Origin of the sequence: Mycolicibacterium houstonense (assembly GCF_900078665.2) — a bacterium.
Lineage (GTDB): Bacteria > Actinomycetota > Actinomycetes > Mycobacteriales > Mycobacteriaceae > Mycobacterium > Mycobacterium houstonense.
On record NZ_LT546207.1, the window covers coordinates 2848180 to 2904821 of the forward strand.

General features: G+C 66.8%; 56 protein-coding genes, 1 tRNA gene and 2 pseudogenes (1 of these 59 running past the window's edge). 33 read left to right on the forward strand and 26 right to left on the reverse strand.

Going from position 1 to position 56642, the window contains the following annotated elements; translation table 11 throughout:
• Both BN4332_RS14365 and efeB read left to right on the forward strand, forming a co-directional pair.
• Positions 1-481: EfeM/EfeO family lipoprotein (locus BN4332_RS14365; RefSeq protein ID WP_200820302.1), on the forward strand; the 481-nt coding region annotated here is incomplete at its 5' end.
• Entirely contained in the window at positions 462-1781 is a 1320-nt protein-coding gene (gene efeB, locus BN4332_RS14370) for an iron uptake transporter deferrochelatase/peroxidase subunit (protein WP_066899059.1), read from the forward strand. The genes BN4332_RS14365 and efeB, both read left to right, overlap by 20 nt.
• 18 nt (positions 1782-1799) lie before the next feature.
• Here efeB and BN4332_RS14375 read toward each other — a convergent pair whose 3' ends face one another.
• The 4 genes from BN4332_RS14375 to mfd all read right to left on the reverse strand — a co-directional run bounded on the left by BN4332_RS14375 (position 1800) and on the right by mfd (position 8497).
• Complete coding sequence (locus BN4332_RS14375) at positions 1800-2609, reverse strand: serine hydrolase (protein ID WP_084459279.1); 810 nt, start codon at positions 2607-2609, stop codon at positions 1800-1802.
• Between the two features lie 179 nt (positions 2610-2788).
• The gene (locus tag BN4332_RS14380; RefSeq protein ID WP_066899060.1) at positions 2789-3898 is read right to left on the reverse strand and encodes a nucleoside triphosphate pyrophosphohydrolase; all 1110 of its coding nucleotides are present in this window, start codon (positions 3896-3898) and stop codon (positions 2789-2791) included.
• Between the two features lie 150 nt (positions 3899-4048).
• The gene (locus BN4332_RS14385) at positions 4049-4627 is read right to left on the reverse strand and encodes a hypothetical protein (RefSeq protein WP_066899138.1); all 579 of its coding nucleotides are present in this window, start codon (positions 4625-4627) and stop codon (positions 4049-4051) included.
• A gap of 237 nt (positions 4628-4864) precedes the next feature.
• Positions 4865-8497 carry a transcription-repair coupling factor gene (gene mfd / locus BN4332_RS14390; protein WP_066899139.1) on the reverse strand — a complete coding sequence of 1211 codons (3633 nt, stop codon included), beginning with the start codon at positions 8495-8497 and terminating at the stop codon, positions 4865-4867.
• A 68-nt stretch (positions 8498-8565) separates the two neighbouring features.
• On the opposite strand from mfd, the gene BN4332_RS14395 reads away from it, so the two are divergent.
• The 7 genes from BN4332_RS14395 (at position 8566) to BN4332_RS14425 (ending at position 15246) form a co-directional block, all read left to right on the forward strand.
• Entirely contained in the window at positions 8566-9141 is a 576-nt protein-coding gene (locus BN4332_RS14395) for a hypothetical protein (protein WP_066899061.1), read from the forward strand.
• A 72-nt stretch (positions 9142-9213) separates the two neighbouring features.
• The gene (locus BN4332_RS14400) at positions 9214-10791 is read left to right on the forward strand and encodes an alpha/beta hydrolase (RefSeq protein WP_066899062.1); all 1578 of its coding nucleotides are present in this window, start codon (positions 9214-9216) and stop codon (positions 10789-10791) included.
• 56 nt (positions 10792-10847) lie between these two features.
• A complete protein-coding gene (locus BN4332_RS14405) occupies positions 10848-11366 on the forward strand; it encodes an LppA family lipoprotein (protein WP_235654094.1) in 519 nt (172 codons plus the stop codon).
• A gap of 61 nt (positions 11367-11427) precedes the next feature.
• Positions 11428-11946, forward strand: coding sequence for an LppA family lipoprotein (locus tag BN4332_RS14410; protein WP_235654095.1), 519 nt, complete (start codon positions 11428-11430; stop codon positions 11944-11946).
• Between the two features lie 85 nt (positions 11947-12031).
• Positions 12032-13372, forward strand: coding sequence for a diaminopimelate decarboxylase (lysA, locus tag BN4332_RS14415; protein ID WP_066899065.1), 1341 nt, complete (start codon positions 12032-12034; stop codon positions 13370-13372).
• A gap of 77 nt (positions 13373-13449) precedes the next feature.
• Positions 13450-14724 carry a C2 family cysteine protease gene (locus BN4332_RS14420; protein WP_066899066.1) on the forward strand — a complete coding sequence of 425 codons (1275 nt, stop codon included), beginning with the start codon at positions 13450-13452 and terminating at the stop codon, positions 14722-14724.
• Between the two features lie 15 nt (positions 14725-14739).
• Entirely contained in the window at positions 14740-15246 is a 507-nt protein-coding gene (locus BN4332_RS14425) for a hypothetical protein (protein ID WP_160110861.1), read from the forward strand.
• Between the two features lie 10 nt (positions 15247-15256).
• On the opposite strand, the gene BN4332_RS14430 is transcribed toward BN4332_RS14425, so the two are convergent.
• Positions 15257-15850, reverse strand: coding sequence for a TetR/AcrR family transcriptional regulator (locus BN4332_RS14430; protein ID WP_066899068.1), 594 nt, complete (start codon positions 15848-15850; stop codon positions 15257-15259).
• 85 nt (positions 15851-15935) lie between these two features.
• Here BN4332_RS14430 and BN4332_RS14435 point away from each other — a divergent pair.
• Positions 15936-16007: transfer RNA gene (locus tag BN4332_RS14435), tRNA-Gln, on the forward strand.
• Here BN4332_RS14435 and BN4332_RS14440 read toward each other — a convergent pair.
• Positions 15983-16966 (reverse strand): DUF1444 domain-containing protein, encoded by a 984-nt coding sequence (locus tag BN4332_RS14440; protein WP_074133072.1) that lies wholly within the window; start codon positions 16964-16966, stop codon positions 15983-15985. The two genes, BN4332_RS14435 and BN4332_RS14440, sit on opposite strands and share 25 nt — an antisense overlap.
• Positions 16967-17077: 111 nt before the next feature.
• Here BN4332_RS14440 and glmU point away from each other — a divergent pair, with 111 nt between their 5' ends.
• From glmU to pth, 7 genes are all read left to right on the forward strand, one after another.
• Positions 17078-18526, forward strand: coding sequence for a bifunctional UDP-N-acetylglucosamine diphosphorylase/glucosamine-1-phosphate N-acetyltransferase GlmU (gene glmU / locus BN4332_RS14445; RefSeq protein ID WP_066899141.1), 1449 nt, complete (start codon positions 17078-17080; stop codon positions 18524-18526).
• Between the two features lie 187 nt (positions 18527-18713).
• Entirely contained in the window at positions 18714-19694 is a 981-nt protein-coding gene (locus BN4332_RS14450) for a ribose-phosphate diphosphokinase (RefSeq protein ID WP_066899069.1), read from the forward strand.
• On the forward strand, positions 19694-20032 hold the full coding sequence (arsC, locus tag BN4332_RS14455; protein ID WP_066899070.1) for an arsenate reductase (glutaredoxin): 339 nt from the start codon (positions 19694-19696) through the stop codon (positions 20030-20032). The genes BN4332_RS14450 and arsC overlap by 1 nt, the downstream gene beginning before the upstream one ends.
• Entirely contained in the window at positions 20029-20673 is a 645-nt protein-coding gene (locus tag BN4332_RS14460) for an LpqN/LpqT family lipoprotein (RefSeq protein WP_066899071.1), read from the forward strand. The genes arsC and BN4332_RS14460 overlap by 4 nt, the downstream gene beginning before the upstream one ends.
• A gap of 24 nt (positions 20674-20697) precedes the next feature.
• Complete coding sequence (locus tag BN4332_RS14465; protein WP_066899143.1) at positions 20698-21570, forward strand: oxidoreductase; 873 nt, start codon at positions 20698-20700, stop codon at positions 21568-21570.
• A gap of 169 nt (positions 21571-21739) precedes the next feature.
• Complete coding sequence (locus BN4332_RS14470; protein ID WP_066899072.1) at positions 21740-22396, forward strand: 50S ribosomal protein L25/general stress protein Ctc; 657 nt, start codon at positions 21740-21742, stop codon at positions 22394-22396.
• 32 nt (positions 22397-22428) lie between these two features.
• Positions 22429-23004 carry an aminoacyl-tRNA hydrolase gene (pth, locus tag BN4332_RS14475; protein ID WP_066899073.1) on the forward strand — a complete coding sequence of 192 codons (576 nt, stop codon included), beginning with the start codon at positions 22429-22431 and terminating at the stop codon, positions 23002-23004.
• A gap of 3 nt (positions 23005-23007) precedes the next feature.
• On the opposite strand, the gene BN4332_RS14480 is transcribed toward pth, so the two are convergent.
• Both BN4332_RS14480 and BN4332_RS14485 read right to left on the reverse strand, forming a co-directional pair.
• On the reverse strand, positions 23008-24093 hold the full coding sequence (locus BN4332_RS14480; protein WP_066899074.1) for a metallophosphoesterase family protein: 1086 nt from the start codon (positions 24091-24093) through the stop codon (positions 23008-23010).
• Between the two features lie 70 nt (positions 24094-24163).
• A complete protein-coding gene (locus BN4332_RS14485; protein ID WP_066899075.1) occupies positions 24164-25198 on the reverse strand; it encodes a 4Fe-4S binding protein in 1035 nt (344 codons plus the stop codon).
• 109 nt (positions 25199-25307) lie between these two features.
• Between BN4332_RS14485 and BN4332_RS14490 the strand changes: the two genes are divergently transcribed.
• Positions 25308-25832, forward strand: a complete 525-nt coding sequence (locus BN4332_RS14490) for a DUF6611 family protein (protein WP_066899076.1) — start codon at positions 25308-25310, stop codon at positions 25830-25832.
• Positions 25832-26002 carry a hypothetical protein gene (locus BN4332_RS33240; RefSeq protein ID WP_160110862.1) on the forward strand — a complete coding sequence of 57 codons (171 nt, stop codon included), beginning with the start codon at positions 25832-25834 and terminating at the stop codon, positions 26000-26002. Before BN4332_RS14490 ends, BN4332_RS33240 begins: the two co-directional genes overlap by 1 nt.
• Positions 26003-26015: 13 nt before the next feature.
• Here the strand turns inward: BN4332_RS33240 and BN4332_RS14495 are convergent, their stop codons facing one another.
• The 4 genes and pseudogenes from BN4332_RS14495 to ispE form a co-directional block, all read right to left on the reverse strand.
• Complete coding sequence (locus BN4332_RS14495) at positions 26016-26318, reverse strand: hypothetical protein (RefSeq protein WP_235654096.1); 303 nt, start codon at positions 26316-26318, stop codon at positions 26016-26018.
• Entirely contained in the window at positions 26318-26752 is a 435-nt protein-coding gene (locus BN4332_RS14500; RefSeq protein WP_066899077.1) for a DUF4189 domain-containing protein, read from the reverse strand. The genes BN4332_RS14495 and BN4332_RS14500 overlap by 1 nt, the downstream gene beginning before the upstream one ends.
• A 241-nt stretch (positions 26753-26993) precedes the next feature.
• Positions 26994-28631: a fatty acyl-AMP ligase gene (locus BN4332_RS14505; RefSeq protein WP_066899078.1), complete on the reverse strand. Its 1638-nt coding sequence runs from the start codon at positions 28629-28631 to the stop codon at positions 26994-26996.
• Positions 28632-28988: 357 nt separating this feature from the next.
• Positions 28989-29492 (reverse strand): annotated as a pseudogene (gene ispE, locus BN4332_RS14510) (4-(cytidine 5'-diphospho)-2-C-methyl-D-erythritol kinase); the annotation flags it as partial.
• A gap of 55 nt (positions 29493-29547) precedes the next feature.
• On the opposite strand from ispE, the gene BN4332_RS14515 reads away from it, so the two are divergent.
• On the forward strand, positions 29548-30408 hold the full coding sequence (locus BN4332_RS14515) for a serine/threonine-protein kinase (protein WP_066899079.1): 861 nt from the start codon (positions 29548-29550) through the stop codon (positions 30406-30408).
• Between the two features lie 56 nt (positions 30409-30464).
• Here BN4332_RS14515 and rsmA read toward each other — a convergent pair whose 3' ends face one another.
• The 3 genes from rsmA to BN4332_RS14530 all read right to left on the reverse strand — a co-directional run bounded on the left by rsmA (position 30465) and on the right by BN4332_RS14530 (position 33442).
• Positions 30465-31370 (reverse strand): 16S rRNA (adenine(1518)-N(6)/adenine(1519)-N(6))-dimethyltransferase RsmA, encoded by a 906-nt coding sequence (rsmA, locus tag BN4332_RS14520; protein ID WP_066899080.1) that lies wholly within the window; start codon positions 31368-31370, stop codon positions 30465-30467.
• Complete coding sequence (locus tag BN4332_RS14525; protein ID WP_066899081.1) at positions 31367-32494, reverse strand: resuscitation-promoting factor; 1128 nt, start codon at positions 32492-32494, stop codon at positions 31367-31369. Before BN4332_RS14525 ends, rsmA begins: the two co-directional genes overlap by 4 nt.
• Positions 32495-32587: 93 nt before the next feature.
• The gene (locus BN4332_RS14530; protein ID WP_066899082.1) at positions 32588-33442 is read right to left on the reverse strand and encodes a TatD family hydrolase; all 855 of its coding nucleotides are present in this window, start codon (positions 33440-33442) and stop codon (positions 32588-32590) included.
• 25 nt (positions 33443-33467) lie between these two features.
• Between BN4332_RS14530 and metG the strand changes: the two genes are divergently transcribed.
• From metG to BN4332_RS14555, 5 genes are all read left to right on the forward strand, one after another.
• Positions 33468-35015 carry a methionine--tRNA ligase gene (metG, locus tag BN4332_RS14535; protein WP_066899083.1) on the forward strand — a complete coding sequence of 516 codons (1548 nt, stop codon included), beginning with the start codon at positions 33468-33470 and terminating at the stop codon, positions 35013-35015.
• 1 nt (position 35016) lies between these two features.
• Positions 35017-36366, forward strand: a complete 1350-nt coding sequence (gene gdhA, locus BN4332_RS14540) for an NADP-specific glutamate dehydrogenase (RefSeq protein ID WP_066899084.1) — start codon at positions 35017-35019, stop codon at positions 36364-36366.
• Positions 36367-36461: 95 nt separating this feature from the next.
• The gene (locus BN4332_RS14545) at positions 36462-37679 is read left to right on the forward strand and encodes an NAD(P)/FAD-dependent oxidoreductase (protein ID WP_066899085.1); all 1218 of its coding nucleotides are present in this window, start codon (positions 36462-36464) and stop codon (positions 37677-37679) included.
• Entirely contained in the window at positions 37679-38605 is a 927-nt protein-coding gene (sigJ, locus tag BN4332_RS14550; RefSeq protein WP_066899086.1) for an RNA polymerase sigma factor SigJ, read from the forward strand. Before BN4332_RS14545 ends, sigJ begins: the two co-directional genes overlap by 1 nt.
• A 49-nt stretch (positions 38606-38654) precedes the next feature.
• The gene (locus BN4332_RS14555; RefSeq protein WP_066899087.1) at positions 38655-40181 is read left to right on the forward strand and encodes a PucR family transcriptional regulator; all 1527 of its coding nucleotides are present in this window, start codon (positions 38655-38657) and stop codon (positions 40179-40181) included.
• Between the two features lie 20 nt (positions 40182-40201).
• On the opposite strand, the gene BN4332_RS14560 is transcribed toward BN4332_RS14555, so the two are convergent.
• A complete protein-coding gene (locus BN4332_RS14560) occupies positions 40202-41854 on the reverse strand; it encodes an amidohydrolase (RefSeq protein ID WP_066899088.1) in 1653 nt (550 codons plus the stop codon).
• Positions 41851-43155: an MFS transporter gene (locus BN4332_RS14565; protein WP_066899089.1), complete on the reverse strand. Its 1305-nt coding sequence runs from the start codon at positions 43153-43155 to the stop codon at positions 41851-41853. The genes BN4332_RS14560 and BN4332_RS14565 overlap by 4 nt, the downstream gene beginning before the upstream one ends.
• Before the next feature lie 196 nt (positions 43156-43351).
• On the opposite strand from BN4332_RS14565, the gene BN4332_RS14570 reads away from it, so the two are divergent.
• Entirely contained in the window at positions 43352-44596 is a 1245-nt protein-coding gene (locus BN4332_RS14570; protein WP_066899090.1) for an aminodeoxychorismate synthase component I, read from the forward strand.
• On the opposite strand, the gene rsmI is transcribed toward BN4332_RS14570, so the two are convergent.
• Complete coding sequence (gene rsmI / locus BN4332_RS14575) at positions 44566-45402, reverse strand: 16S rRNA (cytidine(1402)-2'-O)-methyltransferase (RefSeq protein ID WP_066899091.1); 837 nt, start codon at positions 45400-45402, stop codon at positions 44566-44568. The genes BN4332_RS14570 and rsmI overlap by 31 nt on opposite strands.
• 24 nt (positions 45403-45426) lie before the next feature.
• On the opposite strand from rsmI, the gene BN4332_RS14580 reads away from it, so the two are divergent.
• Positions 45427-46977, forward strand: a complete 1551-nt coding sequence (locus tag BN4332_RS14580) for a dolichyl-phosphate-mannose--protein mannosyltransferase (protein WP_066899092.1) — start codon at positions 45427-45429, stop codon at positions 46975-46977.
• Between the two features lie 99 nt (positions 46978-47076).
• Entirely contained in the window at positions 47077-47916 is an 840-nt protein-coding gene (locus tag BN4332_RS14585) for a type IV toxin-antitoxin system AbiEi family antitoxin (RefSeq protein ID WP_066899093.1), read from the forward strand.
• Between the two features lie 79 nt (positions 47917-47995).
• On the opposite strand, the gene arcA is transcribed toward BN4332_RS14585, so the two are convergent.
• Complete coding sequence (arcA, locus tag BN4332_RS14590) at positions 47996-49204, reverse strand: arginine deiminase (RefSeq protein ID WP_066899094.1); 1209 nt, start codon at positions 49202-49204, stop codon at positions 47996-47998.
• 33 nt (positions 49205-49237) lie between these two features.
• Here arcA and soxR point away from each other — a divergent pair, with 33 nt between their 5' ends.
• Entirely contained in the window at positions 49238-49669 is a 432-nt protein-coding gene (gene soxR, locus BN4332_RS14595) for a redox-sensitive transcriptional activator SoxR (protein WP_066899095.1), read from the forward strand.
• 34 nt (positions 49670-49703) lie between these two features.
• Positions 49704-50300: an alpha-ketoglutarate-dependent dioxygenase AlkB gene (locus BN4332_RS14600; RefSeq protein WP_066899096.1), complete on the forward strand. Its 597-nt coding sequence runs from the start codon at positions 49704-49706 to the stop codon at positions 50298-50300.
• A 4-nt stretch (positions 50301-50304) separates the two neighbouring features.
• Here the strand turns inward: BN4332_RS14600 and BN4332_RS14605 are convergent, their stop codons facing one another.
• A complete protein-coding gene (locus BN4332_RS14605; RefSeq protein ID WP_066899097.1) occupies positions 50305-50979 on the reverse strand; it encodes a DUF5642 family protein in 675 nt (224 codons plus the stop codon).
• 48 nt (positions 50980-51027) lie between these two features.
• Positions 51028-51141, reverse strand: a pseudogene (locus BN4332_RS33245) (DUF5642 family protein); the annotation flags it as partial.
• A gap of 261 nt (positions 51142-51402) precedes the next feature.
• On the opposite strand from BN4332_RS33245, the gene BN4332_RS14615 reads away from it, so the two are divergent.
• A complete protein-coding gene (locus BN4332_RS14615; protein WP_235654097.1) occupies positions 51403-51654 on the forward strand; it encodes a hypothetical protein in 252 nt (83 codons plus the stop codon).
• Between the two features lie 155 nt (positions 51655-51809).
• Positions 51810-52514, forward strand: a complete 705-nt coding sequence (lpqN, locus tag BN4332_RS14620; RefSeq protein ID WP_066899099.1) for an envelope biogenesis lipoprotein LpqN — start codon at positions 51810-51812, stop codon at positions 52512-52514.
• On the opposite strand, the gene BN4332_RS14625 is transcribed toward lpqN, so the two are convergent.
• Genes BN4332_RS14625 through BN4332_RS14645 form a run of 5 tightly spaced genes read right to left on the reverse strand, consistent with a single transcriptional unit; the run spans position 52504 to position 56020 of the window.
• Positions 52504-53370, reverse strand: coding sequence for a shikimate 5-dehydrogenase (locus BN4332_RS14625; RefSeq protein WP_200820303.1), 867 nt, complete (start codon positions 53368-53370; stop codon positions 52504-52506). The genes lpqN and BN4332_RS14625 overlap by 11 nt on opposite strands.
• A complete protein-coding gene (gene pat, locus BN4332_RS14630; protein WP_066899100.1) occupies positions 53367-54368 on the reverse strand; it encodes an acetyltransferase Pat in 1002 nt (333 codons plus the stop codon). Before pat ends, BN4332_RS14625 begins: the two co-directional genes overlap by 4 nt.
• Positions 54369-54400: 32 nt before the next feature.
• Positions 54401-55168: a molybdate ABC transporter substrate-binding protein gene (gene modA, locus BN4332_RS14635; protein WP_066899101.1), complete on the reverse strand. Its 768-nt coding sequence runs from the start codon at positions 55166-55168 to the stop codon at positions 54401-54403.
• Between the two features lie 25 nt (positions 55169-55193).
• A complete protein-coding gene (locus BN4332_RS14640) occupies positions 55194-55748 on the reverse strand; it encodes a hypothetical protein (protein WP_066899102.1) in 555 nt (184 codons plus the stop codon).
• Positions 55745-56020: a hypothetical protein gene (locus BN4332_RS14645; RefSeq protein WP_066899103.1), complete on the reverse strand. Its 276-nt coding sequence runs from the start codon at positions 56018-56020 to the stop codon at positions 55745-55747. Before BN4332_RS14645 ends, BN4332_RS14640 begins: the two co-directional genes overlap by 4 nt.
• Positions 56021-56618: 598 nt before the next feature.
• Here BN4332_RS14645 and BN4332_RS14650 point away from each other — a divergent pair.
• Positions 56619-56642 carry the 5' portion of an enoyl-CoA hydratase/isomerase family protein gene (locus BN4332_RS14650; protein WP_066899149.1) on the forward strand. 789 nt of this gene lie beyond the right edge of the window, so only the first 24 of its 813 coding nucleotides appear in the window; its start codon is at positions 56619-56621; its stop codon lies off the right edge, out of view.

The window sequence follows — 56642 nt, forward strand, 5'->3', positions numbered from 1 at the left end:
CCTGGAGAAGGACCTGTGGGTCACCGGGCTGCAGCCCGACACCAACGCGATCGCCGACCAATTGGTGGCCGACGTGAAGGAACTGCAGGCCGGGGTGAAGGCGCCGGACTGGACGATCGACTCGACCCAGATCGCCGGCGGCGCGCAGGGTCTGCTCGACGAGATCGCGATCAGCAAGATCTCCGGCGAGGAAGACATCTTCAGCCACACCGACCTCTGGGATTTCAACTCCAACGTCGAGGGTTCGCAGACCGCGGTGGCCTCGGTGCGGCCGATCCTCGACGAACGTGACCCGGAGCTGGGTAAGCGGGTGGATCAGAGATTCGCCGAGGTCGAGAAGTTGCTGCAGAAGTATCGTGAAGGAGATGGTTTTGTCTCCTACGACAAGGTGACTGAGCCGCAACGCCAGGAGCTGTCTCGCGCCATCGACGCGCTGAGCAAAGAGGTGAGCCAGGTGCAAGGTGTCATCGCCCCACAGTGAGTCGTCCCCCACTGAACAAGAAACCCCACCGTCGTCAGGGATCTCCCGTCGCAAGCTGTTCGGCGCGGCGGGTGTCACTGCCGCGGTAGTCGGTGCGGCCAGCGCGGGAGCGCTGGCCGGCCGTTCGTCGGCGGCCAGTGCGCCGCAGAGCGGGTTGACCCGTCCTGTGCCGTTTCGAGGCGAGCGTCAGGCAGGCATCATCACCGAGGCGCAGGACCGGATGCATTTCTGCGCGTTCGACGTCACCACCGACAGCCGTGAGGACGTGGTCGCGCTGCTCAAGCAGTGGACCGAGATGGCCGAGCGGATGACCCGGGGCGAGGAGACCGAAGAGGGCGGCGCCGTTGACGGCAATCCGTATGCCCCGCCGTCGGACACCGGGGAGGCACTGGGCCTGCCCGCCTCCCAGTTGACCCTGACCATCGGGTTCGGCCCGTCGTTCTTCCTCAAGGACGGCAAGGACCGCTTCGGCATCGCCGACCAGCGGCCCGCCGAGTTGAAGGACTTGCCGAAGTTCCCCAACGAGACAATGGACCCGGCCCGCAGCGGCGGAGACATCTGCGTCCAGGCGTGCGCCAACGATCCGCAGGTGGCGGTGCACGCGATCCGCAACCTGGCCCGCGTCGGCTTCGGCACGGTCGCGGTGCGCTACTCCCAGTTGGGCTTCGGCCGTACCTCGTCGACCACACGCGACCAGGCCACCCCGCGAAACCTGTTCGGGTTCAAGGACGGAACCAACAACATCAAGGCCGACGAGACCGAGCTGCTCGATCAGCAGGTTTGGGTCGGCGAGGGTGACGGGCCGGCCTGGCTGACCGGCGGCACGTATCTGATCACCCGACGTATCCGGATGCGGATCGAGAACTGGGACCGCACCACGCTTCTTGAGCAGGAGCGCGTCATCGGCAGGCAGAAGGGCAGCGGCGCGCCCAACGGGTTGACCGACGAGTTCGACGAGCTCAATTTCGAGATCACCGACGGCAAGGGCGTTCCCAAGATCGACGTCGACGCGCACGTCCGGCTGGTCTCGCCGCAGAACCTCGGCGGCATCGAAATCCTCCGTCGCGGTTACAACTTCACCGACGGCACCGACGGATTCGGCCACCTGGACGCGGGCTTGTTCTTCATCGCATTCGTCCGCAGCCCGGACAAGCAGTTCATCCCGATGCTCGGCGAGATGTCGCGCAAGGACGCGATGAACGAGTACATCACCCACACCGGCACCGCGGTGTTCGCATGCCCACCGGGCCTGCGCGAAGGTGACACCACGGGCTACTGGGGTTCGACGCTGTTCGAGTGAATTCCTGGCGGGCCGAGCTCAGGGACCGAGCAGGATCTGGCTGAGCCGGGTGGTGGTCGCGACGCCGTCGTGGTAGCCGCCCTGTCCGTTGAGGCTGTTCATGATCGCCAGGGTGTAGCGCTGATTGGGCCCGGCGAAGCCGACCGAGTTGATGACCCAGCCACCCTGCTCCTGCGACCACCCGTTCTTGTTGCCCGGGGTCATTGACGGTCCGGCGCCCCACACGCCCCACTGCTGATCCCCTCCGACCCGTTGCATCTCGCCGACCACCGCGGTCCGGTCCGCTGGGTTCAGTTGGGTCAGTGTGTAATTCATCAGCCGGTCGAGATCGTTGGTGGTGGACTTCTGGAAGCCCCAGTACGGGAACATGTCGCCGAACCCCGGCTGCGGCCGCAGGTCGGTCATCCCGTAGCGCGGGAAGCCGGCGTTGAATGCCTTGTGATCGGCTCCGCCGTAGCGTGTCCACAGCGAATCAGCCGCGTCATTGTCGGAGTCCCGCAACATGTTCGACATGAGCTGCCGGTCGTTGGCCGACAGTCGGAGTGCGCCGGAACGCTCGCGGGTCAGCAGGTCGACCACCATGGCCAGCTTGATGGTGGAGGCCGTCCAGATCATCGCATTCGCATTGGTATTCGCGTAGCGCGTGCCGGCGGCGCGGTCCCGGAGTACATAGCCGACGGTGCCGGGCCGCGACGCCAGGTAAGCATCCGCGGCCGCGATGCGCGAGCGCAGATCGCAACCCGTGGCTGCACAGTCCGCCTTGGCCTGCGGTGCCGTCATTCCCAGGGCGAGCGCCACCATGACGGCGGCGATCCGCAGCACGAGCATTGGCTCACGCTATTTCGGACGCACCTGGGCCGGCGGCATGCCCTGCCGGGCGCACCCGAGCTGACACAGGGCTGTTGTGAGTTCGTGACGGGGCTGCGCGTTTCACAGCAGCACCCCTCGGCGGGCCGATGTGGTGCTGCCCGATTATCGGCGACTCTGTCGCTGAGGATTGGGCAGGGTCAGCTTCGCTCGTCGTCGTCGTTGTCGGGGTCGGCGTCCGTGGCGTCGGCGTCGTCAGGGTCCGTGTCGTCGATGTCCTCGGCCTGGGCGGGTTCCTCGGACTCACCCGCATATTCGGCGTCGTCCGAATCGACTTCCTCGAACTCGTCAACCTCGGGAACCGCAGTGGGCCAGTAAGTCCGCCACTCGTCCTCGGTGATCGAGCCCAGCGGTGTGACGTCGAGTTCCTCGGGAACATCCTCACCGCGACGGCCCGCCGCGACGTCGGATTCCACCAGCCGCACGGTATCCATGAACTCCAAAACCGCGCTGCGCAAGTCGTTCTCGGCATCGACGTCGGCCGACACGGCCACGGACGTCAGCGCTGCGGGAACCAGGTCGGCGGGCAACCCGGCCTGGGCCACCCGGGCCAGCACCTTCTGCGCCAAGGCCAGCGCCGGCTGTCCGGTGGGCACGTCGTCCATGGACGAGCCGCGGGCCTTCACCTTCTGCTCCTGGGCCTTGCGCTCTTCCCATTGGGCCAGCTGCTCGTCCAGTGAAATCGTTTCTCCGGCAAGCACTGCCGGCACCCGGTTACCGAGCTTGCGCACCAGTGCGTCGGCCACGTCGTCGATGCTGAACGGATGCACCGGCGCGTCCTCGGCGATGCGAGCGTGAAACAGCACCTGCAGCAGCACATCGCCGAGTTCTTCACGCAGCTCGTCGGCATTGCCACCGCGGACCGCGTCGAACAGCTCGTAAGTCTCTTCCAGCAGGTAGCGGCGCAGCGAATCGTGCGTCTGCTCACTCTCCCAAGGTCCGGCGGTGCGCAGCTTGTCCATCATCGCGACGGCATCAACGAGCCGCTCCCCCGCCTGGGCTTGCGGAGCCGCGATCAAGCGGTCGCCGGCCGCCAGTCGTGCCTTGACCGCCGGATGCTCGGGATCCGAGGACAGCAGCACGGGCGCCGGATTCTGTTCGTCATCGCCATAGATGGGCCGCGCGGCGGGCAACGTCCACGGCACCTTGATCGGCATCTCTTCGGTGTATTGCACATCACCGGTGAGAAACTCGATCGCCTCGACCGGAACCAGCGAAGGGCGGCGGGGGTCGACCAAAACGACCGTCATTGGGCTGAACCCCCTCACGCATTTCGATGAGACTGCTGATCTCGGTTATAGCACCGGCAGCGCTGCGCTTTGCCCGGCGACGCGTCGTCCCTTGCGTGGGATGGCCGCCCTGCCCGAAGGCAAGGCGGCCATCATGTCACATTCGGTGACTTACGACTCCGGCGGGAACGGGCCGTCCGGGATCTCCCAGTGCCCCGGCGTCTCCTCGAAGAACGGGTTGACGATCCCGTCCACCGTCGGCAGCTTCTTCAACTGGCCGGGCGGAATTCCGAAGAACGGGTTGGTAACGCCGTTGATCACCGGGGTGTTCACCAGCTGCCCGGGCGGAATGTTTCCGTTCGGAAGCCGGAAGAAATTGTCGACCTCAGGGAACTGCACGCTGGGCACGTCCACGTCAGGAAGGTTGACATCCGGCACGTTCACATCGGGAACGTTCACGCTCGGAACGTCCACGTCAGGAACGTTGACGCTCGGAACATTCACGTCAGGAACGTTCACGCTCGGAACATTCACGTCAGGAACGTTCACGCTCGGAACATTCACGTCAGGAACATTCACCCCGGGCACGTTCACATCAGGAACATTCACTCCCGGCACGGCCGGGCCCGGCACCGGAGGCGGCTGCGGCACATCGGGCAGGGCGTGCGCCATACCCGTACTCAGGCCAAACGCACCCAATCCCAGTGCACCGGTCATGGTGGTGGTTACTGCGAACTTCTTGAAGTTCATGGTCACTCCTTCGCCTTGCCTCATCGCGACCACCACCAAACGGTGGCCATCGCGTGATGTTCGGTTTAGGAAATTGCGTGACCGCCGTATCTCCGACGACCGTGTCGCCTCTCCTTTGGACGACAACGCAATACCTTGACCCCCCACTTGTATGTCGGGCCCGGCACCCCGATGCGTTATCAGCGCTTCGCGGATTCGGCCGCTGCGGGACCCCAAAAAGACCCCGCTACCAGGCGATCAGGCGGGTGAAAAAAGTCCAGCGGTCATGTCGATGCTGCCCTGCGTCTGCCCGTTGAGCACGAGCACCAGACCGGCCACCCACTGCACCAATTCAAGATCGCGAATACGTGGCGCGCCGACACCGTCACCGGCCCGCGGCAGCGGCACCTGCACGGTCGACGTCGTCGCCCGATAATGCCCACCGGGGTACATGCGCTTGAGCCTCAGCTGCGCCGAATCCGGCAGCACCATCGGCGACAGCTTCACCGTCGAGGCGGACACGGCACCGATCTCGGTGATGCCGTACTCCCGGCACAACAGCCGCAGCCGCGCCACCGCGACCAGACGCTGCGCGGGCTCGGGCAGGGGTCCGTAGCGGTCGACAAGTTCGTCGACGACGGCCCGAATCGCGTCCTCGTCCGTGGCCGCGGCGAGCCGTCGATAGCCTTCCAGCCGCAACCGGTCACTGCCGATGTACTCCGGCGGCAAGTGCGCATCGACCGGCAGATCGACCCGCACTTCCTTCTGTTCCTGCGGTGTGGCAACAGTTTTCCCGTCGGCGGCGGCGCGGTAGGCCTCGACGGCCTCGCCGACCAGCCGGACGTAGAGATCGAACCCCACCCCGGCGACGTGACCGGACTGCTCGACACCCAGCACGTTGCCGGCACCGCGAATTTCCAGATCCTTCATGGCCACGGCCATTCCGGCGCCCAGTTCGTTGTTCTGCGCGATGGTGGCCAGCCGGTCGTAGGCCGTCTCGGTCAGCGGGGAGTTCGGCGGGTACAGGAAATAGGCGTAACCACGTTCGCGGCTGCGGCCCACCCGGCCACGCAGCTGATGCAGCTGCGACAAGCCGAAGGTGTCGGCCCGCTCGACGATCAACGTGTTGGCGTTGGAGATGTCCAGGCCCGTCTCGACGATCGTGGTGCAGACCAGGATGTCGTACTCGCGGTTCCAGAAGCCCTCGACGGTCTTCTCCAGCGTCTCCTCGTTCATCTGGCCGTGCGCCACAACCACTCTGGCTTCGGGCACCAGCTGGCGGATCCGGGCTGCGGCCTGATCGATCGTGCGGACCCGGTTATGGATGTAGAAGGCCTGCCCGTCGCGCAGCAACTCGCGGCGCAGCGCCGCGGCCACCTGTTTGTCGTCGTGCGGACCGACGTAGGTGAGCACCGGGTAGCGCTCCTCGGGCGGGGTGAGGATCGTCGACATCTCGCGGATGCCGGCCAGGCTCATCTCCAAGGTGCGTGGGATGGGGGTGGCGCTCATGGTGAGCACGTCGACATGGGTCCGCATCGACTTGATGTGCTCTTTGTGCTCGACGCCGAAGCGCTGTTCCTCGTCAACGATGATGAGGCCCAGGTCTTTCCAGGTCACACCGGTCTGCAACAACCTATGCGTGCCGATCACCACGTCGACCGACCCGTCGGCCATGCCCTCCATGGTGGCGCGCGACTCGGCCGGATCGGTGAATCGAGACAACCCCTTCACCGTCACCGGGAAGCCCGCCATCCGGTTGGTGAAGGTCTGCAGATGCTGATCCGCCAGCAGCGTCGTCGGCACCAGCACCGCAACCTGCTTGCCGTCCTGCACGGCCTTGAACGCCGCCCGCACCGCGATCTCGGTCTTGCCGTAGCCCACGTCACCGCAGATCACCCGGTCCATCGGAACCGGCTTCTCCATATCGGATTTGACCTCGGTGATCGCGGTCAGCTGATCCATGGTCTCGGTGAAGCCGAACGCGTCCTCCATCTCGTTCTGCCATGGAGTGTCCGGGCCGAACGCGTGCCCGGGTGCGGATTGCCGCTTGGCGTAGAGCGCAACCAGTTCACTGGCGATCTCGCGAACAGCCTTGCGTGCCTTGGTTTTCGTGTTGGCCCAGTCACTGCCGCCAAGCTTCGACAACGAAGGCGCCTCGCCGCCGACGTAACGCGAGAGCTGATCGAGCGAATCCATCGGCACATACAGCCGGTCGGATCCACCACCCCGCTTGGACGACGCGTACTCCAGCACCAGATACTCGCGGCGGGCGCCGCCGACCACCCGCTCGGTCATCTCGACGAACTTGCCGATGCCGTGCTGATCGTGGACCACCAGGTCGCCCGCGGTCAACGCCAGCGGATCGACGACGTTGCGCCGTTTGGCGGCAAGCTTTTTGCCCTCCGACGCGGTCACCCGGTTACCGGTCAGATCGGTCTCGGTGATGACCACGAGGTTGGCCCCGGGCAGGATCACACCATCGTGCAGCGGGCCCTTGAGTACCCCGACCACGCCGGCCTTGGGAGCCGCGCCGGGCTCCAACATGCCTGCAGGAGTATCGGATTCACCGAGCTGCTCGACGACGCGGTGCGCGGTACCGGTTCCCGGGGTGACCACCGCGGCGTACCCGCCGGTGGCCACATGGGCGCGCAACATCGCGAAGATCTCTTCGAGGCTCTGCTGGCTGCGGGCCGATGGCGAGGGCCGCAGATCGAGTTCGGTGGCCTTCTCGTCGGGCAGCTGGCTCAGCGTCCACCACGGGTGCCCACCGGCGACGGCATCCTCACGGGCCTGGTCGAACGGCACGAAACCAGAGGCGCCCAGCGCCTCGATGTCGATGGGCGCGTCGCCGCCGACCGCGGCCGTCGACCACGAGGCCTCCAGGAACTCCCGGCCGGTCTTGATCAGGTCGGCCGCGCGGGTACGTACCTTCTCCGGGTCGCACAACAGCACCGGAGCCCCCTCGGGCAGATGATGCGTCAGCGTCGTCGGCTGCACCGGATGCAGCAGCGGCAGCAGCGCCTCCATCCCATCGACCGGGATGCCCTCGGCGAGCTTGGCCAGCATGTCGGGCACGCTGCCCGGCACGCTGTTCTCGTGGGTGGGATGCTCGGCGGCGAGGGCGGCGGCGCGCTCGCGTACGTCGTCGGTCATCAACAGTTCGCGGCACGGCACCGCGATGACGTTCTGCACCGGGATCTCGGGAATCGAGCGCTGGTCAGCGATCGAGAACATCCGCATCTCGGAGATCTCGTCGCCCCAGAACTCGACACGCACCGGGTGCTCGGCCGTGGGCGGGAACACATCGAGGATGCCGCCGCGCACCGCAAACTCGCCACGTTTGCCGACCATGTCGACGCGGGTGTAGGCCAGATCGACCAGCCGGGCGATGATCGCCTCGAACTCGGCCTCGGCACCGACGGTCAGGATGACCGGCTCGACCCCAACGATGTCGGGAGACATCGGCTGCAGCAGCGAGCGGGTGGTGGTCACCACGACCCGCAGCGGCGGGCCCAGCGTCTCGTCGTCCGGACGGGCCAGCCGGCGCAGCAGCAGCAACCGGGCGGCGACCGTCTCCACCCCCGGGGACAGCCGCTCGTGCGGCAGCGTCTCCCAGGACGGGAACAGCGCGACGGCGTCTCCGAAGACTCCGCGTAGTTCGGCGGTCAGATCATCGGCCTCGCGTCCGGTGGCGGCGACCACCAGCAACGGGCCGTGCTGGGCCAGCCCGGCGGCCACCAGGACGCGGGCACTGGCCGGCCCGACGAGTGCGAGATCGGCGGGCCGGTCGGCGGCGCGACGAACGACGTCCTGCAGGGACGGATCGGTTAAAGCCAGCTCGACGAGACCCGCGATCGGGGTCTGGACATGGTTGTGCCCCGGTGCGGTCATGATGGGACCCATTCTACGGGGCTTGGTTTTCCGGTCCGCCCCGCTCTCGGTGGGGCGATCATGGAGAAATGCGGCGTATCGCGGTGGCACTCGTTCTGGTGCTGACGGCGGTGCTCGCCGGACTGTGGCTCACCACTCGGACGGCACCGCGCGATGCGGTGGCGACGCACCTCGGACCCGACGGCGTCCCCGACTTCACCGCCTACCCCGCCGTCGATCCGACCGAGTACGTCCTGCGCCGGGGCCGGGGTTTCCCCGTGCAGGGTTTCCGCACGCCCGACGGCTTCGTCTGCATGACCACCCAACACCGGGCGATGTACGCGCTGGACTGCCGGGGGCCATTCGTCGGTGCCCCCGACGGCGCCAACCTGGCCCACCTGTTCAGCTACGGCACCACCAACGGCGCGATTCCGATGAGCTTCTCCCGGTCCGACGAACCGCTCAGCCCGGTCGACGGCCTCAGCGAGGACGAGGCGCCGATGCTGCCGGCCGGCCGGCGCTTCGAGGTGGGCAACGCCACCTGCGTCTATACCGACGACATCCGGCTGGCCTTGTCGAATGGCCGACCCAGTGAAGGGCAACGGGTTCGTCGCCACTGCCACTGGGACGACGACGTTCGGCCGGTCCTGAGTTTGGCGCGCTGAGCCCGGTCCAGACGGTGCTAGGTTTCGAACAGCAAATCTTCAGACAGGAGCAGTGATGGGCCGAGTGCGCCGATGACCGTCACAATCTCCACCGTCACCGCCAGCACCCCCACCACCCTGTCCGAGGCCGCAGCCCAACTCAAGGGCAAGGTCGAACAGCTCGACATGCAGATCAGTAAGCAAAGGCAAATTCTCGCCGAGCTTGGGGCCGACTGGAAAGGCACCGCGGCCGACGCGGCGATCGCCAGTGGTAACCAGAACCTCGAACGGCTGTCCGGTCTACGGTCTCGGCTGGAGAACATCCAGATCGCCCTGAAGTCCGGCGAATCCAACCTCACACCGCTGCGCACCGAGATCCTCAATGTCGCCAAGCAGGCGATGAGCCTCGGCGCGACCGTCAGCGACGACGGCACCGTCACCGCCTCGGGCTCCAGCAAGCTCATGACACCCACGTTGGCCGCCGCCTACACGTCCACGCTGAAAAGCCTTCTGCAGCAGTTCGGCTCGGTCGACGAAGCGCTTGCCAACGCTGTCAGACAGAGCGCATCGGGAACCGGCGATCCGATTGCAGGCAATCTGGGCGACCTGCCGGCGTCGCCGCTCAAGCGCGATCTCGAATCCCTCAAGCCACCTGACGGCGCCACCGACACCGAGGTCAACCAATGGTGGGACTCGTTGAGTGAGGAGGAACGCAACCGGATCATCGTCGAGCGCCCGGAATGGGTCGGAAATCTCGACGGAGTGCCCGGCACCGCGCGCGACCTGGCCAATCGCAACCGGCTGGGCACACTGCGCAACGATCCGAATCTGACTGCAGAAGAACGGGCCACGCTGGTCGAGATCGACAAGGCGCTGTCCGAGCCAGATCGCCAGCTTCTCGTTGTCGATTTCGATGGCGAGCATCCGAAGGTGGCGCTGGCGATCGGCAATGTTGACACTGCTGACCACGTCAGCGTGTACGTGCCGGGCACTGGTTCGGTGACCTATGACAAACCTAAGGAAGGCAACGACCTACCGACGTATGTCGAACAGGCTGAATGGTTGAAATCCGAGACCGAACTCGTGCTCGAGAAAGCCGACAAGCACAATGAGACCGTCGCCACCGTGACCTGGATGGGTTATGAACCGCCTGATTGGATAGACGAGGCAGCCAGCGCCCACTACGCCGATGACAACGCGCCGAAGCTGGCCTCATTCATCAACGGGCTGGACAGTTCCCGCGACACCGATCCGCATCTGACCGTGCTCGGCCACTCCTACGGTTCAACGCTCGCCAGCGAGGCATTGCAACGCGGTACCGCCGCGGACGATGTCGTGTTCATGGGTTCGCCGGGACTGGAAACGAATCCATGGCAAACACTCCATGCGACAACGCCCTCCGACCTACATTTGTCGGAGGGCCATGTTTTCGTCGAGCACGCAGACAACGACATCGTGGCAAACCTCGCGCGGTTCGGCTACGCCGTTCCGTCGAGCCTGCCAGGCTTCATCGACTTGTCGACCAACTCAGAGTCAACGCCGTTGGGCGACCGGAATCAGTCCACCGGGCACAGCGAGTACTCGTTTATCAACACCAGTGGGCTGTACAACCAGGCCGTCGTAGTTGCAGGCCTGGGGCAGAACGAAAAATTCGTACGAGTGGAGGATTGATGTGGCGGTTAATGGTCTCTCTGATTTTCGCCATTACATTGACCGGCTGTGGACCAATGTTTGAGTCCAAGTACGAAGGCCCCGCCGAAGGCGACTATGGCTATGGCGCCCCGGAAGAACTCGAACCACTGCTGGCCCGACGCGACGCCGAAGAAGTCCTCGCCGATCGCGACCGGATGATCACAGAGATCATCGCGGAACTATCTCAGATCGTCCCAGGGTCACAGTGGTTGCCGCATCGTCAGGAGCGCCGCAGCGGCTGTGGCGAGTTCGGCTCCACCTACGGCAAGCGGATCTTCGGGCAGATCTTCACCTCCGAGGTCGCCGTGCCCGCAGCCCTGTGGAACCAGGCATCTCAAGCCGTCGTCGACATCGCCGCCAAATACGGCTACACCAACATCACTGGACGCACCGAAAACCCGGTCGGCGACGAATCGACCGATCTGACCATCACCGACAGTGACGGTGGCAGGCTGTCCTTCGGATCTCAGGCGAACGCCGTACTGCAGGTTGTCACTGGCTGCTACCTCACCGCAGAAGACAAGCGGCAAGCCCGCGAAGCCGCACCGAAGTAATTCCATGCGACGAATCGTCGGCGCACTGATAGTCGCCCTCGCACTGGCCGGGTGCGGCCACATGTTTGACACCATGCCTCCGGTCAAAGGGGAAGGCGACTACGGCTATGGAACACCGAAAGAACTCGGCGCCCTGCTGGCCCGCCGCGACGCCGAAGAAGTCCTCGCCGACCGCGACCGGATGATCACCGAGATTACCGCCGAACTATCGCAGATAGTGCCGGGAGGAAATTGGCTGCGTGACAGCGAAGGAACCAGCACTCCCTGCGGCGAGTTCGGCTCTACCGACGGCGAAATCGATTTCGGTCCGCACTACGTTTCGCAGATACCCGTTCCGGCATCGCTGTGGCCCAGGGCTTCACAAGCCGTCATCGACATCGCGGCCAAGTATGGCTACACCGACGTGACGAGCCGGACCGAGAACGCTACCGACGAGACGCACAAGGACCTGACCATCCGGGACGCAGACGGTGGCCGGCTCGCGTTCGGTTCCCTGGAGGCCTCAACCATGCAGGTCACCACCGGCTGCTATCTGACCGCCGAGGACAAGCGAAAGGCCCGCGAGGCAGCGCCGAAGTAACGCGCACCGTCAAGATCGCCGCCGCGGGCGTCAAGGGATCGTCAAGCCCGATGACACCGACCCCACCTGGGCGGACGGTGAAGTCATGACCCTGCTGGACATCCTCCCGTCACTGCGCGCCACAACCCGACCGCGGCTCGATCCGACCATCTGGCCGCTGACGACCGGCGTCGACGAGTCGGGCCGAATCACCGTCGGCCGGGTGGCACTGGCCGACATCGCCGACGAGTACCGCACCCCCGCCTACGTTCTGGACGAAACCGATTTCCGGACCCGGGCCCGGCGTTACCGGGCCGCCCTCGGTCAGGCCGAGGTGGTGTACGCCGGCAAGTCGCTGCTGACGACGGCGGTGGCCCGATGGGCAGGCGAAGAGGGGCTCGGGGTCGACGTCTGCTCCGCGGCCGAGCTGGCGACGGCATTGGCCGGCGGAGTCGACCCCAAGCGAATCGTGCTGCACGGCAACGCCAAGTCGTGTGACGAGCTGCGCGATGCAATCGACGTCGGGGTAGGCCGGATCGTGATCGACTCCCCGATGGAGATCACCTATCTGGCCGGGCTGGCCCGTAGGCCGCAGCCGGTGCTGATCCGGGTCACCCCCGACATCGACATCCACGGCCACCGTGCCGTCACCACCGGGGTGACCGATCAGAAGTTCGGCTTCGCGCTCGCCGACCGGCGCGCTGCCCGGGCCGTCGCCCGAATCCTGGCCACACCCAACCTCGACCTGGTGGGCCTGCATTGCCATATCGGTTCGCAGATCACCGATCCCGCGCCCTATGGCGAGGCGGTGCGCCGGCTGATCGGCGCGATGGCCGACATCCGCGCCGAACACGGCCTGGTGCTGACCGAGCTCAACATCGGTGGCGGCCATGGCGTTCCGTATGTGCGCGGCGATGCGGGCCTGGACACCAGCGAGTTGGCCGCCGTCATCGAGGATGCCCTGACGGCGGCCTGTGCCGCCGAACGGTTCCCGCGGCCCCGTCTGGTCGTCGAACCCGGACGCGCCATCAGCGCCCGGGCCGGAGTCACGCTGTACCGGGTGTGCGGCGTGAAGTCGCAGCCGGGCGGTCGCACCTTCGTTGCGGTAGACGGCGGCATGAGCGACAACCCGAGAGTCGCCCTCTATGGCGCGAAATACACAGTGGCCCTGGCCAATCGGCACTCCCTCGGACCGACGACGGTCACCACGGTGGCGGGTCGGCACTGCGAGTCCGGCGACGAGATCGTGCGTGACGTCGAACTACCGGCCGACATCCATGCCGGCGACCTGCTGGCCGTGGCTTGCACCGGGGCCTATCAGCACAGCATGGCCTCGACCTACAACATGGTCGGCAGACCCCCGCTGATCGCAGTGCGTGACGGTGCCACGCGGGTGCTGGTGCGACGGGAGACGACGGCCGACCTGTTATCGCGGGATCTGGGATGAATTCTGGTGCAACGCAGCTAATAACATCGGTGCTAGCGTTTATCCGTCGTTGAGGGGACGCACGGGGGGTTGGCGCGATGACGGTCACCATATCTGTGGTAGCCGACACCAATCCGACTCTCTTGAACGACGCTGCGGCGCAACTGAAGACACAGGTGACGCGTCTCGAAGCGGAAATCGCCGCGCAACAAGCCGCACTGGGCCGCCTTGGCGAGAAATGGAAAGGGACCGCCTCCGAGGCAGCACAGGCACAGGCCAAGGCGATGCTCACCCGCCAGATCGGCCTGAAAAATCAGCTTGCCAAGACACAAGCCGCTCTGAGCTCGGCGGGGACGAATCTGACTGCTCTGCGAACTGAGATCCTGAACATGGTGAAGCAGGCGATATCGATCGGTGGTCTGGTCGCAGGAGATGGCACCGTTACTCCGTCACCCTTCAGCAGCCTGCTCACTCCGCAGGTCGCCAAGAAATACACCGACATCTTGCGCGGCCTCCTGACTCAGTTCGATCGAATAGATCAGGCCACTGCCGCCGAACTCCAGGCCAACAGCGGCGAGGCCGGTCCGGGAGCAGCATCGCAAGCGGGAATCGGAGGCGAGGATTCGCCGTACAAGTGGACCGACAGGGACCTCTACCGAGGCAACCCCTCATCCGCCGACATCGGTCAAAATGCACTGGGCGACTGCTATCTGGTCGCCGCCATGGGGGCGCTTGCCGACGCCGACCCCGAGCGCATCAAGAACAAGATCAGCTTCAACCCGGAGACCGGCGAGTTCGACGTCACTTTGTGGGATGGCAACGAGTGGCGGCACGTCCCGGTAACTCAGGCCGACATCGATGCGAATATGGCCGCCCAAGGCGGCAGTGGTCTGGATACTGATGACCCCACACAGATCAACCACCAAGGTGCGTTGTGGCCGGCAGTGATCGAAAGCGCGTACGGCAAGCTCAAGGCGCCCGGTCAGAACCTCTTACCCGGCATCGGGCAGGGCGGACAGACCAGTGCAGCGATGGAAGCGCTGACCGGAAATCGCGGCATTTCGATAGATCCCTCACAGGAGTGGTACCGGACCCTCAACATCGATCAGCAGATCTCGCAGGCATTACAGACCCACCAGCCGGTCGTGTTATCCACGACAGGCAATCCGGGCAACACCGGCCTGGTCGGCAATCACGCCTACACCGTCATCGGCATAACTGGCACCGGAAGCGAGGCACTGGTGACAGTCCGCAATCCGTGGGACGTCGACGATAAGGTCAAGACCGTCCGGCTGGGTGATCTCGTGGGATCGGGGTGGTCAGGCGCCACCGGCGACGGGCCCGTTGGGAACGTCAACATCGGACAGCTATAGGCAAGGGGGCCGGCGTTGTCAGCTAAGTGGGTTCTCATCGCGATCGTCAGCGTCCTCGTTGCGGTGCTAGCTGCCATGGTCTACACCCAATATCGTCCGTCGCAGCAGAACCTTCTTGAAACCATCGACCAAGCCCCCTCGTGGCAGGGCGCACCGAAATTCGTTGCCCTGAGCACCGAGTCGGAGGCGGACGAGAAACGATTCACCGAACGGCTCCGAGCGGCGGCCGCCGACGTCCTGCCCGACGCCACGGTCACCGAGGAGCGGCTGTTCGTCGACAACGGACGGGTATGGGATGCGGTTCGCAAGTCGGGCGATGCGTATTTCGACCGATTCGGGTATAGCCGAACCGCAGACAGCAGTACCACTTCGGGTGAATGGACCGTCAACTACATCACGTGGAGGCCCGGCAACGGTTTCCGTCGGTCCTTCGACAAGCGCATCGCCCTGGTACTTGAGATGTCGATCCCGCGCGACCGCGGCAAGCTCGCCGGGTTTTTCGTCATGCAACCGAAGGACTAACGCCGCAGATCTACTCCTCGTGCAGGATCGGGTCGGACTCCAGATGGGTCAGCCCATTCCACGCCAGATTGACCACGTGCGCGGCCACCACTTCCTTCTTGGGTTCGCGGACATCGAGCCACCACTGCGCGGTCATCGACACCGACCCGACCAGGGCCTGGGCGTACAGCGGCGCCAGATCCGGGTCGAGCCCACGCCGAGAGAAGTCCCCGGCCAGGATCGACGACACCTGGTTGACGGCGTCGTTGAGCAGGGTGGCGTAGGTGCCGGAGGTGATGGCCGCCGGTGAGTCGCGGATCAGGATCCGGAAGCCGTCGGTGTGTTCCTCGACGTAGGTCAGCAGGGCCAGCGCGACGCGTTCGACCCGCACCCGCGACCGGTTGTTGGTCAGCGACGAGGTGATCCCGTCCAGCAGGGCCGACATCTCACGGTCGACGACGACGGCGTACAGCCCTTCCTTACCGCCGAAATGCTCGTACACCACGGGTTTGGAGACGTTGGCGCGCTGGGCGATCTCCTCGATGGAGGTGCCCTCATAGCCCCGTTCGGCGAACAACGACTTGGCGATCTCGATGAGCTGTTGTCGTCGTTCGGTGCCGGTCATCCGGGCGCGAGGGGCCCGGACTTCCTTCTCGGGTGCTGCCACGCATATCAGGCTAGACCGTTCGACTAGAGTCTCTCCCGGACATTCCGTCGTGGTGTAATCGGCAGCACCTCTGATTTTGGTTCAGATAGTTCAGGTTCGAGTCCTGGCGACGGAGCTAGGCGGCAGATCCACCGCGTGCGCACGCAGCGCGGCCAGGGTTTCGGCGGATGGGAACGGCGGGGTGCGATAACGCGTCGGCACCGGCCCCGGCAGCGGCCGTAACCCCACCGCGTCGACGAGCACCCCGAACGGAACGGTGAACAGGTCCGATCCGTCCGGTTCGGACCCGATCATGATGTAGTCGGTTTCGGGCAGGTCCCATTCGGCGCCCTTGCCCCAGACGGACACGGTTCGCACGCCCCAGGGCGTCTCGACGGTTCCGACACGGCCGACATACTGCGGGATCATTTCGCGCTCGTAGTGATCCTGCAGAAAGTCGGTCTGAGACCCGTACTCCCTTGCCGCCTGCACAGCGCGGGCGCGCAGCGCGAGATGACGCATCGGATGAGGCCCGGCCTGATCCAGCGGCACGATCGTCCCGTCACCGATGGTGTAGCCCTGTGGGGACATGAACCTGTCGGCATCGAGATACATGCGTTCAGCGGCCTCGAACAACCCCGGTGCATCGGCGGGATCGTCGGTGCCCACCAACAGCACTCCGTCCCCCGGCATGAACACCAGCGGCCGGCCCTGCCCGGGCACGGCCAACGAGCTGAGCCACCCGTCGACGACGATGAGCGCATCGACGTACGTTCCGCCGTCGGCATCTCTGAGCATGACCTTCTGCCCCGGGGCGACCTCGGGCAACCGCCCAGCAAGGTTCTCCCTGGCCGCGGCGAACACCTCAAGCCCGGTGACACCCCACCGTTCGGTGGCCGCAACGGTGACCACTACCCGCCGGTCGGGCAGATCGACCACGACGAGCTCGCTGACCAGCGGCCACAGCTGACGTGCCCAGATCGGATCGTCCCGCCGGGTCATCGCGGTGACGTAACTCTGCGGTCGCAGGACCGGCCGCAGCAGCGGCCGGGCTTGGGACCAGTCCACCGGAACCCCTTGGGCAAACACATCCATCGGGCAAGCCTATGGCGGCTGCCCCGGGCCCCTGCGCAGCAGTTTTGCGGCACTCTGACCGAGAATGACACGCTGTCCGTGCGGGATTGCGACGTTGGGAAGTGGGGAACGATGACGACTCGAGACGGATCCGACGCAGCTGTCGTAGTGCTGGCAGCAGGTGCCGGGACCCGAATGCGCTCGGACACCCCCAAGGTGTTGCACACCCTGGCCGGGCGCAGCATGCTCAGCCACGCCGTCCACACCGTCGCCAATGCGACGGCCCAGCATCTCGTCGTCGTGCTCGGGCACGACCGGGAGCGCATCGCCCCCGCGGTCAGTGAGCTGGCCGACAAGCTGGGCCGCACCATCGACATCGCGATCCAGGACCAGCAGCTGGGCACCGGGCACGCCGTGGCGTGCGGCCTGAGCTCGCTGCCCGACGAATTCGCCGGCACGGTCGTGGTGACCTCCGGTGACGTCCCATTGCTCGATGCCGACACCCTGGCCGCGCTGATCGAGACCCACAGCACCGCGACGGCGGCCGCCACCGTGGTGACCACCACCGTGCCCGACCCAACCGGGTACGGCCGCATCCTGCGGACCCAGGACAACGAGGTCATCGGCATCGTCGAGCAGGCCGACGCCACCGATTCCCAGCGGGCCATCCACGAGGTCAACGCCGGGGTGTACGCCTTCGACATCGCCGACCTGCGTTCGGCGCTGAGCCGGCTGAGCTCCAACAACGCCCAGCAGGAGCTGTACCTCACCGACGTGATCGCGATCGTGCGCCAGGACGGCCGCACCGTGCGGGCCATGCACGTCGACGACAGCGCGCTGGTCGCCGGCGTCAACGACCGGGTGCAGCTCGCCGACCTCGGCGCCGAGCTGAACCGCCGCATCGTGGCCCGCCACCAGCGCGCCGGCGTGACGATCATCGACCCGGCCACCACCTGGATCGACGTCGACGTCAGCATCGGCCGCGACACCGTCGTCCGCCCCGGCACCCAACTGCTCGGCGCGTCCGAGATCGGAGCCGGCTGCGAGATCGGACCGGACTCCACCCTGACCGACGTCGAGGTGGGCGACGGCGCATCGGTGGTGCGGACGCACGCGCAGCTCGCGGTCATCGGCGCCGGCGCGACGGTCGGACCGTTCAGCTACCTGCGGCCCGGCACGATCCTCGGCGCCGAGGGCAAGCTCGGGGCCTTCGTCGAGACCAAGAACTCCACGATCGGCGCCGGCACCAAGGTTCCGCACCTGACCTACGTCGGCGACGCCGACATCGGCGATCACAGCAACATCGGCGCCTCCAGCGTCTTCGTCAACTACGACGGCGAGAACAAGCACCGGACCACCATCGGCTCCCACGTGCGCACCGGCTCCGACACCATGTTCATCGCCCCGGTCACCGTCGGCGACGGCGCCTACACCGGCGCCGGGACCGTGCTGCGCGACGACGTGCCGCCCGGCGCGCTGGCGGTCTCGGACAACGCCCAGCGCACCATCGAGGGCTGGGTGGAGCGCAAGCGCCCGGGCTCGGCTGCGGCCGAAGCCGCCCGCAGGGCCCGCGAGGAGTAGGCCGGCCGCGAGCGTGACGCTGCTGCACGAAATCCGTGGCAAACGCGTACGGGAACGCCACAGTCGGCACCCGCTGGGGCGTACAGACCGACGTTTTGTGTTGGCAATCTGGTAACCCGGCTACGAACAACCAGAAACGCTACGTACGATTGCTCCGTATCGATCCCCAACCGCGAAGGCAGCCATAGTGGCCACGGACTGGACCGACAATCGAAAAAACCTGATGCTGTTCTCGGGGCGTGCCCACCCCGAGTTGGCGGAGCAAGTGGCCAAGGAACTCGGTATCGAGGTCACTGCCCAGACCGCCCGGGACTTTGCCAACGGCGAGATCTTCGTCCGGTTCGACGAGTCCGTGCGTGGCTGCGACGCCTTCGTGCTGCAGAGCCATCCGGCGCCACTGAACCAGTGGCTGATGGAGCAGCTCATCATGATCGACGCGCTCAAGCGCGGTAGCGCCAAGCGGATCACCGCGATCCTGCCGTTCTATCCGTATGCGCGCCAGGACAAGAAGCACCGCGGCCGTGAGCCCATCTCGGCCCGCCTGGTCGCCGACCTGCTCAAGACCGCAGGCGCCGACCGCATCGTCTCGGTGGACCTGCACACCGATCAGATCCAGGGCTTCTTCGACGGCCCCGTCGACCACATGCGCGCCCAGTCGCTGCTGTGCGGCTACATCGCCGACAAGTACTCCGACACCGACATGGTGGTCGTCTCCCCCGATTCCGGTCGCGTCCGCGTCGCCGAGAAGTGGGCCGACTCACTCGGCGGTGTCCCGCTGGCCTTCATCCACAAGACCCGTGACCCGTTGGTGCCCAACCAGGTCAAGGCCAACCGCGTGGTCGGTGACGTCAAGGGCAAGACCTGCATCCTGACCGACGACATGATCGACACCGGCGGCACCATCGCCGGCGCCGTCAAGCTGCTGCGTGAGGACGGCGCCAAGGACGTGGTGATCGCCGCCACCCACGGCGTGCTGTCCGACCCGGCCGCCCAGCGCCTGGCCGAGTGCGGTGCCCGCGAGGTGATCGTCACCAACACGCTGCCGATCACCGAGGACAAGCAGTTCCCGCAGCTGACCGAGCTGTCCATCGCACCGCTGCTGGCCAGCACCATTCGCGCGGTGTTCGAGAACGGTTCGGTGACCGGGCTGTTCGACGGGTCCGCCTAATGGCGCGTATTTACCACAACCCCAAGTGCTCGACCTCCCGCAAGACCCTGGATCTGTTGCGGGAGAACGGGATCGAGCCCGAGGTGGTGCAGTATCTGAAGACGCCGCCGACGCGCGCGGAGCTGAAGCAGATGATCACCGACGCCGGCATCGACGTCCGCACCGCGGTGCGTAAGCGCGAATCCCTGTACACCGAGCTGGGTTTGGCCGACGCGTCCGATGACGAGCTGCTCGACGCAATGGCCGAGCACCCGATCCTGATCGAGCGGCCGTTCGTCGTCACCGACAACGGCACCCGGTTGGCCCGGCCGATCGATTCGGTGCGCGAGATTCTGTGAAGCGGCTGCTCGCCACGGCCGGTGCGCTGGCCGTCCTGGTCTCCGGTTGTGGCGCCGAAACGCCTGACTACAAGTCAATCTGGACGACGAGTTCGACCACCCCTGCCGCCGACGCGGGCCAGCAGCCGGTGCCACTGTGGCAGTTCCTGGAGGAGTCCGGCGTGGTGGGTGAGCCCATCGCACCGGAGAAGATCCCGCATCTGACCGTCACCATGCCGAGCCCGCCGGGCTGGCACCCGTACAACAACCCCAACCTGGCCCCGGGCACCCGGATGATCGCCAAGGGCGACACCTATCCGACCGCGATGCTGCTGGCATTCAAGTTGCACGGGGATTTCGACGTACCCCAGGCGCTCAAGGACCACGGTTACGCCGACGCCCAACTGTCGGAGAACTTCAAGCAGCTCAACGCATCCACCGCGGACTGGAAGGGCTTCCCGTCGGCGATGATCGAGGGCAGCTACGACCTCAACGGCAAGCGCATGCAGAGCTACAACCGCGTCGTGATCCCCGCCGACGGACTGCAACCGCCGCAGCGCTACCTCATCCAGCTGACCATCACCACCTACGCCGACGAGGCACAGGCGCAGGGGCCGGACATCGAATCGATCATCTCGGGGTTCAACGTCGGGAAGAAGTGACGGCGCGACCGTAGGGTGGTCAGCATGAGTGGATGGACCAGCGCCGACCTGCCTTCATACTCCGGCCGCCGGGTGATCGTCACCGGCGCCAACAGCGGGCTGGGGCTCGTCACGGCACGTGAGCTCGCCCGGGTGGGCGCCAAGGTCACCGTCGCGGTGCGCAACCTGGAGAAGGGCACCGCGGCCGCCGAGACCATGACGGGCGGGCAGGTCGAGGTACGCAAACTCGACCTGCAGGACCTGGCTTCGGTGCACGAGTTCGCCGACACGGTCGAGAGCGTCGACGTGCTGGTGAACAACGCCGGCATCATGGCCGTGCCGCTGAGCCGGACCGTCGACGGCTTCGAGAGCCAGATCGGCACCAATCACCTCGGTCATTTCGCCCTGACCAACCTGCTGCTGCCCAAGATCACCGACCGGGTGGTCACGGTGTCGTCGTTGATGCACTGGATCGGGAAGATCAGCCTTCGTGACCTGAACTGGAAGTCGCGGCCCTATTCGGCGTGGCTGGCGTACGGGCAGTCCAAGCTGGCCAACCTGATGTTCACCTCCGAGCTGCAACGACGGCTGACGGCCTCGGGTTCGCAGGTGCGTGCGGTGGCGGCCCACCCCGGCTATTCGGCCACCAATCTGCAGGGCCAGACCGGCAACAAGTTCGGTGAGCGCATGATGTCCACCGCCAACCGGATGTTCGCCAGCGACGCCACGTTCGGTGCCCGCCAGACACTGTTCGCGATCTCCCAGGATGTCCCCGGCGACAGTTTCATCGGCCCGCGGTTCGGCCAGTTCGGTGTCAGCCAGCCCGTCGGGCGCAGCCCGCTGGCCCGCAACGTCGCCACTCAGAAGGCGCTGTGGGACCTGTCCGAGCAGCTCACCAAGACCACCTATCCCCTGTAGGGCGTCTGCACGATTTTTGGGGACGGGCCGGTCTTTGCTACCCTGACCTGGCGTCACGGCGAGGGTGGACCATTTGGGCCACCGTTATCGGCGGGAACTTCTTCAAGTGTTGCGACCCTTGCCGTGCTGACGATCTGACCGCAGTACCGCAATCCAGAGGAGCAACACCATGGCCAAGGCCGCAGCCAAGAACATCCCCAACAAGCTGACCGCGACCGTGCGTACCCGCACCGGCAAGGGCGCCTCGCGCCAGGCCCGTCGCGACGGCAACGTGCCCAGCGTGCTGTACGGCCACGGCACCGAGCCCCAGCACCTGGAGATCAACGCCCGCGAGTTCGCCGCCGTGCTGCGCCACTCGGGCACCAACGCCGTGCTGACCCTGGACATCGAGGGCACCGAGCAGCTGGCCCTGACCAAGGCCCTGGACATCCACCCGATCCGCCGCAACATCCAGCACGCCGACCTGCTGGTCGTGCGCCGCGGCGAGAAGGTCACCGTCGAGGTCACCGTCACCGTCGAGGGTGACGCCGCCCCGGGCACCCTGGTGACCCAGGACGCCAACACCATCGAGATCGAGGCCGAGGCCCTGTCGATCCCCGAGCACCTCACCGTGTCGGTCGAGGGCGTCGAGGCCGGCACCCAGATCCTGGCCGGCCAGATCGAGCTGCCCGCCGGCGTTTCGCTGGTCTCGGATGCCGAGCTGCTGGTGGTCAACGTCGTCGAGGCTCCGAGCGCCGAGGCGCTCGAGTCCGAGGGTGCCGGTGAGACCGCCGAGGCCCCGGCCGCCGAGGAGCCGGCCGCCGAGGCTGCCGAAGCTTCCGAGTAAGCCTCCGGACCACTACGTAGGACACTCCTCGAATGGCCGAGCCGCTGCTGGTGGTGGGCCTGGGTAACCCCGGGCCCGCCTACGCCAAGACCCGGCACAACGTCGGGTTCATGGTGGCCGAGGTACTGGCCGCCCGCATCGGCTCGGCCTTCAAGGTGCACAAGAAATCCGGTGCCGAGGTGGTCACCGGGCAGCTCGCCGGAGCGCCGGTGGTGCTGGCCAAACCTCGGTGCTACATGAACGAGTCCGGTCGTCAGGTCGGGCCGTTGGCCAAGTTCTACTCCGTGCCGCCCGGCCGGATCGTGGTGATCCACGACGAGCTGGACATCGACTTCGGCCGCATCCGGCTCAAGGTCGGTGGCGGCGAGGGCGGCCACAACGGGCTGCGGTCGGTGGCGTCAGCCTTGGGCAGCAAGGATTTTCAGCGGGTCCGCATCGGCGTGGGACGCCCACCCGGCCGCAAGGACCCGGCGGCGTTCGTGCTCGAGGCCTTCAACGCCGCCGAACGCACCGAGCTGCCGACCATCTGCGAGCAGGCTGCCGACGCCACGGAGCTGTTGATCGCCCAGGGCTTGGAGCCGGCCCAGAACACCGTGCACGCCTGGTGATCCTCACCAACTGAAGGGTCGCCCGAGAGTCAACGTCCGTTCGGCCGGCGCATACCAGCCCTGCGGCGCGTACTGGTCGGTGTGCAGGTAGCACTGCACCCGTACCTGCGAGCTGCCGGGACTGAAGGTGAGCAGTCGGCTGATCGGCAGCGTGGTGATCGGCATGTGGTGGCGACTCAGCGACGCCACATTCATGAAGTACGTTCCACCCCAAGCCTGCTCGATGTGGGTCTTGCCGCCGTGGGAGTCCTCGGGGTTGGTGTGGGTGTGCCCGGCCAGCCAGAGTGCGACGGCCCCGGGATGCTCCGTCAGGTACCGCTCGAAGGCGCCGGAATCCGGCTTGCCGCCGACCCAGTACAGGTAGGACGCTCCTTGTGGCGTGCCCTGCGGGAACGGGCGGTGGTAGTGCTCGTAGAGCCGGCCGTCGGCGCCGCGGCGCACACCCTCCCACTCGCCCGATGCCACAGTGGTGTCCTTGAGCACGTAGTGGTGCACCGTGACGATGATCGAATCGCGGTTCTGCTCAACCATGTTCGCCCACCACCGAAACGTCTCGGACGAAACCACGCCGCCGGGGTTGCCGCCGAGGGTGCCGCGGCCGACCGTCTGCGACGGCTCGTTGCGATCACTGAGCATCAGGAAGAGCAGGTTGCCCACCCGGAACGCGTACCGTTCCCAGGTCCCGCTGACCGGGTACGGCCGGGCGCCGGCGTCGACACCGGAGTGTGCGGTGTGCGCCCCGAGCGGATCGACCCACTTCTGCCACCACCATGCATCGGGTTCGGAAAGCCCACTGCGGTCGTGGTTTCCGCACACCGAGTACACATCCTCGCGGCGATGCTTGCGCATGACCGAAAGCTGCCTGCGTACCTCATCTCCCTCGGCGTCGTCCGGCAGGCTGTGATGCGCCCCGGACATGTCGCCGACGTCGACTGCGATGTCCCAGTCGAACGGCGGGCCGCCTTGTGCCCCACCGAACTCGGACTGGCGGATGGCATCGGCCAGGCTCTCCCGGCCGAACCGCTTGTCGGTCCCGACGTGAGCGTCACCGAACGCCCAGAGCCGAAAGTCTTCCCGCTGTGTGGCCATCGCCGCGCAACGATAGCCACGCCGCGGTGACGCCGTCCGGCGTTGCGATCAGGCTGATTCCAAAGTCCGGTCAGCGCCTCCGGATCCCGCTGTCGACGACCTTGACGGTCTTGTGCGGAAACCGCTTCTCGGCGTGCGCCTTGGCCGCCGAGTTCGGCAGCACGTACAGGGTTTCGCGTTTGTCCCGTAGCGGTTTGAGCACGCGGTCCATGAACTCCTTGCGGTCATCGAGGTATGGCTCGATCACATCCTCCCCCGCCGGGCACACCGCCAGGCAGTAGGCCGCCTTGTAATTCGCCTTGAAGGACAGGCTCTGCCACATCGACGCATTTTCCGAATCGCTGACCCGGGAGCGGAAGTCGGCGGCGTCGGTGCTGTCGGCGATGGTCTGCGCCCAGTCGGTGAACCCGCCCATGAACTCGCGGTAGTTGTGCACCGAACACGCGACGAAATCGAATTCCCCATCCTTGCCGATCGCGCCGACCGGGCAGGCCGCCACACAGAGCTTGCATTCCAGACAAGGTGAATAGTCCAGCGGCGCACCGTAACTGCTGATCGGCGCGGCCACCAGGATGGTGGCCAGCAGGATGAAGTTACCGAATCTCGGGTGGATCACGTTGCGGTGGATCCCCATCACCCCCAGACCGGAGGCCACCGCCACGGGTTTGTGCGCCACCACCCAGATCCGCCCCGGGAATCGGTCCATCTCCATCGGGAAGGTGGCCGACGGGTTCACCGCACGGTGGCCGGCGTCCTCCAATGCCCGGGTGATCCGGTGGGCGGCCTCGTTGATGATCTCGCCGCTGCGGTGGAACTCCTGGTTCGCGACGCTGCGGGTCGATGAGCGCACGTTGTCGCGGTTCATCTTCACCACCAGCGAGATGTAACTCCGCACTCCCGGTAGCGCGATCTCCACGTGCTCCCGCTCGGAATCCAGGGCCGGGTTGTCCACGGCGGCGAACGCGACGTCGTCGGCCCCGGAGTCCAGGCACAGCTGCCGCAACCAGTCGGCATCGATCACGTCCGGGACCGCCGCGGCCGCACGGGCGCGGACCGCCCGCACCGTGGGATGGTCGGCCAACCGGGGCGGGAGATTCGGCTTCATCCATCTGAGTATAGATATCTATACTCAGCATGCAAGGATTGCTCCTACCGGCGTAAAGAAAGCGTTCAGACCCCGATGCAGACCCACGCCGCAGGGGTACACCCGAGGTATGGACACGAACCGACTGCTGACCCCGCTACTCGACGGCTCCCGGCCGTGGGGCTGCGTGCAGGTCCGGCCCGGTCGCTTCGGCATCACCTACTACCGCCTGGTGGTGTACCCGCCGGACCTGAGCCGGACCGAGCACCGCCTGGTCCGGCTGGCCCGAGGCTGGCCGCTGTGGGGAATGACGCTGTGGTTGCTGTGCCAGATCTGGCTGGCTGGCCAGATGTCACCCTGGCTCGCGTTCGGGATCTCCACGGCAGTCGCCGCGGCCACCGGGGCCGTCACGCTCGGCCTGTCCGGTGGCGGCTACCACCGGGTGCGCACGATGAGCGCGACCACGATGGGCGGCTATGACGACCCGGATTCGTGCGCGTTGCGAGACCGACTGGTCGCGCTGGCGGCGATCCTGCTGCGGGCCGACGAGGACCGCGCCCGCGGCGAGATCACCGCCGTCGACCACGAGCTGACCTGGTGGCAGGTCTACAACCTCATGCAGGACAGCGCCACGAGCACCCGGCAGGCGAACTGATGTCCGACATGTTCGAGGTGCTCGCACTGATGGCAGCACCCGCCGCGATCCTGTTGGCGCTGCGCTGGCATGTGCTGCGCCAGAACCGGGCCGCCGCGGCGGAGAGCATGCCGAACAACACGCTGCGAGGGTGCATGCCCGACAGCGGACATACGCCCTCGCAGCGCTGAAGCTCGTCTTGTGCTAGCGGCGAGCGCCCGGCATCCCCAGCCAGGGGAACACCGGGATGTTGGCGGGCGGCGCCGTGGTTCCGGGCCGCGCCTTTATCGACGTGCTGCCATTGGTCGAGCAGATGGTCTTGGTGGCCGTGTCCTGGCAGGTCGGTCGAGCGGCCGCAATGGGAGCCGAAATTACCGACACTGCAATCAGACCCGCCATCGCAAAAGCAAACTTACCGCGACCTTTCATCATGTCCTTCCCCTTCCGGGCTACGACCGCGATACCAGAAACGTCATGCGCGGAGCGCGCCGGCATCATTTCGCTCATCAGGGGCAGGCCGATACGACAACGGGGGAATCCGCATCGAGCGGGGTGTTGTTTGCCGCCGCACGGTTGAAGGCGTCCTGACGAGCAGCTTCGACAGTCGGTCCGGCACCACCGGCCACCACCCAGTTGCTGTCGCTGGCGACCGACACGATGCAGAGATTGTCGTTCGTCACCTCGTCGGCGGTGCATTCCACGCCACCGGCGGCTTCGCACGCCGCGATCACCGCCGCCGAGGCCTCTTCGCTGGTGTCACCGGTTGCGGTGAAGCCCGCGATGGTGTTGATGAAATCGCCGGTACCGACCGCCACGAACATGTCTTCGGGGTCGCCCTCCACATATCCACCCGGGCCACCTGCCCACGCGGTGCCCGCGGAAATCCCGGCAACGACGACGCCCACGCCGAGGATCGCCGAAACCCGTTTGGATTTGACCATTGCAGCCCTCTCGTCAAAGTGATTTCTGCCACAGAATACAAAAACACTGCATGAACGATGGGCAAATCGACCGTGCTATCACCGAATTAGTAATCAGCGGATGTCCGGTCGCGCTTGCACAGCGAAGAACGCATTGAAATCAGGTTGTCGCGACGGGCGCAAATAGAAAGTGCGAGCACACGCAATATGCTGCCCGCGAGCGCACGTGCCGGGCAGCAGGCCCGGCCGCTCGGGGAGAACGTCAGCCGGTGACCAGGGACACCGAGTTGGCGCGACGCAGCTTGCCCGACGGGGTCTTCGGGATGCTGCCGGGTCCGAGCACCACGACGTTGCGCGGACGCATGTCGACCTCGGACACCACCTCGTGCGCCACCTGGTGCTCGATCCGGCGCACCTCGGCCGGATCCTGCCAGGCATTGGATTCGACTGCGACCGCGAAGGTTTCGCGCGAATGCCCGGCGTCCAGACGCACCGCCACAGCACAGCCGGGACGCACGCCCTCGACGCGGCCGGCCGCCCGCTCGATGTCGGTCGGGTAGATGTTGCGCCCGGCCATGATGATCACGTCCTTGACGCGACCGCACACGACGATGTTGCCCTCCTCGGTGATGTAGCCGAGGTCGCCGGTGTCATACCAGCCGTGCTCATCCTGGGCGGGCAGGAAGCCGCCCATGGTGATGTAACCGGGGGTCAGCGATTCGCCGCGCAGTTCGATGACGCCGACGCCGCGGGCCGGCATGACATCACCGTGCTCGTCGACGACGCGAGCCTCGAGGTCTTGCAGCAGCGGGCCCAGTGAGGCCAGCCGCTTGGTGTTGCCCTTGGTGGCGGGCACGGCCCGGCGCAGCGCGGCCAGCAGGTCGGCGTCGACCTCATCGACCACCAGGCCGGCGTTGCACGGCGAGAACGACACCGCCAGGCAGGTCTCTGCCATGCCGTAGGCCGGCAGGATCGCCGACGGCTTCAATCCGAACGGCTTACCGGCGTCGATGAGGTCCTCGACGTCAGCCGGTTCCACCGGCTCGGCGCCCGACAGCGCGAAGCGCAGCGTGGACAGGTCGTACTCGCCGGGCTTGGCCTGGCGGCGCAACCGCTTGGCGAACAGCGCGTAGGCGAAGTTGGGCGCCGCGGTCATGGTGCCCTTGTACTTGTCGATGAGCTTGGCCCACAGCAGCGTGTCACGCAGGAAGTCCATCGGCGTGACCTTGACCAGCTCGGCGCCGAAGTACATCGGGATGGTCAGGAAGCCGACCATGCCCATGTCGTGGAAGCAGGGCAGCCAGCTGACCATGACGTCCTTGTCGACGTCGTACTCGGCACCGATGAACATCGCCTCGGCGTTGGAGTGGATGTTGCGGTGCGTGATCTGCACGGCCTTAGGAGATCCAGTCGAGCCCGACGTCAACTGCATCAGGGCCAGATCGTCCTCGCCGGTCTCCACCGGGTCGATCGGGTCGGCGGCCAGCAGGTCGGCGACCTTGAGCACCTTGATGCCCTTTTCTTCGAGCACCGGGATGGCGACCAGGAAGGGCTCGGAGACGATGACGGCATCGGCCTCGATCATGCCGATCACGTTCATGGTGTCCTCGGCCCAGACCGCCAGGTCGGTACGCGGAGTCGGCTGGTGCAGCATCGTCAGGCTGGCGCCGCGCATCCACACACCCTGCGCAGTCGGCGCGATCTCCACCGGGAATCCGGCCAGCACGCCGACGGCGTCGCCGTGGCCGATGCCCGCGGCGGCCAAGCCACCCGCGATGCAGCGGGCCCGTTCGTGAACCTCACCCCAGGTGTGGCGAATCGGCTCGTGCGGTTCGCCAGTCACCATCCCGCGTTTGCTCTCCCGAGCGTTGCGGAACATCTTCTCGGTGAATCTGCTCACGACGACCTCCTTGGGTTCCGCGGCCCCGACACCGGCGACAGGGCGCGCGGTGCAATTGCCCGGTTATCCATGCTCCGCCCGCTGTGCACCGCTTTTGGGTAGGCGCGCGCACACAATTGGGGAGCAGTTATGTCTCGATCAGGTGATGCCCCAGGTCCGCGCCTACGGCTACGCGACCGCCCACCATCAGAGGTGGCGGGCGCACAAGTCGCATCCGACGCAAGACCGCTAGCATTCACCGCCGATCATCTTAAGAGACCCTTAAGTAACTGGCCAAACCCTCGCGTTAATTGAGGCCTGGGTCACATTCTCAGACCGACGTCGAAGGCGCATCTCGCCGTTTCCACTCTGGGGNTCGCCCCGGCCGGTGCCCAGGGCCGTTCCGCCGTGCAGCGCGAACGGAACGTCGCTGCCCAGCCGGGCGGCCAGCGCATGCAGATCGCGCCTGGGTACGCCGAGCTCCCACAGCGTGTTCATCGCGACCAGGACAGCCGCGGCGTCCGCACTGCCCCCGGCCATGCCACCGGCCACCGGAATCGACTTGTCGATGCTGATCGACACGTCGGGTGACCGGCCGACGTGCTCGGCCAACAGCTCGGCGGCGCGCCAGGCCAGGTTGCGTTCGTCGGTGGGCACCGACTCCACGCCCTCCCCCGCGACCGTCAGCGACAGCATGTCGGCGTTGCGCACCGTCACCTCATCCAGCAGCGACACGGCGTGGAACACGGTGGTGAGGTCGTGATAGCCGTCGTCGCGCACGTCGCCGACTGCCAGGTACAGATTCACCTTGCCGGGGACGCGCACGGTGACCGAACCGGTGGGGACCCATTCGGAGGCGGTACTGCCGTCGGATGCTGACACGGCCACGACACTATCGCCGCCCAGGGGCCGTTGTCGGTGAACTTAAGCTGAGACGGTGCCCTCACCCGAGGTGATCGTCGCGGGATACACCGCAACACAAGTCGTCGGGCGCGGCGGCTCGGCGGTCGTATACATCGCGACTGACCCCGACGGCGCCGTCGTCGCGCTCAAGGTTCTCGACGGTGAGCGCCGCCCCGGCGACCAGGCCCGGCTGCAGCGCGAGTTCGATTTCGCCCGCCGGCTCGACCATCCCAACATCGTCACGGTGTACGCGACCGGCCCGGGCTGGCTGGCGATGGAGTTCGTCGACGGCGGGACGGTGAGCGATCTGCCCGGCACCGCCACACGGCTGACCGCGCTGGCCCAGATCGCCGGCGCACTCGATCACGCCCACCGTCGCGGGATCGTGCACTGCGATGTCAAACCCGCCAACATTCTTGTCGATCAACCGTTTTCGAGGGCGGTGCTGATCGACTTCGGGGTGGCGCACTCGATGGCCGAGGATGTCGCCGCCCGGCTGGCGCACGATCCCGCCCGCCTCAGTCTCGATCCGGCCCGGCGGATCACCCGTCAGGCACCCGAAGCCCACCTGAACATCCAGGCGTCGCTGCCCTATTCGGCACCCGAACTGCTCGCCGGCCGGGCCCCGTCGGGCGCCACCGACCAGTACGCGCTGGCCTGCACGACGGTGGAACTGCTGACCGGCTCGCCACCGTTCACCGCGAGCGACGCGATGGGCCTGATCGACCATCACCTGCACAGCCGGGTGCCACGAATCTCGGAGCGGGGCAACGGGATTCCCCGTGGGGTGGACCCGGTGGTGGCCAAGGCGCTGGCGAAGGACGCCGAACGACGCCACGCGTCCTGCACCGAGTTCATCGGCCTGGTCGGCGAGGCGTTGGACCGCCCAACGTGAAGAAGATCGCGAGATTGTCGAACAATCTCGCGATCTTCTTCACGTTGGAGCAGTGGCTAGGCCTTCTGGGCCGCCTCCAGCTTGGCCGCGGCCTCGCCCTCGGCCTCCTTGGCCCCCGGCAACAGCCGGACGAAGTCGGCGATCCCGAGCGTCTCGCCACGGCGCGACGGGTCGATGCTGGCGGCCAGCAGCCGCTCCGCCGACTCGTTGCCCGAACCCGCCCAGTCCGCGAACGCGTTGCGCGAGGTCTTGCGGCGCTGCGCGAACCCGATGTCGATGAGCTGGAACACCTCATCGCGGAACTCGGCATCGGTGGGCCACGGCGAGGTCTCGTACCGGTCGATGCGGACCAGTCCGGAGTACACCCGCGGGATCGGCCAGAACACCGTGGGTGACACCATGCCGTGCCGACGCACGTTTCCGTAGAAACGCACCTTGGCACTGGGCACCCCGTAGTCCTTGCCGCCGGGTTCGGCCGCCAGCCGCTCCGCCACCTCGGCCTGCACCATGACCATCACCGTGCGAATCGACGGGAACTCCGCCAACAGGTGAAGCAGTGCGGGCACCGCCACGTTGTACGGCAAGTTCGCCACGAGCGCGGTGGGCTGCTCGTTCAGGTCGGACGGCACCAGCGTCAGGATGTCCTGATTGATGACCGTGAGCCGGTTGATCTCGCTGTGTGAGTGATCGGCGATGGTGGCCGGCAGTTGCTTGGCCAGCACCGGGTCGATCTCGATGGCGGTCACCTTCGCGCCGCGATCGAGCAGGGGCAGGGTCAGGGACCCGAGGCCCGGTCCGACTTCCAGCACATGGTCGTTCCGGTGGATACCGGAGGCCGACACGATGCGCCGAACGGTGTTGGCATCGTGGACAAAGTTCTGGCCAAAGGCCTTGCGTGGCCGAAAGTCGATTTCTTTCGCCAAGCGTCGTATCTCGGTCCGCCCGAGCAATCGAATAGTCAGCGCGCCCCAATCCTCCCACTACACGTCGGCCAAGCTCCCCATCCCTGCCGGGCCTGCGTCACCGTAGCAATCGCAATCTGCTCTTCTCTTGTCGCCAGATCGGCTCTCGGAGCATACCGCAGACCGCCCTGTCGCTCCCAGGTGTTTTGGTCGAATTGGACGCCGCCGAAGAATCCGTTACCCGTGTTAATCGCCCAGTTACCTCCCGCTTCACACTGCGCGAGAGCGTCCCACGTCGCTGCGTTGGAAACCGGCGGGACTTCGGTGCCCGGCTTTGCTCCAACCCGCAGCACGCCGTCACGGGCCGGGGCGATCACGACATTGGCTACTGGCAGTCTGCCCGTCTCGACGCCATTCACCTTCGCCACCGCGTAGGTCACGTCCTGGGTTCCCGGGGCGCCCGGATCCTCGACGATCTTGCGGCTCATGTTGAGTTCGACGTCTTCGATGCGCTGATTGCCCGGCGCCAGCGGAATCCGCTCGGTGACCTTCTCGATGCGCATCCGGGTGACCTGCACGTGCATACCCTCGGTGACCGGCGTCGATGCGGCCGGAACCACGGTGTCGTTCTGCTCCAGCGGCGCCCCAGCGGCGGCGAGCAGACCGGCCACGTTGGGCGCGGCGAGATGCACGGTGGAGGGCTTGCCGCCATCGTCGATGTGGACGGTCTTGGCGCTCACGACGGGCAGTGCCATACCGCCCAGCGGTACCCGGCTGCCACGCGACGCCGCGGCCGGCGCCTTGTCGGTCATCCGCAGCTGCGCGAGGGCCTCGTCCACGGTCGAAGCGGTGGTCCACACCTGCTTGCTGTCTTGACCATCGAGCGACAACTGCAGCGGCCGGCTGCGGCGCAGGACGATGGTGTCGGCCTGGCTCACGGACTCGTCGGCGGCGGGGTAAAGATCATCGCGATCGCCAACGGAAAATCCGTTCTCCTCGACCACGTCGATCACCCGCGACTTCATCGTCGTCACCGTCATCGGGGCGCCGTCGACGCTCAACGTGACGGTCTTGTGCGATCCGACGGCGTAGCCCCCGGCCGCGGTGAGCGTGACCAGAAGGGCCCCCACCACACCGCGCAGCAGCGGCGACCGAGATTCATGAAGTTTGTTGAGCGCGTCCATATAACCCCGCGTTTCGGCTGCGGACGGCATAGAGCACCGCCGGCGGTTGAGCTTTGATCACAAGACGGTAACGAAAAGGCTCACACCCGGCAACTACGCCCGGCCGCTCCCGTTAAGTCCGTACACCCGCCCCGCAGTGGCTGCGGTCTCGGACGCGACCTCCTCAGCGGTCCGGTCCAGCAACTCTGCGAGTGCCCGGACAGTGTATGGCAGGCAGTACGGCTCATTCGGTGCTCCGCGGAACGGGTGCGGGGTCAGAAACGGCGCATCGGTCTCGACCAACATCTGCCCCGGCGGAATCAGCCGCGCCGCTTCACGCAGATCAGCGGCGTTCTTGAAGCTGACCGTTCCGGAAAGACTCAGCACCCAGCCGGCCTTCACACAAGTGTGAGCCATCTCCGGTCCGGAGGAAAAACAGTGGAAGATCACTGTCTCGGGCGCCCCCTCGGCGCGCAGCACGTCGAGCACCTCGGCGTCGGCGTCGCGGTTGTGGATCATCAGCGGCTTGCCGGTGCGCTTGGCCAGGTCGATGTGCCACGCGAAGGCCTCCCGCTGCTCGGCGGGCGTCGCGCAGCCGTCCAACCGGCCCGGCCAGTACAGGTCCATCCCGGTCTCGCCGACCGCCACCACCCGCGGATGGGCGGCCAACCGCTCCAGCTCGGCCCTGGCCGCGTCGTCGAGCGCGTTGGCCCGGGTGGGATGCAGCGCCACCGCGCCGTAGACCCGGTCGTCCGCGTCCACGGCCGTGGTCACCCACCGCGCCGAGTCCAGGTCATCGGCGATGGTGACCACCTGGCCGACCCCGACGGCGGCCGCCCGGTCCACGATCGCGCGGACATCCTCGGCGGTCTGCGCACCACACGCGTCGAGATGGGTGTGTGCGTCGACCAACGGCGCCAACGGCTCCGGCGCGGGCGGCTTCTCCCTGGCTGTGCGTTTCGAACCCACGGCAACACCATAAGGTGGGGTCCAAATGAGTGAGCCTTTCTACATCACTACGGCCATCGCCTACCCCAACGGTGCGCCGCACATCGGGCATGCCTACGAGTACATCGCCACCGACGCCATCGCGCGGTTCAAGCGACTCGACGGCTTCGACGTGCGCTACCTGACCGGCACCGACGTGCACGGTCAGAAGATGGCGGAGACCGCGGCCGCCGAGGGGATCTCGGCGGCCGAGCTGGCCAACCGCAACTCCGACGTGTTCCAGCGGCTGCAGGAGAAACTCAACATCTCCTTCGACCGGTTCATCCGCACCTCCGACGCCGACCACTATGAGGCGTCCAAGGCGATCTGGCGCGCGATGAACGAGGCCGGTGACATCTATCTGGGCACCTACTCGGGGTGGTACTCGGTGCGCGACGAGCGCTTCTTCGCCGAGGACGAGACCACCGAGGGGCCAGACGGCACCCGCACCGCGATCGAGACGGGCACGCCGGTCACCTGGACCGAGGAACAGACCTACTTCTTCCGGCTGTCGGCCTACGCCGAGCGGCTGCTGGCCCACTACGAGGCGCATCCCGAGTTCATCGGCCCCGACGTGCGCCGCAACGAGATCGTCAGCTTCGTCTCCGGCGGGCTGAAGGACCTGTCCATCTCGCGGACCACGTTCGACTGGGGCGTGCCGGTCCCCGACCATCCCGACCACGTGATGTACGTGTGGGTGGATGCGCTGACCAATTACCTGACCGGCGTGGGGTTCCCGGACACGTCCTCCGATGCGTTCGGCAAGTACTGGCCGGCGAAGCTGCACATGATCGGCAAGGACATCATCCGGTTCCACAGCGTGTACTGGCCGGCGTTCTTGATGTCGGCCGGGATCGCGCTTCCCGAGCGGGTTTTCGCGCACGGCTTCATCAACGTCAAAGGCGAGAAGATGAGCAAGTCGGTCGGCAACGTGGTCGATCCGATCGCGCTCGTCGACACCTTCGGCCTGGACCAGGTGCGGTACTTCTTCCTCCGTGAGGTCTCGTTCGGCCAGGACGGCAGCTACAGCGAGGAAGCCATCATCGGCCGGATCAACGCCGACCTGGCCAACGAACTGGGCAATCTGGCGCAGCGCTCGCTGTCGATGGTGGCCAAGAACCTCGACGGCGTGGTGCCCGACCCCGGAACGTTGACCGACGACGACACGGCGCTGCTGGCGCTGGCCGACGGCCTGCTCGAGCAGGTGCGCGCCCACTATGACGTGCCGGCGATGCACCTTGCCCTGGAAGCGATCTGGTCGGTGCTGGGGGCGGCCAACCGCTATTTCTCGGCCCAGGAGCCCTGGGTACTGCGCAAGTCCGAGGATCCCGCCGACCAACAGCGGTTCGGTACGGTGCTCTACACGACGCTCGAAGTGTTGCGCATTGCAACGCTGCTCACGCAGCCGGTGATGCCCGACTCGACGGCCAAGCTGCTCGACCTGCTGGGCCAGCCGACCGACGCACGCGACTTCGACTCGATCGGTGCCCGGATCAAGCCCGGCACCGAACTGCCCGCTCCGACGGGGGTTTTCCCCCGCTACCAGATGGACTGACATGGCTGGACTACACGAGAAACTGCAGGCGATCTACGAAGAAGTAGCGCAACGGAACGCCGGCGAGCAGGAATTCCATCAAGCCGTCTACGAGGTGCTGACCAGCCTCGGACCGGTGGTGGCCAAGCATCCCGAGTACGCCGACGGCGCCATCATCCGCCGGCTGTGCGAGCCCGAGCGGCAGATCATCTTCCGCGTGCCGTGGCTGGACGACTCCGGCACCGCACAGATCAACCGCGGCTTCCGCGTCGAGTTCAACTCGGCCCTCGGCCCGTTCAAGGGCGGGCTGCGGTTCCACCCGTCGGTGTACCTCGGCATCGTGAAGTTCCTCGGCTTCGAGCAGATCTTCAAGAACTCACTCACCGGCCTGCCGATCGGCGGCGGCAAGGGTGGGTCCGACTTCGACCCCAAGGGCCGCTCCGACGCCGAGGTGATGCGGTTCTGTCAGTCGTTCATGACCGAGCTGTACCGGCACATCGGCGAGTACACCGATGTGCCTGCCGGCGACATCGGCGTCGGCATGCGCGAAATCGGTTACCTCTTCGGCCAATACAAGCGGATCACGAACCGCTACGAGTCCGGAGTGCTCACCGGCAAGGGCCTGACGTGGGGTGGATCGCAGGTGCGCACCGAGGCTACCGGCTACGGCACCGTGTTCTTCGTCGACGAGATCCTGCGTTCCACCGGGCAGTCCTTCGACGGCAAGCAGGTGGTGGTGTCCGGTTCGGGCAACGTGGCGATCTATGCGATCGAGAAGGTGCACGCGCTGGGCGGCACCGTGGTGGCCTGCTCGGACTCCAGCGGCTACGTGCACGACGAGAAGGGCATCGACCTCGACCTGCTCAAGGAGGTCAAGGAACTGCGCCGGGGCCGGATCGAGGATTACGCCGAGGCCCGTGGCGGCGCGGCGCGCGTCGTGACCGGCCGCAGCGTCTGGGAGGTGCCGTGCGACATCGCTCTCCCGTGCGCCACCCAGAACGAGGTCTCCGGTGCCGACGCCACCGCCCTGATCAAGTCCGGCTGCCAGATCGTGGCCGAGGGCGCCAACATGCCGTGCACGCCCGACGCGGTGAAGTACTTCGAGGAGGCCGGGGTGCGGTTCGCCCCGGGTAAGGCGGCCAACGCCGGCGGCGTGGCCACCAGCGCGCTGGAGATGCAGCAGAACGCCTCGCGCGACTCGTGGACCTTCGACGACACCGAGGCGCGGCTGGCCGACATCATGCGGCGCATCCACGACCGGTGCCTGACCACCGCCGACGAGTACGGACAACCGGGCAACTACGTGGCCGGCGCCAACATCGCCGGTTTCATCCGGGTGGCCGACGCGATGCTGGCACTGGGCCTGGTCTAGAAAGTGATCTAGGCCACACCCCTCCGGCGGTTGTCACAAATCCGGTCCGCGCGGTGTCTTGAGGGCACAAGCCTTCGAGGACAGGAGACGCTCCGATGACCGAAAGAACTGCGCAGAACACCCACGTGGTCGTGATCGGCGGTGGGTACGCCGGAGTGCTGGCGGCCAACCGGCTGCAGGGCGCAACGGGAGTGGCTGTCACGCTGATCAATCCGCGGCCCGCATTCGTCGAACGGATTCGGCTGCACCAGCTGGCCGTCGGCAACCACGAGGCCACCGCGGCCTACGAGACGATGCTGGGCGCCGGGGTGCGGCTGCTGGTCGACGGTGCCGAGTACATCGACGCCGATATCCGCCAGGTGCAGCTGACCTCCGGCGATGTGCTGGACTACGACTACCTGGTCTACGCCGTCGGCAGCACCAGCGGGGTGCCGGCCTCGGTGCCCGGCGCTGCCGAATTCGCTTACCCGCTTTCGGAATTCGAGCAAGCTCAGCGACTGCGGTCCCGGCTGCAGGATGTGCCGATGTCGGCTCCGGTGGTCGTGGTCGGCGGCGGGCTGACCGGGATCGAGGCGGCGGGCGAGCTGGCCGAGGCCGGCCGCAACGTCACCCTCGTCACCGATGTGGTGGGCGCATCCTTGGGCGTCGGGGGCCGTCGGTCGGTGGTCAAGGCGCTGACCAAACTCGGCGTCTCGATCATCGACGGGCCCGAGATCCTGGTGACCGGAGTCGAACCCGACGCGATCACCTTGGCCGACGGCAACCGGCTGCCCAGCGCGGCAACCGTGTGGACCACCGGATTCGGAGTCCCCGGGCTGGCCGCGGCCAGCGGGCTGCGCACCGATGAGCTGGGCCGGCTGCTCACCGACGAAACCCTGACCAGCGTCGACGATTCGCACATCGTGGCGGCCGGCGACGCCGCCGCACCGTCGGGGATCCCGCTGCGGATGAGCTGCCAGGCGGCGGGTCCGATGGGAGTCCAGGCCGCCAACACCGTGCTGGCCCGGATCGCGGGCACTCCGGCCCAGCCGCTCAACCAGGCCTTCGCCGGACAGTGCGTGAGCGGCGGCCGCAACGCGGGAACCGTGCAGCTCTGCCACTCGGACGACAGCCCGCGCCGCGTGTTCATCGGGGGACGCACGGGCGCCTACTTCAAGGAGCAGGTGTGCCGTGCGACCATCACGTTCCTGGCCAAGGAAGGCCGCAAGCCGGGGTCCTACTTCTGGTTCAAGGGTGGCAACCGGGAACGCCAGCTCGCCGAGGCACGCCGGGAAAGCTACGTCGGCGCCGACGCGAGGAGCACGAACAACTGATGACACATCCCAGCGCAGGTAACTCGGACGAGCACGCCGAACGGTTCACGCTGCTGCGGCCGCTGCTGTTCACCATCGCCTACGAAATCCTCGGATCGGCAACCGAATCCGACGATGTGCTGCAGGAGAGCTACCTGCGTTGGGCGCAGGTCGACCTGGCGACGGTGACCGACACCAAGGCCTATCTGGCCAAGTTGGTCACCCGCCAGGCCCTCAATGCGCTCCGCGCCGAATCCCGGCGCCGCGAGGAGTACGTGGGCCCGTGGCTGCCCGAACCACTGCTGCTGGCGCCGACCAGTTTCGGCGACGCGGGCGATCCGTCAGCGGATGTGGTGCTGGCCGAGTCGGTTTCGATGGCCATGCTGGTGGTGCTCGAGACGCTGACGCCTGATGAGCGCGCCGTGTTCGTGTTGCGCGAGGTGTTCGGATTCAGTCACGACGAAATCGCCTCGGCGATCGGCAAAACCAGTGCGTCGGTGCGCCAGATGGCCCACCGGGCCCGCAACCACGTGCAGTCGCGGCGCAAGCGGTTCGATCCGGTCGACCCGCAGGTGTCCACGGAGGTCACTCAACGGTTTTTCGCCGCGGCGACCACCGGTGACATGGCCGTGTTGCTGGAGTTGCTCGCACCGGACGTGGTGTGGACCGCCGACAGCGACGGCAAGCGCAGCGCGGCGCGCAGGCCGGTGTCCGGGGCACAGTCGGTGGCCAAGCTGGTGGTGGGTCTGATGCGGTTCGTCCACCAGGGCGGCCGCTTCGAGCCGACGACCTACAACAACGCCCCCGCGTTCAAGCTGTACCTCGAGGACAGTTTCGAGGGCGTCGTCACCGTGGAGGTCGTCGACGGCAAGATCACCCACTTCTATGCGATGCGCAACCCGGACAAGCTGACCGGCATCGACATCCCGCGGGTGATCAGCCGCTAGCCTTCCTGCGCATGCTCCCGCCGGAGGCGGGACGTCGTACTGTCACATCGTGCCCGTCACCATCCGCTCTCTGCTGAACCAATGGAACGGCAGCACGCGGCTGGTCGTCGGCGGCACAGAAGGACCTTCGATCGACGAACCACTGCGGTGGGTACACAGTTCAGAGTTGGCCGATCCAACGCCGTTCCTCGACGACGGCCATCTTTTGTTGACCGATGGCACCCAGTTCCAGAAGCAGCCTCATGACCGGAACATCTACGACAGCTACGTGGCACGGCTGTCCGAGCACGGGATCGCCGGGCTGGGTTTCGGCACATCGCTGATCCACTCCGAACTGCCGGCCGAACTGGAGGAAGCGTGTCGCCGCCACGGACTGCCGCTGTTCTTGATCACCGACCTCACACCGTTTCTGGCGTTCTCCCGCTTCGTCGCCGACGAGCTGGCCCGCGAGCAGACAGCCCGTATCCGATGGTCTCTGGACGCGCAACGGGCGATTGCCAGGGCCGCCATGCGCCCTGACGGCCTGACGTCGATTCTGGCCGAGCTGGAGAAGCAACTGAACTGTTCGGCACTGCTGTTCGATGCCGTCGGGACGTGCATCCGTGCACCTACCGATGGAGCGAACATCCAACAGGACAACATGTTTCGCGATGCTGTACGGAGTGCGCTGGAGCGTGGAACCCGCTCGGCGTCCCATGTCATGATCGGTAGGCGAGAATTCATGTTGCAGACCATCGGCCACGGCAAACGACTGGATGGCGTGCTGGCCCTCGGCGGCCTGGACTGGCCGGACCCAGCGGCGACCGACCTTGTCAACAGCGTGATCGCCTTGGCTGGCCTCGCGCTCACACAGACCCGAGCACTGGACATGGCACATCACCATCTGCGAGCGGGCCTGTTCGAGCAGTTGCTGAGGGGCGACCGAGAATTGGCCACCCGCACCGCGACGTCGGTATGGGGCGGGCTGCCGAGGGCTCCCCTGACGGTCATCGTCACGCCGAAGCCGGACAGCAGCGACTTTCTGTTGGACGCGCTCGAGCGTGAGGCAGCCGAACACCGCGGCCGGGTCTTCTTCACTCAACGCGAGGACCGCATCGTGGTGTTGGCTGAGGCGACACCTCCCGACGAGCTGCTCCAACTGCTCACCCAACACGGCATTCCCATCGGGGCATCTACAGCAGCGTCGGTCGACACCCTGCCACGCGGGGTGGCCGAAGCCGAACGCGCACTGCGCCACGCCGTCGAAACCGGGCAGCCGAATGTGACATTCCAGGAGTTCCTCGACCGCGGTGTACTCGGGTTGCTGCGACGCGAACACGCAGGCACGGTGGCCCGTGGCATCCTGCGGGTGCTCCACGAGCATGACGCGGAGAAGGGTTCCGATCTGCTCACCACCGCGCGCGTCTGGGTGAACAACGAATGCGCCTGGGATACAACGGCTCGCGAACTCGGCATTCACCGCCATACGCTGCGCAACCGGATCCAGCTGACTGGACGGCTGCTCAATCTCGACCTGGATGTCCTGCGGGACCGCCTCGAGCTGTGGGTGGCGGTGCAGCTCATGACCGAAGACTGAGCCCTCTGCCGTCGGTTCGGTCAGGCAACGCGCCCTTCGTCGGCTGAGCCGTTACGGTCGAAAACTCGCTGTCCGCCGACCCACGTCATCTCGACTGCGATGCCGCCGATTTCGTCGACTGCTACGCACAGCGGGTCGCCGCTGAGCGCCACGAAATCGGCGAATTTCCCCGGCTCCAGCGAACCGATGAACCGTTCACGATGAACCGAGGCGGCCGCCCCGAAGGTGTGTCCCCGTAGAGCCTGTTCGACGGTCAGACACTGCTCGTCGGTGCCGAGACGCCGGCCCGACAAGGTCCGTCGCCGCACCGCCGCGGACACGGCCTCCAGAGGATATGGCGGACACACCGGGGCATCCGAGGAGAGCACTACCGGCACACCCATGTCTCTGATCTCCCCGAGCGGGCTGATGCGCTGCGCGCGGTGGCCGAGGGCGGCGATCAGTTCATCGCCGTAGCGAAGCAGGTACTGCGGCTGGGTGATCGGCCACAGGTCAAGCTCGCGGCACTGACGGACCTGTTCGGCGGTTGGTGCCCCGAAGTGTTCGATCCGGTGGCGTTTGTCAGGTGTGGTGGGTGCGGGTAGGCCTGCGTGGGCATCTAGCACCACCTGGATGGCGGCGTCACCCTGTGCGTGCGTGCACGCCTGTAGCCCGAGTTCCGTGACCCGGCTGATCAGCTCCGCCAGCTCCCCGTTCGGATGGTAGAGATAGCCGAAATCATCGGTACTGCAGCAGTACGGCGCGGAGAACCGGGCGGTCCCGGCGGTGAGTGCACCGTCGGCATACAGCTTGACGCCCGCGATCGCGAGCCGGTCATCGCCGAAGCGGCCACAGATGCCGAGTGCCTCCAGCTGGTCGATCAGGCTGGAGATCATCAGCATCTCGGCCCGCATCGTCAGCGCACCAGCTGCTTTCGCGCGCAGGTAGGCGCCGAGTTCACGGCTGGTCACCTGCGCGTCGACGACGGTCGTGATGCCTTGCGCGTGCAGATCGGTCTGTGCGGCCAGCAGTTGAACGTCCAGCGCGGTGGCATCGTCGGGTAGGTGAAAGTTCGGCCCGTTGTTGGTGATCTTCACCCCGCGCCGGCCGGTGAGCCAATCAGCTGCGGCATCCCACACGGTGCCGTCCGGCGAACCGTCGGCTTCCCTGCCGAAATGTCCACCCGGTGGATCAGGAGTGTGGGTGTCGACACCCATTTCGCGCATCGTCCAGCTGTTGACGATGGCACCGTGTCCGCTCGAGTGGAACACCAGGACTTCGCGATCGTCGGCCACCCGGTCGAGATCCTGTCGGGTGAGCATGCGTTGCTCCGCCACGTTCCCGTGGTGAAAACCTTTGCCGCGCACCGCGCCCGGACGGCGGCGCGCTGACGCGGCAAGCGCTGCGACCACGTCGCCGATGGTGGGAGCGGCATCCCACCCACAGTCCACCCAGGACGAGAACTGCCCGTACATCAACGGATGGCAATGCGCGTCGACGAACCCCGGGAGCACCGTCACGCCGGTGGCATCGACGACACCAGGCTGCCCCAGCGCATGTGCCCGGCAATCGTCCTCAGTGCCCACTGCGACGATCCGGTCACCCCGGATGAGCATCGCCGGTACGGATCGGCCGTCGGCGAACGGGCGGATCACGCCGCCCAGGACCAGCACTTCGTCGAGGCCGACCGTCATGACACAACCTCCGGGGCAGCGGGGACCGGGTTACGCACCAGCTGACGTGTCGCCAGCACGCATCCCGCCGCGACCCCGCACAGCACGATGAGGTAGGCGAAGATGAGCACCGGCGACCCGGCCGACATGCCCAGCAGCGTGGGCAACACGATCGGGGTGAGCGCGCCCGAGGTCAGCGCTGCCCCCTGGTACGCGAGCGATGTCCCCGTGTAGCGCACTCGGACCGGGAAGATCTCGGCTAGCACCGCGGCAATCGGTCCGTAGTTGAATCCGGTGAACAGTGCCGTCACCGCCAGCATCACCGTGATGATGAGGAACGACCCGGTGTGAGCGAGCAGGTACAGCGGGACAGCGATGACCGCGATCCCAAGCAGCCCGACCACGACCACGTACTGCGGCTTCCACCGGTCCCCCAGCCAACCGGCGAACGGGACGAACATCATCTCGAAGATCCCGGCGATGATCAGGCCGTTGAGCAGAAGATCCACCGCGACACCGGCTTGCTCGGACGCATACGACAGGAAGAACGACGAGGTGACGTAGTAACCGCCGGTCGCAACCAGCATCGCGCCGATGCCGATCAGCAGCGGCCGCGGTGAGCGGAACACCTCCCGGACGGGCGTCGACGAAAGTTCTTGGGCGTCACGGGCCCTGGCGAACTCCGGGGACTCACCGACCACAAGCCGCACGATGAGCCCGATGACGACGAGCACGGACGACAACAGGAACGGAATCCGCCACGATCCTGCGGCCAGACCGTCGCCCACGTGTTCGGACACCGCGAACACCGCCGCCGACAACGTGGCACCGACCGACGATCCCAGTTGGGCGAACGATCCGAAGAACGAGCGACGGCCGGGCGGGGCATGCTCGATCGCCAGCAGTGCCGCGCCGCCCCATTCGCCGCCCATCGCGACGCCCTGCAGCAACCGAAGAATGATCAACAGCAACGGGGCGACCGCACCGACAGCCGCGTACGACGGGAGCAAGCCGATTCCCACCGTTCCACCGCCCATCAACAGCAGCGTCGCGATGAGCACTGGCTTGCGCCCGTAGCGGTCGCCGAAGTGCCCGAAGACGAAGGCGCCGAGCGGGCGCCCCAGATAGCCGAAAGATGTTGTGCCAAAAGCAACAATGGTACCGAGAAGGGGATCCATGTCCGGCGGGAAGAACACTTCGCGGAAAACCAACGCGGCCGCCGTCGCGTAGATGAAGAAGTCGTACCACTCGATACTGGTGCCTGCGAGGGCGGCGAGCGCAGCCCGCCTTGGCCGCTCGGTCGGGGCCGAATCTGTCGCCATGCGCTTCCTTACTGAACGAAAGTCCGTCGGAGCTCACCGCCCACTTGCGGTGCGTGCGATCACGTTAGGAAGCCACTGTGGCGTACACAACAGGACATCTGTCCATCATCTGGCCGATGAATCGACAAAAGGCCAACCGCGACAGCGCGGAGTACCGTGCTTTGCTTCTGCTCACGCCACGCAGCAAGCTAGGTCGGTGCGGATCGATCGGCTCGGTGACCTGGGTGATGCCCCCGGGGTGCTTCGGACTGTCGCGGCCGCCGCCGCCCGCGCCGGCCTGCCGCCACCCGCAGCGCTGATCGGTGAGTGGTTCGGATCGCGCGCGATCATCGCGCCATCGGTCAATGCGGCCGCGGTGAGCACCGACTCCGCCTTTCCGTGGACGTCTGGCAACGTCGACTCTGCAGCCGTCGGCGGGGGCTGGTTCGGGTACCTCTGCTATCCGGATCCAGGCGCCGACGGTGCCCCGCCCCGTATCCCGGTGGCCGCCGGCGGCTGGTCGGACTGCGTGCTGCGCCAGGATGGCGAGGGCATCTGGTGGTTCGAGAGTCTCAGTGGCGCAGCGCTTCCCGCATGGTTCGGCACTCTCGGGCCGGCCGCGTCGGGCAGCTACACCCTGGCATGGACGCCGCCTGATCGCGAGGATCACCGCCGCGGAGTGCTGGCCTGCCTGGACGCCATCGCGGCCGGCGAGGTGTACCAGGCCTGCGTGTGCACCCGATTCACCGGGCGGATCGAGGGAGAACCGATCGACTTCTTCACCGACGCGGTGGCCCGCACCGCCCCGGCACGGGCTGCGTACCTGGCCGGCGATTGGGGCGCGGTGGCCTCACTGTCCCCGGAGCTGTTCTTGCGCCGCGCCGGCACAGCGGTGGCGTCCAGCCCCATCAAGGGCACATTGCCCAGCTCGGCGGATCCGGCCGGCCTGTTGGCGTCGGTCAAGGATGTCGCGGAGAACGTGATGATCGTCGACCTGGTGCGTAACGACCTGGGCCGGGTGGCGACGACGGGCAGCGTGACGGTGCCCGAGCTGCTCACGGTGCGTCCCGCACCGGGCGTGTGGCATCTGGTCTCGACGGTCACCGCCGAGGTGCCCGATGACCTGCCGACGGCCGCGCTGCTCGACGCGACCTTCCCGCCCGCATCGGTGACCGGCACCCCCAAGCGCCGGGCCAGGCAACTGCTACGTCAGTGGGAGCCCACACGGCGCGGAGTGTATTGCGGCACAATCGGTTTGGCGTCGCCCGTGGCGGGCTGCGAGCTCAACGTGGCGATCCGCACCGTGGAGTTCGGCGCCGACGGGTCGGCAGTCCTCGGTGTGGGCGGCGGCATCACCGCCGATTCCGACGTCGACGCCGAATGGGAGGAGTGCCTGCACAAAGCATCGAGCATTGTGGCCTCGTCCGAACCTCAGCCCCGGGCGCGCAGCACGGCGTCGTAGAGCTCACGCCGCGACGGCGCCCCCGGATGCGCGGCGATCACCTGGGCGCAGGCGTCCTTGACCCGGGCTCCGTCGGCCACCAGCTCTTCGACCTCGGCGACGAGGTCCGGCAGTTCGACGGTCGGGGTGCCCCCGGCGAGCACCACGGTGATCTCCCCCAGCACACCGTCGGCGGCCCACTCGGCCAGCTCGGCCAGGCTGCCGCGGCGGATCTCCTCGTGCGTCTTGGTGAGCTCACGGCAGACCACGGCGCGCCGGGCGGGTCCCAGCACCTCGACGGCGTCGCGCAGCGTCTCGGCCAGCCGGCGCGGCGACTCGAAGAACACCGTGGTGCGTGGCTCCGCGGTCAGGGTCTGCAGCCAGGCCAGCCGGGCGGCATGTTTGCGCGGGGCGAAGCCCTCGAAGCAGAACCGGTCCGAGGCCAGGCCGGAGACGGCCAGGGCCGTGGTGACCGCCGACGGGCCCGGCAGACACGTCACCGGCAGATCCGCCTCCGCGCAGGCCGCCACCAGGCGGTAGCCGGGGTCATTGATCAAGGGCATGCCGGCGTCGCTGACCACCAGCACCGTCGCACCCGCGGCGATCTCGTCGACCAGACCGGGCACACGGCTGGCCTCGTTCTGGTCGAAGAAACTCATGATCCGGCCGGTCGGTTGCACGCCGAGCGACTGGGCCAACGCGCGTACCCGGCGGGTGTCCTCGGCCGCCACGATGTCGGCCGCGGTGAGTGCCTCGATGAGACGCGCAGAGGCATCCGAGGGCCGACCCAACGGCGTGGCGCCGATCAGTAGTTTGCCGGGTGTCACGACCGACAGCCTACGATCGCTTGCGTGACCGCCCCTGCCACCGAATCGCCGACGGCTGGTCGCTCGGTCCCGTTGATCAGCCCCGCGCCGCTGATCCCGGCCTCCGATTTCGGCCCGACGGACCGGCTGCAGGGCTGGGCCATGACGGCCATCATCACGGCATTGGCCGCGATCAGCCGGTTCCTGAACCTGGGTTCCCCGACCGATGCCGGCACGCCGGTGTTCGACGAGAAGCACTACGCGCCGCAGGCCTGGCAGCTGCTGCACAACCACGGCGTCGAGGACAACCCCGGCTACGGGCTGGTGGTCCACCCGCCGGTGGGCAAGCAGCTCATCGCGATCGGCGAGGCACTGTTCGGCTACAACGGGCTGGGCTGGCGTTTCTCCGGGGCGCTGTGCGGCGTGCTGATCGTGATGCTGGTGGTGCGGATCGCCCGCCGGATCAGCCGGTCCACCCTGGTCGGCGGAATCGCCGGGCTGCTGCTGATCGCCGACGGCGTCAGCTTCGTCTCGGCCCGCACGGCCCTGCTCGACGTGTTCCTGGTGACCTTCGTGGTGGCGGCCTTCGCGTGCTTGATGGTGGACCGCGACGACGTCCGCCGGCGCATGCACAACGTGTTCATGGAGGGGCGGATCGCCGAGACGCCCTGGGGTCCGCGGCTGGGCGTGCGCTGGTGGCGGTTCGGCGCGGGCGTGCTGCTCGGTCTGGCCTGCGCGACGAAGTGGTCCGGCCTGTACTTCGTGGTGTTCTTCGGGGTGATGACGCTCGTGCTCGATGCGGTGGCACGCAAGCAGTACCACGCGCCGCAGCCGTGGCGGGGCATGCTGCGCCGGGATGTGGGGCCTGCGGTGTACGCCCTCGGGCTGATCCCGTTCGCGGTGTACCTGGCGTCCTACGCCCCGTGGTTCGCCTCCGAGACGGGGGTGGACCGGCACGAGGTCGGCCAGTCCATCGGCGAGAACAGCATCATCCCGCTGCCCGATGCCGTGCGCTCGCTCTGGCACTACACCTATGCGGCCTACCGCTTCCATTCCGGGCTGACCAACGCCGACGGCAATCACCACCCGTGGGAATCCAAACCGTGGACCTGGCCGATGTCGCTGCGGCCGGTGCTCTATGCGATCGACAACCAGGACGTGGCCGGCTGCGGTGCCCAGTCCTGCGTCAAAGCCGTGATGCTGGTGGGCACTCCGGCGATGTGGTTCATCGCGGTGCCGGTGCTCGGCTGGGCCCTGTGGCGGGCCGTGGTGCGCCGGGACTGGCGCTACGGCGTGGTGCTGGTGGGTTATTCGGCCGGCTTCCTGCCGTGGTTCGCCGACATCGACCGGCAGATGTACTTCTTCTACGCCACGGTGATGGCGCCGTTCCTGGTGCTGGCGATCGCGCTGATCCTCGGCGACATCCTGTACCAACCCCGGCAGAACCCCGAACGCCGAACATTGGGGCTGCTGGCGGTGTGCTTCTACGTGGCACTGGTGATCGCGAACTTCGCGTGGCTCTACCCGATTCTGACGGGCATCCCGATCTCCCAGTCGACCTGGAATCTGGAGATCTGGCTGCCGTCGTGGCGGTGAGATTGCGCACAGGGTCGTGCGTTTCGGTTATCCACAGCCCAGAGCGCAATCTCATCATCGACGGCGCTTCTTGTCGGACACGCATCCCAACATCACGGCATGCGAGAGGTCTTCATCGGCAGCGAAGCGCTCAAGCGTGGCGCGCTGACGCGTAGTCATCTGCGGTGGAATTACCGGGCGATATTTCCCGACGTGTACGTCCCGAAGTCGGCGAGGCTGTCGCTGCGGCACAGAATCATCGGGGCCTGGCTGTGGTCAGGCCGCAACGGGGTGATGGCCGGACGCGCGGCGGCAGCTCTGCATGGAGCACTGTGGGTTCCCAACACCACTCCGATCGAGATGATCTGGCGCAACGGCCGCCCACCGGATGGCATCGTCGTCCGGAATGAGCGGATAGAGGCCGACGAGATCACCGTCACAGCCGGCCTTCCGGTGACGACGCCGCCTCGGACGGCACTGGACCTGGCTCGACATCTGCACCGGGACCTGGCCGTTCAAAGCCTCGACGCGCTCGCGCGGGCCACTGACGTCAAGGCCGCCGATGCCCTTCACCTCGGCGATCGCCTCCCGAGAGCCCGTGGTCTACGTCGAGCAGAGATCGCCCTGGACCTGATGGACTCCGGTGCACAATCACCGCAAGAATCGTGGCTTCGTCTCGTACTCATCGATGGCGGTCTACCGCGCCCGCGCACCCAGATCCGGGTGACCGACGGCTTCAACGAGGCATTCATCGACATGGGCTACGACGACGCCATGGTGGGCCTCGACTACGACGGCAAACACCACGCCACCGACCGTCCGCGATATGTGCATGACATCGGCCGCAACGAGCTGATCGCGCGGCAGAAGTGGATCGACATCCACGTGGTGGTCGAGCACAGCACGGCCTTCATCCTGCATCGTGCCCGCGAGGCGTTGAGATTGCGCACAGGGTCGTGAAATCGCCCGACCCACAGCCCTGTACGCAATCTCAACGAAACGGCGCGGCCGGCGCGGCGGGCACGGCCGGCGGAAAGACTTACACCGGGTCCCGCGCCGCCGGGCAGGACATGCACCGTGGCCCGCCTCGGCCGGTACCCAGCTCCGACGCCTCGATCGACAGCACTTCGATCCCCGAATCGGCCAGCCGCGCATTGGTTTCCGAATTGCGTTCGTAGGCCACCACCACACCGGGCGCCAGGGCCAGGGTGTTGTTGCCGTCATCCCATTGCTCACGCTCGGCGGTCACCGGGTCGAGCCCGGTGTCGATCACCCGCAACCGTTCGATGCCCATCGCGTCGGCGGCGGCCTGCACGAACGGCGCCTCGTCGTCGATGCGGATCTCACCTTCCGTGCGGTGAATAGTGAACGCCGACAACGAGTCCACGATGTTGGGGTACATCACCACCGCGTCGACGTCGACCATCGTGCACACGGTGTCCAGGTGCATCTGGGCACGCTCCTGGCGGATCGGCACCGCGAGCACGGTGTGGGCCAGATCGTCGTCGAACAGGCTGCGCGCCAAGGCTTCGGCACCGGCCGGCGTCGTGCGCTCCCCCACCCCGACGGCCACCACGCCGGGCGCGAGCAGCAGCACATCACCGCCCTCGACGGGCGCCGACCGAGATTCGTAGGCCCGCCGCACGCCGAGGAACCGCGGATGGTGGGCGTAGATGAGGTCGGTCAGCGACGTCTCGCGCACTCGTGCGGGCAGGGCCAGCGACGTGATGGCCACGCGCGGCCCGATCCAGAACGACGAGTCGCGGGTGAACAACAGATTGGGCAGCGGGTCGATGACGAAATCCCCGCCGTGGTGCATGAGCCGGACCAGTGACAGCTCGGCGCCGTGAAAGGGCACCTCGTTGAAGGTCATCCCGGCCATCAGGATGTGCGCGAGATCCACCGGCGGCAGTGTGCGCAGGTACGCCGAAAGCTCGTGGGCCAGAGGCGCACCGAGACGACGCGCGTCGACGGCCGCGGAGATGCCGTGCATGCGAGCGGCACCGCTGTGGGCCAGCGCCTCGGTCAGCAGATCGGCGAGCAGCAGCACCTCCACCCCGCGGGCGCGCAACAGGGCGGCGAAGGCGTCGTGCTCGCGTTGCGCCTTGGCCACCCACGGCAGGCCATCGAACAGCAAGGCATCGTTGTTGCGCGGGGTCAGCCGCTGCAGCTCCGGTCCCGGCCGGTGCAGAATCACGGCGCGCAGTGTGCCGACCTCTGAGTTGGAACCGAACGCCCCAGTTTCCACCCCATGACGTTAACTCAACTATGGTTGAGGTGTATGGAGACGCACGAGCTGAGCCCTGGTGAGATGTCGCTGCGCAGCGGCGTGGCGGTGTCGGCCCTGCACTTCTACGAGCGCGAAGGGCTCATCGTCAGCCGCCGCACCTCGGGCAATCAGCGCCGCTATGCGCGGGAGACGCTGCGCCGAGTGGCGTTCATCCGGATGTCGCAGCGGCTGGGTATCCCGCTCGCCCGGATTCGTGAGGCGCTGGCCACGCTGCCCTCCGACCGGATTCCGACCAGCAAGGACTGGGCCAAACTGTCGGCCGGGTGGCGTCAAGACCTCGATGACCGCATCCTGCATCTACAACGCTTGCGCGACAACCTGACCGGTTGCATCGGGTGCGGCTGCCTGAGCCTGAAAACCTGCCAGTTGACCAACCCCGGCGACGTCCTCGCCGAGCAGGGGCCGGGGGCCTCCCGCCTCTAACGCAATCGAACGCTTGTGCGATACACTCGCGCGCATGGAGCTGGCGTTGCAAGGCTCACTCTTCGAGCACGCTGAACGTCGTCGACTCGGCAACGACGCCTGGGTCGAGCTGCGCTCGGGCTGGTTGCCCGACGCCGACTCGTTGTTCGAAGAGTTGATGGACACGATTCCGTGGCGTTCCGAAGAGCGTGAGATGTACGACCGGGTGGTCGCCGTGCCGCGCCTGGTGAGTTTTCACCACCTGCTCAACGAGCCGGTGCCGCATCCCCGGCTCAAACAGATCCGCCGCAGGCTCAACGACACCTATGGCGGCGAGCTCGGCGAGCCCTTCACCACGGCAGGCCTGTGCCTCTACCGCGACGGCAACGACAGTGTCGCCTGGCACGGCGACACGATCGGCCGTAGCCGCACCCAGGACACCATGGTGGCCATCGTCGGGCTCGGCGCCACAAGGGTTTTCGCGCTCCGCCCGCGCGGCGGCGGTCACGCGCTGCGGCTGCAGCACCGGCATGGGGATCTGCTGGTGATGGGCGGCTCGTGCCAGCGCACCTGGGAGCATTCGATCCCGAAGACCACCAGTCTGGTCGGCCCGCGGATCAGCATCCAGTTCCGCCCGCACGACGTGCGCTGAGAAGCTAGCCTCTTACGCTGGCCACCGCGGTGGTGAGCAACTCCCTGGCCCGCTTGTCGTCCACCTTCGCGACCGGCTTGCCCGGCACCACCAACGGGTTGGCCGTCACGATCACCATGAACGTGTCGAAGCTGGCGACGAAGTTGTACAACTCCCCGGTGCGCGGCTGCCCGCCCACCACGGTCTGGACGATCCGATGCGTTCCGGTCGTCCGCGCGCCCTCGATCTGCGGCGCCTCCACCACGTCCACCTGCCCGCGCACGCCCGGGCCCAGGAATTTCACCTGTTTACACGCATCACCCGGGTCGTTCAGCGGGATCGATTCGGACGTCTCGACGGCCATCACGATGAACCGGTTACCCGCACCCTCGGCCGAGGTGGCGGCCATGTTCCCCTTCAGGCCCTCCGGCAAGGACTGCCCTTCGGCGAACTTCGCGCAGTCGGCGGGCTCGATCTTCACTCCGGGCGGCATCTTTTGCGGCGCCAGCATTTTCGGGTCGATGCCGCTCGGGGCGACATCGGTCACCTTGAACTCCGGCCCGAAGCTGGAACGCACCTTGCTGACGTTGGCGATGTCCGCGGTAGCGGACTCCGCCTGGTCCGATTGACCGCATGCGACCAATCCGGCGGTGCAGGCGAGAACGCCCGCGGTGGCGAGTAAGACGTTGCGGTTCCACATCGCTGGTTAACATACCTGGGGCCCGCCGACTTACCCGGCAGGCCGGGCTCAGCCGCGTAACGCCGAAACCGTTTTCACCAGCAGGTCGGCGGTGAAGGCAGAATCGAGCGCCGGCTCGGGCGACCCGGGATCGGTGATGACGGTGATGAACACGTGGTATCCGCCGGANCGACGCCGGCGCGGGGTCCGGTGCCGGTCGCGGCCCGCAGGCCGCCGTGCACACGAGAACCGTCGCGACGGCGAAAAGACGCACGGCGTGTTGATACCACAGCCCAGATTTGCTGTCGAGGACGGGCACCGGCCCGCCTGTCAACGCATTTTTCGGCGCGAACGGCGCGACAAGTGTTGCGATACAGCGGAATTTAATCGCCGCCGAGCTGGTTGCCACAGTTGGAACGCCGGAGAGCACAAGGGGTGGGGCAGGTGCACGGATTGACGGGGGCGATGTTGACCGGAGGTGCGTTGTCGGCGCTCACTCTCGGTTTCCCCGCCGTGGCGCCGGCGGCGCCGTCAGGGATCGGATCAGCGCAGGACGCGGTGAACGAGCTGGAGAATCAGGGCTTCGCCGTCGTGATCTACCGGGCCGGCACGAAACCGCTGGATCGCTGCACCATCGCATCGGTGCGCCCGGCACAGGCCCCCGATCGGACGGTGCACCTCTCCGCGAACTGCTGACGACCGACATTCGTGTGGTTCGGCAATGCGCCGATCACTTCACTCCGCAAGAGAGTGCCTTCTGGAACTGCATGTTCATCCGTCGGTCGACCGCAATGACCGATATCGTGCAAACCAGTTGCGCCTCGCCGGGGCGTCCCACCGATTGGAGACCCATGACCATCTCCCTGAGGGCCGGCGGATTCGCCGCCGTCGCCGTGGCACTGGGGGTCATGCTCGCCGGCTGCGGCGGAAAGACCGTCGAGGGCACGGCAACCGAAGCTCCCGGCGCGGCCGAGAGCAGCGAGCCCAACGCCGCACCGAGCAAGACCGACGAGCCGAGCACCCCGGCATCCGGAAAGCACTACACCATCGTCGACTACATCCGTGACAACGGCATCACCGAGACCCCGGTGCACCGCGGCGATCCGGGCACCCCGAGCCTGGACCTGCCGGTTCCTCCCGGCTGGGCGGACGCCACCGATTCGGCACCGGAATGGGCCTGGGGCGCAATCGTTTCCACCGATCCACAATATGCCGAAGATCCGCCGTCGATCATCGCGCTGATGTCCAAGCTGACCGGCGACGTGGACCCGGCCAAGATCCTGGAGTACGCGCCGAACGAGATCAGGAACCTGCCGGGTTACGAGAATCAGGGCGACGGCTCCGCCGACGAGCTGAGCGGGTTCGAGGCATTCCAGATCGGTGGCACCTACGTCAAGGACGGCGCGACGCGGTTGATCGCGCAGAAGACCGTGGTGATTCCCGGCGCCGACGGGCTGTTCGTCTTGCAGCTCAACGCCGATGGCACCGAGGATCAGATGGGTGTACTGATGGACGCCACGTCGGTCATCGACGAGCAGACGGTCATCACCCCGTAGCCGGCTGCCGCGAGTAGGCCGACGCCGCGGCCACCTGCTCGGCTGTCGGCCGCACACCGGTGTAACGCTCGAACTGCTCGGCGGCCTGCAGGGCGATCACCTCCGCGCCGGTGATGACCGGCAGGCCGGCGGCCCTGGCCGCGGTGATCAGCGGGGTTTCGGCCGGCATGGCCACGACGTCCATCACCGCGGCGGCCGCCTCGACAGTCGGAGGTTCGAACGCGCTGTGGTGTTCGTCGGGCCCGCCGGCCATCCCGATCGGGGTGACGTTGACCAGGATGGGCGCGGTGAGCGTTCCGACCTCCGGCGCATAGCCGTAGCCCAGCCGGTCGGCCAATGCGCGCCCGGTTTCGGGATTGCGGGCGACGATGGTCCCGTCGCGAAAGCCCTTGTCCCGCAATGCGGCACCAACGGCATTGGCCATGCCGCCGCTGCCACGCAGCAGTACCGGACCCTCGCAGTCCAGCTGCTCGACGAGTTGTTGCACGGCCAGATAGTCGGTGTTGGACGCGACAAGCCGACCGCCCGGCTCCGACAGGTCGTTGACGATGGTGTTGACCGCGTCGATCGCCCTGGCCGACGGTTCGACCTCGTCGACGAGGGACATGACGGCCTTCTTGAACGGCATCGACACCGAACAACCCCGGATACCCAACGCCCGCACGCCACCGATCGCCGCCGCGATATCCGTTGTGGTGAAGGCCTTGTAGAGGAAATCCAGGCCCAGCTCCTCGTAGAGATAGTTGTGGAACCGGGTGCCGATGTTGCTCGGCCGAGCGGCCAGCGAGATGCAGACCGTGGTGTCCTTGGTCAATGGCGGCCTCCGGCCACCGGCGGTCAGCGGCGGCAGACTCACTGGCTCACCGCCCGGATCACTTGTCGGGTCGCATCTTTGATGCGCGCGGTCAGCTCAGGCGCCAGCGCCAGCGTGCTGTCGGCGGGCACCGGCACCTCGGTGATGACGACGCCGAGATCCTCACGTTGCCACACCGCCCCGAGCCGGTCCATGATCCTCCGCATGGCGTAGTTGTCACTCAACACCCGCGCGGTAAAACGCTCGATGCCAAGGTAATTCGCCGATACCACCAAGGCGTCCATCAGAAAGGTGCCGATGCCGCGGCCCTGATAGTCGTCACCGACGGTGAAGGCCACCTCCGCCGTCGTGGCATCGTGACCCTCGCGGACGACTCGGGCATCGGCGACCACCGGCCCCAAGGCACCCTCGGTCATCACCCAGACGAAGTGATCGGCGTAGTCGACCTCGAAGAGGTACTCGAGCAGGGCCTTGGTGGGCTTGCGTACGGATTGGAAACGCCGGTAGAGGGTTTCGCTGGAGAATTCGACGGGCCCGTTCATGGTGCGCTCGACATCGCCGGGCAGGACGGGTCGCAGATAGAACCAGTCGTCGTTGCGCACCTGCACCGGGATGGGAGTGATGAAGGCCGCCAACCGCTGCCGGGCGATGCGCACCAGCCGGTCGAACATCCCGGGTAGGTGCAGGATGACCTCGAAGGCCTGGCGGTCGCCGACCCACCCTGTCACCGGCTCGACGGCCGTCACCGTGGCGGTGCGGTGGGCATCGCGCAGGAGCGCGATCTCCCCGATGATCAGGCCGGGTTCGAGATCGGCCACCACGGCCTGGCCGTCAGGCCCGTCATGGACCACCTGCGTCTTGCCCGAGGCGATCAGCATGAACGTCAGCGCCGGGTCGCCCTGGCGGATCAGCACCTGACCCACCGCGGCGGACAGCGGCCGCAGCAGGGTGGTCAACGGCACCAGTACGGACGCCCGGCAGCCGGCGAAGAACTCCAGCGCCGCCAGGTCGTCGGCACTGATCTCGGTCAGCTCGGCCACGCCCCCAGGCTACGACGCCACCGCGGGTGCGGTCAGGGCTTGGCGAAACCCGCCTTGGCGAGCGCTTTTTGGCCGGCCTCACCGGTGACCAGGTCGACGAAGCGGTGCGCGAGCTCGGAGTGCGCCGACTGTTCGAGCACCGCGATGGGATAGGTGTTGACGGCCTGGTCAGCCTCGGGGAACGGCACGCTGGTCACCTTGTCCCCGGCGCCCGCGGCGTCGGTGACGTACACCACGCCGGCGTCGGCCTGTCCGCTGGTCACCTTGCCCAGCACATCGGTGACCGAGGTCTCCTCACTCACCGGGGACAACGTCACCCCGGTGGCCTTTTCGATCTTCTCGGTGGCACCGCCGCACGGCACCGGCGGGGCGCACACCACCACGCTGGTGCCCGGCTTGGCGAGGTCGGCAAAAGACTTGATGCCCTTGGGGTTTCCCGGCGCAACGGCGATGGTCAGAGTGTTGGTGGCGAAGTTGACCGGTCCACCTTCGACGAGGCCCGCCGCGACCGCCTTGTCCATGTTCCGGGTGTCGGCGGAGGCGAATACGTCGGCGTCGGCTCCCTGGCTCAGCTGGGTGACCAGGTCCGAGGAGCCGGCGAACGAGAACTCGACCGCCGTCCCCGGATTGTCGGTTTCGAACTGCTCGCCGATCTCGGTGAACACCGATTTCAGCGAGGCCGCGGCGAACACCGTGATCGAACCAGCAGCCGGATCCGATGGGGTGTCCGACGCGCTCGTGCAACCACTGATCAGGGCGGCCGCAGCCACCGCACAACAAGCCACCATGCTCCGAGTCATGCCCCAGAGCTTGCCGCACTCGGACTCAGAGCGAGAACCGGACGTCCGCAAGCTCGAGCGCCTTCCCTTCGAGCCGCTGGCCGAGGTAGATCTCCGCCTGCATGAGTCGCTCGCAGTACCAACGGATGTCCTCGGCATGTTCGCGGGACGCCGTGTATCGCACCGCCATGGTGGATACGTCGATACGGCGGGTGTCGCGCACCATGAGGTCCTCGGTCACGTGGAAGCCGTCGTTCTCGGCCGCGGCGATGGCATCGAGCACCTGCCCGACGGCCAGCCGGATGTCCCGGCAGCCGTTCTCGGCGATCTCGGAGGCCTCACGCTGGATGTCGCCCTGCTTGCGCACCACCATGGCGTCGGCGCTGACCCGGTCCCCCGCCGCCTCGCCTGCGGTTCCGGACCATTCGGCACCGCCGGGAGCGAAGATGTTCTGCCGATGCCATTCGAACAGTTCCTCGGACTCCGCAGCCAGTTGCCTCCAGCGCGCCGCAGCATCCGCGAGATATGTTGTGTCCCAACTTTCTAGCTGGGTACGGGTCAGCGCTCCACCTGATGGACCGGTGGCGGCTACGTCCTTCACATCAACTCCGCCAGGCCTCCAGCGGTGTGTTCGTCGGCCGCGTCATATTGCAGAGCGGCCGCTGACAGATCTCCTGCCTGCGCGCTGACGCGACTCGACTGGGTGGCTCGCACCGTGGTCACCGCGGCGTCCATCGCCGCGACTCCGGTGCAACTCGGATAGTTCCCGACGTCGGGCTCGACCAATGACGCGCCCAACTCGGCAGCGATCATCTCGCTGCTGGTGGCCCCCGCACGCAGCGCCCCCGGGTCCACTCTCAGATCGTTTGCCACAGCAATCCCCCAACTGGCCCATCTGCTCCCCTGGGCTAACCGATTTGGCTGAGGTGAGCCCAGGCGGCGGAGCAAGTATGCCACTGCCAACTGGCATCGACCAAGACCCCTTCCGACGCCTGTCGGCCACCATCCGGACATCAACCGGCCATAGTCAAGCCTCCACTGACACTGTGGACTTGGCCAGTAATCGTGCTGGCACCGTCTGAGCCGACAGGCAACGCAGCGTTTACAACGTTCTCAGATTTCGCCACGCAACGGATCGGGATCGCCCCGTTCGGTCCATCGCCGATCGACGCGGGAAGCGAATCAGACCGTCCGCGGCCGGTCAGTCCAGGGCAAACACCGCCAGGGTCGCTCCGGGGCCCGGTGATCTTGTGCGGCGCCGACACGGCGGAGGCGAGGACGCGACTCGCGCGCCGGCGAATGCCCTCCCTCCGGACCTCCGCACCGGGCTCGCGAATCTGGCAATGTCGGCGATCTTTGCCGTGCCCGCGCGAGCGCGGATGGTTTCACTCCCCCGGCGCGAGCCCTTCGGGGTGGCCGATTCCTCGGAACTCGCCACGCCACGGCCGCGATCTACGGTGGTATGGACGTCATGCCCCAGACGAATTTTTCTGAC

What these genes read in the sequence shown, in the direction of transcription:
- BN4332_RS14560 (WP_066899088.1), bottom strand. Translation starts at nt 41,854, where the DNA reads ATGACGGTCGGCCTCGACGAAGTGCTGGTCCTGGGCGGCGTGATCCGC.
- BN4332_RS14440 (WP_074133072.1), bottom strand. Translation starts at nt 16,966, where the DNA reads ATGGATGTGTTTGCCCAAGGGGTTCCGGTGGACTGGTCCCAAGCCCGG.
- lpqN (WP_066899099.1), top strand. Translation starts at nt 51,810, where the DNA reads ATGACCATCTCCCTGAGGGCCGGCGGATTCGCCGCCGTCGCCGTGGCA.
- BN4332_RS14500 (WP_066899077.1), bottom strand. Translation starts at nt 26,752, where the DNA reads ATGGTCAAATCCAAACGGGTTTCGGCGATCCTCGGCGTGGGCGTCGTC.
- BN4332_RS14420 (WP_066899066.1), top strand. Translation starts at nt 13,450, where the DNA reads ATGACGGTCACCATATCTGTGGTAGCCGACACCAATCCGACTCTCTTG.
- gdhA (WP_066899084.1), top strand. Translation starts at nt 35,017, where the DNA reads ATGGCTGGACTACACGAGAAACTGCAGGCGATCTACGAAGAAGTAGCG.
- BN4332_RS14605 (WP_066899097.1), bottom strand. Translation starts at nt 50,979, where the DNA reads ATGTGGAACCGCAACGTCTTACTCGCCACCGCGGGCGTTCTCGCCTGC.
- BN4332_RS14400 (WP_066899062.1), top strand. Translation starts at nt 9,214, where the DNA reads ATGACCGTCACAATCTCCACCGTCACCGCCAGCACCCCCACCACCCTG.
- BN4332_RS14385 (WP_066899138.1), bottom strand. Translation starts at nt 4,627, where the DNA reads ATGAACTTCAAGAAGTTCGCAGTAACCACCACCATGACCGGTGCACTG.
- BN4332_RS14525 (WP_066899081.1), bottom strand. Translation starts at nt 32,494, where the DNA reads ATGGACGCGCTCAACAAACTTCATGAATCTCGGTCGCCGCTGCTGCGC.
- modA (WP_066899101.1), bottom strand. Translation starts at nt 55,168, where the DNA reads ATGACTCGGAGCATGGTGGCTTGTTGTGCGGTGGCTGCGGCCGCCCTG.
- BN4332_RS14380 (WP_066899060.1), bottom strand. Translation starts at nt 3,898, where the DNA reads ATGACGGTCGTTTTGGTCGACCCCCGCCGCCCTTCGCTGGTTCCGGTC.
- sigJ (WP_066899086.1), top strand. Translation starts at nt 37,679, where the DNA reads ATGACACATCCCAGCGCAGGTAACTCGGACGAGCACGCCGAACGGTTC.
- BN4332_RS14600 (WP_066899096.1), top strand. Translation starts at nt 49,704, where the DNA reads ATGGAGCTGGCGTTGCAAGGCTCACTCTTCGAGCACGCTGAACGTCGT.
- BN4332_RS14585 (WP_066899093.1), top strand. Translation starts at nt 47,077, where the DNA reads ATGCGAGAGGTCTTCATCGGCAGCGAAGCGCTCAAGCGTGGCGCGCTG.
- BN4332_RS14565 (WP_066899089.1), bottom strand. Translation starts at nt 43,155, where the DNA reads ATGGCGACAGATTCGGCCCCGACCGAGCGGCCAAGGCGGGCTGCGCTC.
- BN4332_RS33240 (WP_160110862.1), top strand. Translation starts at nt 25,832, where the DNA reads ATGTCCGACATGTTCGAGGTGCTCGCACTGATGGCAGCACCCGCCGCG.
- BN4332_RS14405 (WP_235654094.1), top strand. Translation starts at nt 10,848, where the DNA reads ATGTTTGAGTCCAAGTACGAAGGCCCCGCCGAAGGCGACTATGGCTAT.
- BN4332_RS14470 (WP_066899072.1), top strand. Translation starts at nt 21,740, where the DNA reads ATGGCCAAGGCCGCAGCCAAGAACATCCCCAACAAGCTGACCGCGACC.
- BN4332_RS14485 (WP_066899075.1), bottom strand. Translation starts at nt 25,198, where the DNA reads ATGAAGCCGAATCTCCCGCCCCGGTTGGCCGACCATCCCACGGTGCGG.
- metG (WP_066899083.1), top strand. Translation starts at nt 33,468, where the DNA reads ATGAGTGAGCCTTTCTACATCACTACGGCCATCGCCTACCCCAACGGT.
- lysA (WP_066899065.1), top strand. Translation starts at nt 12,032, where the DNA reads ATGACCCTGCTGGACATCCTCCCGTCACTGCGCGCCACAACCCGACCG.
- BN4332_RS14490 (WP_066899076.1), top strand. Translation starts at nt 25,308, where the DNA reads ATGGACACGAACCGACTGCTGACCCCGCTACTCGACGGCTCCCGGCCG.
- arsC (WP_066899070.1), top strand. Translation starts at nt 19,694, where the DNA reads ATGGCGCGTATTTACCACAACCCCAAGTGCTCGACCTCCCGCAAGACC.
- mfd (WP_066899139.1), bottom strand. Translation starts at nt 8,497, where the DNA reads ATGACCGCACCGGGGCACAACCATGTCCAGACCCCGATCGCGGGTCTC.
- BN4332_RS14465 (WP_066899143.1), top strand. Translation starts at nt 20,698, where the DNA reads ATGAGTGGATGGACCAGCGCCGACCTGCCTTCATACTCCGGCCGCCGG.
- pth (WP_066899073.1), top strand. Translation starts at nt 22,429, where the DNA reads ATGGCCGAGCCGCTGCTGGTGGTGGGCCTGGGTAACCCCGGGCCCGCC.
- soxR (WP_066899095.1), top strand. Translation starts at nt 49,238, where the DNA reads ATGGAGACGCACGAGCTGAGCCCTGGTGAGATGTCGCTGCGCAGCGGC.
- BN4332_RS14495 (WP_235654096.1), bottom strand. Translation starts at nt 26,318, where the DNA reads ATGAGCGAAATGATGCCGGCGCGCTCCGCGCATGACGTTTCTGGTATC.
- BN4332_RS14395 (WP_066899061.1), top strand. Translation starts at nt 8,566, where the DNA reads ATGCGGCGTATCGCGGTGGCACTCGTTCTGGTGCTGACGGCGGTGCTC.
- BN4332_RS14545 (WP_066899085.1), top strand. Translation starts at nt 36,462, where the DNA reads ATGACCGAAAGAACTGCGCAGAACACCCACGTGGTCGTGATCGGCGGT.
- BN4332_RS14375 (WP_084459279.1), bottom strand. Translation starts at nt 2,609, where the DNA reads ATGCTCGTGCTGCGGATCGCCGCCGTCATGGTGGCGCTCGCCCTGGGA.
- BN4332_RS14430 (WP_066899068.1), bottom strand. Translation starts at nt 15,850, where the DNA reads ATGACCGGCACCGAACGACGACAACAGCTCATCGAGATCGCCAAGTCG.
- BN4332_RS14410 (WP_235654095.1), top strand. Translation starts at nt 11,428, where the DNA reads ATGTTTGACACCATGCCTCCGGTCAAAGGGGAAGGCGACTACGGCTAT.
- BN4332_RS14480 (WP_066899074.1), bottom strand. Translation starts at nt 24,093, where the DNA reads ATGGCCACACAGCGGGAAGACTTTCGGCTCTGGGCGTTCGGTGACGCT.
- glmU (WP_066899141.1), top strand. Translation starts at nt 17,078, where the DNA reads ATGACGACTCGAGACGGATCCGACGCAGCTGTCGTAGTGCTGGCAGCA.